The sequence below is a fragment of the Marinobacter sp. E2 genome (assembly GCF_055755345.1).
The window spans coordinates 3,777,327-3,834,997 of record NZ_CM146911.1 but is presented as its reverse complement, the minus strand read 5'-3'; the positions used below and the strand labels follow the sequence as shown (position 1 = coordinate 3,834,997).

The 57,671-nt window shown below is 60.8% G+C and carries 47 protein-coding genes, 1 pseudogene and 1 riboswitch (1 of these 49 only partly in view); of the genes and pseudogenes, 36 read left to right on the top strand and 12 right to left on the bottom strand.

Features of this window, described 5'->3' with window-relative positions:
* Positions 1 to 63: 63 nt before the first annotated feature.
* Entirely contained in the window at positions 64 to 1,434 is a 1,371-nt protein-coding gene (gene mnmE / locus AC0J1C_RS17440) for a tRNA uridine-5-carboxymethylaminomethyl(34) synthesis GTPase MnmE (protein ID WP_473045022.1), read from the top strand.
* Between the two features lie 23 nt (positions 1,435 to 1,457).
* Here the strand turns inward: mnmE and thpD are convergent, their stop codons facing one another.
* Positions 1,458 to 2,393, bottom strand: a complete 936-nt coding sequence (gene thpD / locus AC0J1C_RS17435; protein ID WP_473045021.1) for an ectoine hydroxylase — start codon at positions 2,391 to 2,393, stop codon at positions 1,458 to 1,460.
* Between the two features lie 182 nt (positions 2,394 to 2,575).
* A pseudogene (locus AC0J1C_RS17430) lies at positions 2,576 to 4,396 on the bottom strand (acyl-CoA dehydrogenase C-terminal domain-containing protein).
* A 272-nt stretch (positions 4,397 to 4,668) separates the two neighbouring features.
* Here AC0J1C_RS17430 and AC0J1C_RS17425 point away from each other — a divergent pair.
* The 3 genes from AC0J1C_RS17425 to AC0J1C_RS17415 are packed head-to-tail and all read left to right on the top strand — an operon-like array spanning position 4,669 to position 9,521.
* Entirely contained in the window at positions 4,669 to 5,229 is a 561-nt protein-coding gene (locus tag AC0J1C_RS17425; RefSeq protein ID WP_091989187.1) for a DUF3833 domain-containing protein, read from the top strand.
* A gap of 47 nt (positions 5,230 to 5,276) precedes the next feature.
* Entirely contained in the window at positions 5,277 to 6,371 is a 1,095-nt protein-coding gene (locus AC0J1C_RS17420) for an efflux RND transporter periplasmic adaptor subunit (protein ID WP_473045020.1), read from the top strand.
* 3 nt (positions 6,372 to 6,374) lie between these two features.
* Positions 6,375 to 9,521, top strand: coding sequence for an efflux RND transporter permease subunit (locus tag AC0J1C_RS17415; RefSeq protein WP_473045019.1), 3,147 nt, complete (start codon positions 6,375 to 6,377; stop codon positions 9,519 to 9,521).
* Between the two features lie 17 nt (positions 9,522 to 9,538).
* Here the strand turns inward: AC0J1C_RS17415 and AC0J1C_RS17410 are convergent, their stop codons facing one another.
* Positions 9,539 to 10,804 carry an EAL domain-containing protein gene (locus AC0J1C_RS17410; RefSeq protein ID WP_473045018.1) on the bottom strand — a complete coding sequence of 422 codons (1,266 nt, stop codon included), beginning with the start codon at positions 10,802 to 10,804 and terminating at the stop codon, positions 9,539 to 9,541.
* A 628-nt stretch (positions 10,805 to 11,432) separates the two neighbouring features.
* Here AC0J1C_RS17410 and mnmG point away from each other — a divergent pair.
* The 15 genes from mnmG (at position 11,433) to glmS (ending at position 26,533) form a co-directional block, all read left to right on the top strand.
* Positions 11,433 to 13,319, top strand: coding sequence for a tRNA uridine-5-carboxymethylaminomethyl(34) synthesis enzyme MnmG (gene mnmG, locus AC0J1C_RS17405; protein WP_375193134.1), 1,887 nt, complete (start codon positions 11,433 to 11,435; stop codon positions 13,317 to 13,319).
* A gap of 9 nt (positions 13,320 to 13,328) precedes the next feature.
* Positions 13,329 to 13,973, top strand: coding sequence for a 16S rRNA (guanine(527)-N(7))-methyltransferase RsmG (rsmG, locus tag AC0J1C_RS17400; RefSeq protein ID WP_375193133.1), 645 nt, complete (start codon positions 13,329 to 13,331; stop codon positions 13,971 to 13,973).
* A gap of 21 nt (positions 13,974 to 13,994) precedes the next feature.
* Positions 13,995 to 14,789 (top strand): ParA family protein, encoded by a 795-nt coding sequence (locus AC0J1C_RS17395; protein WP_091989170.1) that lies wholly within the window; start codon positions 13,995 to 13,997, stop codon positions 14,787 to 14,789.
* A gap of 60 nt (positions 14,790 to 14,849) precedes the next feature.
* On the top strand, positions 14,850 to 15,725 hold the full coding sequence (locus tag AC0J1C_RS17390; protein ID WP_375193132.1) for a ParB/RepB/Spo0J family partition protein: 876 nt from the start codon (positions 14,850 to 14,852) through the stop codon (positions 15,723 to 15,725).
* A gap of 284 nt (positions 15,726 to 16,009) precedes the next feature.
* Positions 16,010 to 16,411, top strand: coding sequence for an ATP synthase subunit I (locus AC0J1C_RS17385; protein WP_473045017.1), 402 nt, complete (start codon positions 16,010 to 16,012; stop codon positions 16,409 to 16,411).
* Positions 16,412 to 16,430: 19 nt separating this feature from the next.
* Complete coding sequence (gene atpB / locus AC0J1C_RS17380; RefSeq protein ID WP_473045016.1) at positions 16,431 to 17,303, top strand: F0F1 ATP synthase subunit A; 873 nt, start codon at positions 16,431 to 16,433, stop codon at positions 17,301 to 17,303.
* Positions 17,304 to 17,377: 74 nt separating this feature from the next.
* Positions 17,378 to 17,635 carry a F0F1 ATP synthase subunit C gene (gene atpE, locus AC0J1C_RS17375; RefSeq protein WP_012138088.1) on the top strand — a complete coding sequence of 86 codons (258 nt, stop codon included), beginning with the start codon at positions 17,378 to 17,380 and terminating at the stop codon, positions 17,633 to 17,635.
* A gap of 68 nt (positions 17,636 to 17,703) precedes the next feature.
* Positions 17,704 to 18,174: a F0F1 ATP synthase subunit B gene (locus AC0J1C_RS17370; protein ID WP_473045015.1), complete on the top strand. Its 471-nt coding sequence runs from the start codon at positions 17,704 to 17,706 to the stop codon at positions 18,172 to 18,174.
* A gap of 15 nt (positions 18,175 to 18,189) precedes the next feature.
* Positions 18,190 to 18,726, top strand: a complete 537-nt coding sequence (locus AC0J1C_RS17365; RefSeq protein WP_473045014.1) for a F0F1 ATP synthase subunit delta — start codon at positions 18,190 to 18,192, stop codon at positions 18,724 to 18,726.
* Positions 18,727 to 18,754: 28 nt separating this feature from the next.
* A complete protein-coding gene (gene atpA, locus AC0J1C_RS17360; RefSeq protein ID WP_473045013.1) occupies positions 18,755 to 20,299 on the top strand; it encodes a F0F1 ATP synthase subunit alpha in 1,545 nt (514 codons plus the stop codon).
* A gap of 75 nt (positions 20,300 to 20,374) precedes the next feature.
* Positions 20,375 to 21,238, top strand: a complete 864-nt coding sequence (gene atpG, locus AC0J1C_RS17355) for a F0F1 ATP synthase subunit gamma (RefSeq protein ID WP_091989150.1) — start codon at positions 20,375 to 20,377, stop codon at positions 21,236 to 21,238.
* A 54-nt stretch (positions 21,239 to 21,292) separates the two neighbouring features.
* Positions 21,293 to 22,687 (top strand): F0F1 ATP synthase subunit beta, encoded by a 1,395-nt coding sequence (gene atpD / locus AC0J1C_RS17350; protein WP_473045012.1) that lies wholly within the window; start codon positions 21,293 to 21,295, stop codon positions 22,685 to 22,687.
* Positions 22,688 to 22,734: 47 nt separating this feature from the next.
* Complete coding sequence (locus tag AC0J1C_RS17345) at positions 22,735 to 23,157, top strand: F0F1 ATP synthase subunit epsilon (RefSeq protein ID WP_008172596.1); 423 nt, start codon at positions 22,735 to 22,737, stop codon at positions 23,155 to 23,157.
* A 149-nt stretch (positions 23,158 to 23,306) separates the two neighbouring features.
* Positions 23,307 to 24,671: a bifunctional UDP-N-acetylglucosamine diphosphorylase/glucosamine-1-phosphate N-acetyltransferase GlmU gene (gene glmU, locus AC0J1C_RS17340; RefSeq protein ID WP_473045011.1), complete on the top strand. Its 1,365-nt coding sequence runs from the start codon at positions 23,307 to 23,309 to the stop codon at positions 24,669 to 24,671.
* Between the two features lie 29 nt (positions 24,672 to 24,700).
* A complete protein-coding gene (gene glmS, locus AC0J1C_RS17335; protein WP_473045009.1) occupies positions 24,701 to 26,533 on the top strand; it encodes a glutamine--fructose-6-phosphate transaminase (isomerizing) in 1,833 nt (610 codons plus the stop codon).
* Positions 26,534 to 26,558: 25 nt separating this feature from the next.
* Here the strand turns inward: glmS and AC0J1C_RS17330 are convergent, their stop codons facing one another.
* The 4 genes from AC0J1C_RS17330 to AC0J1C_RS17315 form a co-directional block, all read right to left on the bottom strand.
* Positions 26,559 to 27,749 carry an MFS transporter gene (locus tag AC0J1C_RS17330; protein WP_473045007.1) on the bottom strand — a complete coding sequence of 397 codons (1,191 nt, stop codon included), beginning with the start codon at positions 27,747 to 27,749 and terminating at the stop codon, positions 26,559 to 26,561.
* Between the two features lie 55 nt (positions 27,750 to 27,804).
* Positions 27,805 to 29,946, bottom strand: coding sequence for a TonB-dependent siderophore receptor (locus AC0J1C_RS17325; protein WP_473045005.1), 2,142 nt, complete (start codon positions 29,944 to 29,946; stop codon positions 27,805 to 27,807).
* Positions 29,947 to 30,018: 72 nt separating this feature from the next.
* The gene (locus tag AC0J1C_RS17320; protein ID WP_473045004.1) at positions 30,019 to 30,936 is read right to left on the bottom strand and encodes a GyrI-like domain-containing protein; all 918 of its coding nucleotides are present in this window, start codon (positions 30,934 to 30,936) and stop codon (positions 30,019 to 30,021) included.
* Positions 30,937 to 30,962: 26 nt separating this feature from the next.
* Complete coding sequence (locus tag AC0J1C_RS17315) at positions 30,963 to 33,038, bottom strand: TonB-dependent siderophore receptor (RefSeq protein ID WP_473045003.1); 2,076 nt, start codon at positions 33,036 to 33,038, stop codon at positions 30,963 to 30,965.
* A gap of 398 nt (positions 33,039 to 33,436) precedes the next feature.
* On the opposite strand from AC0J1C_RS17315, the gene nhaB reads away from it, so the two are divergent.
* Positions 33,437 to 34,942, top strand: a complete 1,506-nt coding sequence (nhaB, locus tag AC0J1C_RS17310) for a sodium/proton antiporter NhaB (protein ID WP_375183366.1) — start codon at positions 33,437 to 33,439, stop codon at positions 34,940 to 34,942.
* A 91-nt stretch (positions 34,943 to 35,033) separates the two neighbouring features.
* Positions 35,034 to 35,885 carry a substrate-binding periplasmic protein gene (locus tag AC0J1C_RS17305; protein WP_473045002.1) on the top strand — a complete coding sequence of 284 codons (852 nt, stop codon included), beginning with the start codon at positions 35,034 to 35,036 and terminating at the stop codon, positions 35,883 to 35,885.
* A gap of 6 nt (positions 35,886 to 35,891) precedes the next feature.
* Here AC0J1C_RS17305 and AC0J1C_RS17300 read toward each other — a convergent pair whose 3' ends face one another.
* Entirely contained in the window at positions 35,892 to 36,626 is a 735-nt protein-coding gene (locus AC0J1C_RS17300) for a DUF3047 domain-containing protein (RefSeq protein WP_473045001.1), read from the bottom strand.
* 81 nt (positions 36,627 to 36,707) lie between these two features.
* Positions 36,708 to 36,931: riboswitch (cobalamin riboswitch) on the top strand.
* 110 nt (positions 36,932 to 37,041) lie between these two features.
* Here AC0J1C_RS17300 and AC0J1C_RS17295 point away from each other — a divergent pair.
* The 4 genes from AC0J1C_RS17295 (at position 37,042) to AC0J1C_RS17280 (ending at position 42,935) form a co-directional block, all read left to right on the top strand.
* Positions 37,042 to 39,819 carry a ribonucleoside-diphosphate reductase subunit alpha gene (locus tag AC0J1C_RS17295; RefSeq protein ID WP_473045000.1) on the top strand — a complete coding sequence of 926 codons (2,778 nt, stop codon included), beginning with the start codon at positions 37,042 to 37,044 and terminating at the stop codon, positions 39,817 to 39,819.
* Between the two features lie 293 nt (positions 39,820 to 40,112).
* On the top strand, positions 40,113 to 41,171 hold the full coding sequence (locus AC0J1C_RS17290) for a ribonucleotide-diphosphate reductase subunit beta (RefSeq protein WP_473044999.1): 1,059 nt from the start codon (positions 40,113 to 40,115) through the stop codon (positions 41,169 to 41,171).
* A 227-nt stretch (positions 41,172 to 41,398) separates the two neighbouring features.
* Positions 41,399 to 42,103 (top strand): substrate-binding periplasmic protein, encoded by a 705-nt coding sequence (locus AC0J1C_RS17285; protein WP_473044998.1) that lies wholly within the window; start codon positions 41,399 to 41,401, stop codon positions 42,101 to 42,103.
* 55 nt (positions 42,104 to 42,158) lie between these two features.
* The gene (locus tag AC0J1C_RS17280; RefSeq protein ID WP_473044996.1) at positions 42,159 to 42,935 is read left to right on the top strand and encodes a CLCA_X family protein; all 777 of its coding nucleotides are present in this window, start codon (positions 42,159 to 42,161) and stop codon (positions 42,933 to 42,935) included.
* Between the two features lie 36 nt (positions 42,936 to 42,971).
* Here the strand turns inward: AC0J1C_RS17280 and AC0J1C_RS17275 are convergent, their stop codons facing one another.
* Positions 42,972 to 43,655 (bottom strand): DUF4396 domain-containing protein, encoded by a 684-nt coding sequence (locus AC0J1C_RS17275; protein ID WP_473044995.1) that lies wholly within the window; start codon positions 43,653 to 43,655, stop codon positions 42,972 to 42,974.
* A 176-nt stretch (positions 43,656 to 43,831) separates the two neighbouring features.
* Between AC0J1C_RS17275 and AC0J1C_RS17270 the strand changes: the two genes are divergently transcribed.
* The 3 genes from AC0J1C_RS17270 to AC0J1C_RS17260 all read left to right on the top strand — a co-directional run bounded on the left by AC0J1C_RS17270 (position 43,832) and on the right by AC0J1C_RS17260 (position 45,689).
* Complete coding sequence (locus tag AC0J1C_RS17270) at positions 43,832 to 44,044, top strand: acetyltransferase (protein ID WP_473044994.1); 213 nt, start codon at positions 43,832 to 43,834, stop codon at positions 44,042 to 44,044.
* 65 nt (positions 44,045 to 44,109) lie between these two features.
* On the top strand, positions 44,110 to 44,655 hold the full coding sequence (locus tag AC0J1C_RS17265) for a hypothetical protein (protein ID WP_473044993.1): 546 nt from the start codon (positions 44,110 to 44,112) through the stop codon (positions 44,653 to 44,655).
* 65 nt (positions 44,656 to 44,720) lie between these two features.
* The gene (locus AC0J1C_RS17260; protein ID WP_473044992.1) at positions 44,721 to 45,689 is read left to right on the top strand and encodes a hypothetical protein; all 969 of its coding nucleotides are present in this window, start codon (positions 44,721 to 44,723) and stop codon (positions 45,687 to 45,689) included.
* A 10-nt stretch (positions 45,690 to 45,699) separates the two neighbouring features.
* Here AC0J1C_RS17260 and AC0J1C_RS17255 read toward each other — a convergent pair whose 3' ends face one another.
* Positions 45,700 to 47,031 carry a S8 family serine peptidase gene (locus tag AC0J1C_RS17255; protein WP_473044991.1) on the bottom strand — a complete coding sequence of 444 codons (1,332 nt, stop codon included), beginning with the start codon at positions 47,029 to 47,031 and terminating at the stop codon, positions 45,700 to 45,702.
* A 128-nt stretch (positions 47,032 to 47,159) separates the two neighbouring features.
* Between AC0J1C_RS17255 and AC0J1C_RS17250 the strand changes: the two genes are divergently transcribed.
* The 7 genes from AC0J1C_RS17250 to ahpC all read left to right on the top strand — a co-directional run bounded on the left by AC0J1C_RS17250 (position 47,160) and on the right by ahpC (position 54,722).
* A complete protein-coding gene (locus AC0J1C_RS17250) occupies positions 47,160 to 47,651 on the top strand; it encodes an RNA polymerase sigma factor (RefSeq protein ID WP_473044990.1) in 492 nt (163 codons plus the stop codon).
* The gene (locus AC0J1C_RS17245) at positions 47,648 to 48,376 is read left to right on the top strand and encodes a hypothetical protein (protein WP_473044989.1); all 729 of its coding nucleotides are present in this window, start codon (positions 47,648 to 47,650) and stop codon (positions 48,374 to 48,376) included. Before AC0J1C_RS17250 ends, AC0J1C_RS17245 begins: the two co-directional genes overlap by 4 nt.
* A 188-nt stretch (positions 48,377 to 48,564) precedes the next feature.
* Complete coding sequence (gene betI, locus AC0J1C_RS17240) at positions 48,565 to 49,170, top strand: transcriptional regulator BetI (RefSeq protein WP_473044988.1); 606 nt, start codon at positions 48,565 to 48,567, stop codon at positions 49,168 to 49,170.
* Positions 49,171 to 49,231: 61 nt separating this feature from the next.
* Positions 49,232 to 50,701, top strand: a complete 1,470-nt coding sequence (betB, locus tag AC0J1C_RS17235) for a betaine-aldehyde dehydrogenase (protein WP_473044987.1) — start codon at positions 49,232 to 49,234, stop codon at positions 50,699 to 50,701.
* 160 nt (positions 50,702 to 50,861) lie between these two features.
* Positions 50,862 to 52,547 (top strand): choline dehydrogenase, encoded by a 1,686-nt coding sequence (betA, locus tag AC0J1C_RS17230; RefSeq protein WP_473044986.1) that lies wholly within the window; start codon positions 50,862 to 50,864, stop codon positions 52,545 to 52,547.
* 213 nt (positions 52,548 to 52,760) lie between these two features.
* Positions 52,761 to 53,978 carry a BCCT family transporter gene (locus AC0J1C_RS17225; RefSeq protein WP_473044985.1) on the top strand — a complete coding sequence of 406 codons (1,218 nt, stop codon included), beginning with the start codon at positions 52,761 to 52,763 and terminating at the stop codon, positions 53,976 to 53,978.
* A 180-nt stretch (positions 53,979 to 54,158) separates the two neighbouring features.
* Positions 54,159 to 54,722: an alkyl hydroperoxide reductase subunit C gene (ahpC, locus tag AC0J1C_RS17220; protein WP_091989094.1), complete on the top strand. Its 564-nt coding sequence runs from the start codon at positions 54,159 to 54,161 to the stop codon at positions 54,720 to 54,722.
* Positions 54,723 to 54,797: 75 nt separating this feature from the next.
* Here the strand turns inward: ahpC and AC0J1C_RS17215 are convergent, their stop codons facing one another.
* Together AC0J1C_RS17215 and AC0J1C_RS17210 are read right to left on the bottom strand one after the other, a co-directional pair.
* Entirely contained in the window at positions 54,798 to 55,277 is a 480-nt protein-coding gene (locus tag AC0J1C_RS17215) for a redoxin family protein (RefSeq protein ID WP_473044984.1), read from the bottom strand.
* A gap of 4 nt (positions 55,278 to 55,281) precedes the next feature.
* Positions 55,282 to 56,013, bottom strand: a complete 732-nt coding sequence (locus AC0J1C_RS17210) for a DUF3581 family protein (RefSeq protein ID WP_473044983.1) — start codon at positions 56,011 to 56,013, stop codon at positions 55,282 to 55,284.
* Between the two features lie 257 nt (positions 56,014 to 56,270).
* Between AC0J1C_RS17210 and ahpF the strand changes: the two genes are divergently transcribed.
* A protein-coding gene (ahpF, locus tag AC0J1C_RS17205; protein WP_473044982.1) for an alkyl hydroperoxide reductase subunit F crosses the window boundary here: on the top strand, positions 56,271 to 57,671 show its 5' portion. 186 nt of this gene lie beyond the right edge of the window; only the first 1,401 of its 1,587 coding nucleotides appear in the window; its start codon is at positions 56,271 to 56,273; the stop codon falls past the right edge of the window.

Below are 57,671 nucleotides of genomic sequence, written 5' to 3'. Positions count from 1 at the left end.
GTTCGCCGACCTGACAAAGGCTCCGCTACGGAGCCTTTGTGCTTTTCAGACGGTGGAAAAACCATGAGCCAGACTTCAGACACCATTGTTGCCATTGCCACCGCGCCGGGCCAGGCCGGTGTTGGCATTGTGCGCGTCTCCGGCCCCAAGGCCGGTGCCATTGCCAGCCGCATGCTCGGTTTCACACCCAAACCCCGCTACGCCCATTACGGCCCGTTCCTGGACCAGCAGGGTGAACTGATCGACGAGGGCATCGGGCTGTTTTTCCCAAACCCACACTCGTTCACCGGCGAGGATGTGTTCGAGCTGCAGGGCCATGGCGGCACCGTCATTCTCGATCTGCTACTGCGGGAAGTCTGTGCCCAGGGGGCGCGGCTGGCCAGGCCGGGGGAGTTCTCGGAGCGGGCCTTCCTGAACGACAAGCTGGATCTGGCCCAGGCCGAAGCCATTGCCGACCTGATTGAAAGCAGCTCTGAACAGGCCGCGCGCTGCGCCGTGCGTTCCATGCAGGGGGTGTTCTCCCGTCAGATCGACGAGCTGGTGGAGGCGGTTACCCATTTGCGGATCTACGTGGAGGCCGCTATCGATTTTCCGGAGGAGGAAATCGATTTCCTGGCGGACGGCAAGGTGGCCAGCGATCTTCAGGACCTTCTGATACGGCTCGACCGGATCCTGGGCGAAGCCCAGCAGGGCACCATTCTTCGAGACGGCATGAAGGTGGTGATTGCCGGTCGCCCCAATGCCGGAAAGTCCAGCCTGCTCAACGCCCTGGCCGGGCGTGAAGCGGCCATCGTCACTGCCATCGAGGGCACCACCCGGGACGTGCTGCGGGAGCATATCCACATTGATGGTATGCCCCTGCACATCATTGATACCGCCGGTTTGCGTGACAGCCCGGACGAGGTGGAACAGATCGGTATTGCCCGGGCCTGGGAGGAAATCCGCCAGGCCGACCGCATTCTCCTGATGGTGGACGCCACCACTACGGACCGCACCGAGCCCCACGAAATCTGGCCGGATTTCATCGACCGGCTACCGGCCAATGCCCCGGTTACCGTGATCCGTAACAAGGTGGATCTGTCCGGTGAAGCGGTGGGCATAACCGCCGAGCCCGGTCAGAGCGCGCCGGTGATCCGACTGGCCGCCAAATCCGCCGAAGGCCTGGAGATTCTCCGGGACCATCTGAAGCAGTGCATGGGGTTTGCCAGCACCACCGAGGGTGGCTTTCTGGCCCGGCGGCGGCACCTGGATGCCCTGGAGCGCGCCCGGTCGTCTCTGCTCCAGGGCCAGGATCAGCTTGAGGGTTTTGGTGCCGGCGAGCTTCTCGCCGAGGACCTGCGGGCAGCCCAGGACGCCCTGGGTGAGATCACTGGCCACCTGACGCCGGACGAACTCCTGGGCAAGATCTTCAGCAGTTTCTGCATCGGCAAGTAGGGCTTGCCGGCAACGTGCCGGTTTCAGCCGGTTTTGCGTGTATCCCTGGAGTCGTTCGGTTCCAGCGCGCGGGTGTTGGTCCGGTTGCCCAGGAAATCCGGGCGAGGCTTGTTGCCACAGTAGGGCGCTTCCAGTTGATTCTCCACACTGTTGTAGACGAAGAACAGGTTACTCCGGGGCCAGGGTGACATGTTCGCATTCGAGGCGTGCAGCGTGTTGCACTCAAAGATGATCAGCGAACCGGCGGGCCCGGTTGGCGCCTTGATGCCGTTGCTGTCCACCAGCGCTGCCAGATCCTGTTCGTTGGGAACACCCAGTTCCTGTTTTTTCAGGGATGATTGATAGTTGTCCTCCGGCGTGCGGCCAACGCAGGGGACAAAGGTCTTGTGGGAGCCGGGGATCAGCATCAGCGGGCCGTTGAACGGGGTGTTATCGGTCAGGGCGATGGAAAAGCTGACAGCGCGCATGCGGGGCATACCGTCCTCGGCGTGCCAGGTTTCGAAATCCGAGTGCCAGTCAAAGCCCTTGCCATGGAACCCGGGTTTGAAGTTGATGCGCGACTGGTGGATGTAGGCGTCGCTGCCCAGCAGCTGGCGCACCATGGCCAGAATTCTCGGATCCCGCGTCAGCTGGTCAAACCGGTCAGACAGCTCGTGAATGCCGAAGACAGAACGGATTTCCTGCTTTCCCGGCTCGGTGATGGTGCCTTCCGAACGCAGGATGCTGTCATCTTCCTCGTAGGCGCGCAGATCCTCGCGAAACCGGCGAACAGTGGACGGGTCGAGAAATCGGTTGAAGACGAGGAAACCGTCGCGCTCGTATTGGGCCAGTTCGGTTTCACTCAAAGGTCCGTCGGTACGGTCCTTGCCGGTGCTGTGGACAACGGGATCCAGGCGTTCAAAGCTTGGGGTGGGGCGCTCGAGGCGGGTCGGGTAAAAGTCGTCAGTACGAGTATCCATATTCGAACCTCCTTCTTTTATTGTCGAAAGCCTGTCTATTTGTTCAGTTTCCTTATTTAACTCATATAGTTACTGTCTTTTACAGAGAAGCCTGCGAAAAAGTAAGGGCGCGTCCCGGGTTTTCAAGGGCAAAAAAATCCCGGGCCGCGCCCGGGATCGGAAAGCACCGGAAAACGGGGCGTTTAACCGGTGAAGGCCAGATCGTCGGCATCCAGCTGCATCAGGTTCTTGCTGGGGCTGAGCATGCTGGAGGCATGGCTTTGGGCACGAGGCAGTAACCGCTCGAAGTAGAACTCGGTGGTAGCCAGCTTGGCCTGGTAGAAGCTCTCCGAATCACCGCCGCCGTGGTCCAGTTTGTCGACCGCCACCGCGGCCTGGCGCAGCCAGATGTAGGCCATGGTCACGTAGCCGCTGTACATCAGGAAGTCGTAGGCAGCGGAACTGACCACATCACGATCCTTGCGGGCCGCCAGCATCAGGCGCACGGTCAGCAGGTTCCACTGGCCGGTGAGCTTGAGCAGCTCCAGGGCCCAGGGCCGCAGCCGCTTGTCGGTCAGGTGCTTGCGGGCAAAGTTGGCAATCTTGAAGGTGAATTCCCGAACCGCCCCGCCCTGGGTCATCAACAGCACCTTGCGCCCCAGCAGATCCAGAGCCTGAATGCCGGTGGTGCCCTCGTACAGGGTGGCAATCCGGGTGTCCCGGACGATCTGCTCCATGCCGTGTTCGCGGATATAGCCGTGGCCGCCGAACACCTGAACGCCCAGGTTGGCTGCCTCGTAACCCAGCTCAGTCAGAAATCCCTTCAGGATCGGTGTGAGGAAGCCCAGCTTGTCGTCGTACTTTTCTGCCTTTTGCTCGTCGCCTTCAGTAAAGCCTTCCACCATGTGGTCGGCCAGCCGGGCGGCGTAATACAGCATGGCCCGACCGCCCTCGGCGATGGCCTTCTGGGTCAGCAGCATGCGGCGCACGTCAGCGTGGTGGATCAGGCTGTCGGCCACCTGGTCCGGTTCCTTCTTGCCGGAGAGCGCCCGCATGGAGCGGCGGTCCTTGGCATAAGCGAGTGCCCACTGATAGGACAGCTCGGCGGGCCCCACGCCCTGGATGGCGGTGCCGATGCGGGCCGTGTTCATGAAGGTGAACATGCAGTTCAGGCCTTCGTTTTCCGGGCCGATCAGGTGGCCGGTGGCGCCGTCGAAGTTCATGACACAGGTAGCCGACGCCTTGATGCCCATTTTCTTTTCCAGGCTGCCACAGACCACGGCGTTGCGTTCGCCGACGCCTCCATTCTAGCCCGGGAGGTATTTCGGCACGATGAACAGGCTGATGCCGCGCGTGCCCTTGGGGGCGTCGGGCAGACGCGCCAGTACAATGTGCACGATGTTCTCGGTCAGATCGTGGTCGCCCGAGGAAATGAAAATCTTGGTGCCGGTGAGCTTGTAGCTGCCGTCGGCCTGGGGTTCGGCTTTGGTTTTCACCTGGCCCAGGTCGGTACCGCACTGGGGTTCGGTCAGACACATGGTGCCCGCCCAGCGGCCTTCGGTCAGCGGCGGCAGGTAGGTCTGTTTCTGTTCGTCGGAGCCGTGCAGAAAAATGGTGTTCATGGCACCCAGGGACAGTCCCGGGTACATGGAGAATGGCCAGTTGGCGGTGCCCATCATTTCCTGCTTGAACAACCCCATGGATGCCGGCAGACCCTGACCACCGAATTCCTCCGGTGCCGAGAGGCCCTGCCAGCCACCGATGGCGTATTGCTCATAGGCTTCCCGGTAACCTTCCGGGGTGCTGACTTCGCCGTTTTCAAGCTTGCAGCCCTCTTCGTCGCCGGTCAGGTACAGTGGGCTCAGAACTTCCTCACAGAATTTCCCGCACTCGGCCAGAATGGCGTCCACAATATCCGGCGTGGCGTTCTCGCCGCTGGCCAGGGTGGCGTAATGGCCCGGATAATCGAACACCTCATTGAGCAGAAATTTCATGTCGCGCAGGGGCGCCTTGTAAACCGGCATGGCGGATTCCTCTCTTACACGTTGATCTGATGCCTGAATGGCGTGCTGGCCGCATCTTGATGGCCTCGCTTGTCTTCTGTTTTACGCCAATCCCCGGCCACTGCCATTGACGAAAACCGCCGGCACGGATGTCAGAATGGACAATTGGCCGAAATGACGGTTTTGCCGTCGGGCGGCTACGGCCACGGAATGATCGGCGAACCTTCCGCGGGCGTATCACTGAACGCCTGCCTGCAACCCATCCGGAAACCCGAGCAAGGAGTGTAAAAGTCATGCAAAGCCTGATCTCCCTGGTATCGAAAAACGCGGCCACCCCTATACTGTGGGTAGCGTTGTCGGCACTGCTGCTGGGCGGCTGTGCCAGCCCTTCCCTTGAGGATTACGCAGATCGCACGCCCACACTGGTTCCCGAGCAGTTCTTTGACGGCGAACTTTCCGCCCGCGGTGTGGTCAAGAATTTCTCCGGCGAAGTGATCCGCACCTTCGACGCCGACATCACGGCGTCCTGGAATGACGAGGGTGTGGGTACGCTGGACGAGGTATTTCGCTTCAACGACGGCGAAGTCCAGACCCGGGTCTGGACCCTGACCCCGAGCGACGAGGGCTATCGTGCCAACGCCGGTGACGTTGTGGAGCCGGGTACCATGCGCTGGCGCGGCAATGCGATCCACATGAACTACGTGCTCCGGGTGGCCTATGGTGATGGCACCCTGGATGTGCGAATGGACGACTGGATGTACCTGATTACGCCGGACACCCTGATCAACGAGACCACCATGAGCAAGTGGGGGATTGATGTGGGCGAGGTGGTGCTGGTGATCCAGAAAAAATGACAGCGAACAATTCGACAGACTGAGACGGCGAACAATCGGGAAAAGCTATGTGGAAACAGTGTGTGATTGCGTTGGTGCTGGTGGCCGTTGCCGTGGGTGGTGCCCTGATGTACCGCAATCTCGACGGCGATGGTCAGGCCATGAGCGCCCGGGAGCGACCTGCCAGCGCGGTCAACACGGTGCTTCCCACCCGTGAGACGGTGCGGGATGTGGTCAAGGCGGTGGGCAGTCTGCAGGCCCTGAATGCGGTAGAGCTGACCACCGAGGTCAGTGGTCGGGTGGTCCGTCTGAACCTCGAGGCTGGCAAGCGGGTTAACGAGGGTGAGGTGCTACTGCAACTGGATGATCGCCAGGCCCGTGCCGACCTGCAGGTGATCGAAGCCCAGCTCTCCGATGCCCGCCGGCAACTGGAGCGGGCACAAAGGCTGCGCTCCAACAACAGCATTTCCCAGTCCCAGGTGGATGAACTCAGAACTGCTGTGGATGTGGCCGAGGCCCAGCGGCAGGCGGCCCGGGTGCGGCTGGAGAACCATCGCATCCAGGCGCCGTTTTCCGGTGTGGTGGGGCTCAGTGATATCAGCGTCGGCGCCTACGTAACCGCCGGTACCACGGTAACCACGCTGGATACCACCGACCGCATGGAGCTGGGTTTTGCCATTCCAGAGCGTTTTCTGGGGGCGGTTTCCCTGGGCCAGGCGGTAACCGGCACCTCACCGGCCTACCCCGAACAGGCCTTCTCGGGCGAACTGGTGGAGCTGGGTTCCCGGGTCAGTGAACTGAGCCGGTCGCTGCCGGTTCGCGCCCTGATCGACAATCCCGACGGACTGCTCAGGCCCGGTCAGTTCATGTCGGCCACCCTGACCCTGCGCAAGCGCGAAGCCCTGGTGATACCGGAGCAGGCGGTGATGGTGCGCGGTGATGAACAATACGTGTTTGTAGCGGACGACGGCACCGCCCGTCGAACTTCTGTAACTCTCGGCTCGCGCATGCCGGGTCTGGTGGAGGTGGCGAGCGGACTGGGGCCGGAGGATCCGGTGATTGTCACCGGTCAGGACCGTCTCAGCAGTGGCGATCGAATCCGGATTCTGGACGATGCCAACGCCATTCCTGATAACCGGTTTGTCACTGCGCGGGAGCTGTGATCCGTGATTCTCTCCGATGTCTCTATCAAGCGACCGGTGTTCGCCACCGTCCTCAGCCTGCTGATTGTGGTGTTCGGACTGGCAGCGCTGCTGGGCCTGCCGGTGCGGGAATACCCGGACATCGATCCGCCGGTGGTCTCCATCTCCACGGATTACACCGGCGCGGCGGCGGAAGTGGTGGATACCCAGATTACCCAGGTGATTGAAGGGGCCATCAGTGGTATCGAGGGTATCCGGTCGATCGAATCCTCCACCGAACAGGGCGAATCCCGCACCAGTATCGAATTCAACACCTCGCGGGATGTGGATATTGCCGCCAACGACGTGCGCGATGCGGTATCGCGGGTGGCGAACCAGTTGCCGGAGGAAGCCGATCCGCCGGTGGTCCAGAAGGCGGATTCGGATGCCCGGCCGATGATGTGGATCACGCTGCGCAGTGACGTCTGGGACAGCGCGGAGTTGAGTGACTTCGCCGACCGGGTGCTGGCGGACCGGCTTTCCGTGCTGGACGGCGTGGCCAGTGTGCGGATTGGCGGTGAGCGTCGCTACGCCATCCGGGTCTGGCTCGACCGGGAGCGCCTGGCCGCCCGGGACATCACCGTGGCCGAGGTGGAACGAGCCCTGCGTGCCAACAACATTGAGCTTCCGGCCGGCTCGGTGGATTCTTCCACCCGCAATTTCACGGTTCGGGCCGAGGGCCGACTGTCCAACGTGGAAGAGTTCCGCCAGCTGGTGATTCGCAGGAACGGCAACGACCTCCTGCGCCTGGGCGAAGTGGCGAATGTCCAGATGGGGGTGGAGTCGGACGTCAGCCGCCTGCGGGCCAACGGGCAGACCGCCATCGGCATGGGTATCATCCGCCAGTCCAAGGCCAACACCGTCGCGGTTTCGGACGCCGTTCGGGCGGAGCTGGATAACATTCGTGAAACCCTGCCCCCGGAAGTCACCATTGCCGAGAGCTACGACGAGTCGATCTTTATCCGGGCCTCCATCAAGGAGGTGGTGACCACCCTGGCCATTGCCGTATCACTGGTAATCCTGGTGATCTTTCTGTTCCTGCGCTCCTGGCGGGCGACCCTGATTCCTGCGGTGACCATTCCGGTGGCGGTGATCGGCGCCTTTATCGGCCTGGGTTTCCTGGGCTTTTCCATCAACGTACTCACCCTGCTGGCGGTCATCCTGGCCATCGGGCTGGTGGTGGACGACGCCATCGTGATGTTGGAAAACATCCAGCGCCGCATCGACGAAGGCGAACCGCCACTGCTGGCCTCCTACCGCGGCGCCAAGCAGGTGGCGTTTGCGGTTATCGCCACCACCCTCACCCTGGTGGCGGTGTTTGTGCCCATTTCGTTCATGGGTGGCAACATCGGTCGCCTGTTCGCGGAGTTCGGTTTTACCCTGGCGGCGGCCGTGGTGGTGTCCAGCCTGGTGGCCCTGACCCTGGCCCCTATGCTGTGTTCCAAGTGGCTGAAACACAGTCCGGAATCGGCGGAAGGTCACCGGTTGTGGGTTGCCAGCGAGAAAGTGCTGAACGGACTCACCAACGGTTACCGTCGGCTGTTGCAGTTTTCCCTGAACCAGCCCGGTCTGCTGCTGGGCCTTGGCCTGGTGGGCCTGGTAATCGCGGCCGTGGTCTACCCGAAGCTGCCCCAGGAGCTGGCACCCACCGAAGACCGGGCGGTGATCATCATGCCCACCAGCGCCCCGCGTGGCTCCACCGTGGAATACACCGATCACTACGTGCGCCAGGTAGAGGAAACGCTGCTGCCCTATCTCGATCAGGGCATTGCCAACCGGTTGCTGTCCATCGTCGGCTTTCGCGATGAGGAGGACAACGCGTTCCTGATCATGGGCCTGGTGCCCTGGGAAGAGCGGGACATCAAGCAGCAGGAAGTCACCAGCCAGATTCGTCAGAAACTGTCCGATGTCTCCGGTATCCGCACCGTGGCCGTGAATCCGCCGGGTCTCGGCCAGCGAGGCTTCAGTCAGGCCGTGGAGTTTGTGATTGCCGGCCCGGACTACGAATCGGTGCAGGCCTGGAGCGAGGAAATCGTGGAGCGGGCCCGGGAAAACCCCAATTTGCAGAACCTCGACACCGATTTCGAACTGACCCGGCCGGAGCTGCGGGTGAACATTGATCGCGAGCGGGCCGCGGATCTGGACATCACCATCGAGGATGTCGGCCTGACACTCCAGACCATGCTGGCCTCCCGCCAGGTCACCACCTACATCGACCGGGGCCGGGAATACGATGTGATCGTGCAGGCCGAGGATGCCAACCGGGCAACTCCGGAGGATCTGGAGCAGATTTTCCTGCGGCCCCGGGAAGGCGGCCGCCTGATTCCGCTCAAGGCGCTGGTATCGGTTCGTGAAATCGGCGCCAATCCGGATCTCAGGCGCATCGACCGACTGCCTGCGGTGGTGATCAGCGCCTCCCTGGCCGATGGCTACGACCTGGGCTCAGCACTGACTTACCTGAACAACCTGGCGGTGGATAACCTGCCCCCGGAGGCCCGGGTCAGCTACAAGGGCCTGAGCCGGGAATTCCAGGAATCCTCGGCCGCCATCTACGTGACCTTCGCCCTGGCGTTTGTCATCGTGTTCCTGGTGCTCGCCGCCCAGTTCGAGAGCTGGATCCACCCGTTGATCATCATGCTCTCGGTACCCCTGGCGGTGACCGGTGCCCTGCTGGCACTGTGGTGGGCCGGTATCAGCCTGAACATATATAGCCAGATCGGGATCATCATGCTGTTGGGCCTGATGGCCAAGAACGGGATTCTGATCGTGGAATTCGCCAACCAGCTCCGGGACCGGGGCTATGAGGTGCGGGATGCCATCCTCGAAGGCGCCTGCCTGCGGTTCCGACCGGTGTTGATGACTACCATTTCCACCATTTTTGGCGCGGTACCGCTGGTCATCGCGACCGGTGCCGGTGCCGAGAGTCGCGCCGCTATTGGCATGGTGATCCTGGGCGGCCTGATTTTCGCGACCACCCTGACCCTGTTCATCATTCCGGTGCTCTACAACCTGCTGGCCCGTTTTGCCAAGTCCACCAACGCGGTGGAGAAGGAACTGGAGCGTCAGGCGGCGGGTACCGCCGGTGGCACCGGGGTCGCCGCCGCGCCTCAACGCCGCGCCGATGACTTCTGAGCCCGCCCAGGGCGGGTTCAGAGTGTTGCCGGGAACGTGATTTTGCCGCCAAACACCTCATCGGGGTGGATATCCACACAGAACACCCGCTGCCCCGGCAGCATGGTGGACAGCGTGATGGTACGTTTGGCGTCCGGAAGGGCCACGTAGGGCCGGCAACTGCTGATGCTCTGCGGCCGCTCGAGGGCATTGCGGAAATATTCCCGATGCGACCAGCAGGCGCCTGCGGAGTGGTAGAGGGGGTTGAACCGGCCACGCTGAAGGTCCGGGTTTGCCCGGGCCAGATTGCCTTGCTGAATGCCCCGACTGTCGAGCAGGAAACAACGTTTCACGCCGTCCACCTCCAGCAGCCGGCGACAGGCGGTATCGAACGGCAGCTCGCGGCTGAGGGAATGGCAGGCTTCGAGGATCTCGAAACGCAACAGTCTCAGGTAGCCTTCCCGATCGCGGACATCCTGTAACGACCACTCGCTGGAATCCGCGACAACAGTGCGCAGCCGATGCTCGGTCAGCTCCTGGGAATGGTCTTCAAGCACCGAAGGTCGGGCCAGCAGAAAGCCCTGCAGCAGATCCGCCTCGGTTTCCAAGGCGATACGCGCCTGGGTGTGGTTCTCGATTCCTTCCAACAGGACCAGGCTACCGCTCTCCCGGATCATCTTCACCAGACTCTCCAGCAGCATGCGCGCACGGCTGTGAATCTCGGCGTTTACCAGCAGGCTGCGATCGAGCTTCACGATCAGTGGGTTGATGCGCCAGAGCCGCTCGAAATTCGAGTCCCCCATGCCGAAATCATCAATGGCAATCTGGAAACCGCAGGTTTTGGCCTTGTCGATAAATTCCAGCAGTGCAGCCGGGTCGTCGGAAGCGCTCTCCACGAGTTCCAGCACCACTTTCTCCGGATGAATGCCGCTCTGCTGGCACTGGCTGGCCAGCCGTTCCAGCGAAGCCTCCGGATGAATACAGGTGGCCGGATTGATGTTCAGGAACAACCAGACCGGCTGGCCGCTGGCGGCAAAGTTATCCAGGTGCAGCTGTAGCAGGTGGCGGTCCAGAGCGGGCGTCTGGCCGTGGGCTTCGGCCTGTTCGAACAGGGCCAGCGGCGAAACCGCCTCGCCGTTTTGATGCACGCGGACCAGTGCCTCGTAACCCACCAGCTTCTGGTGCGCGGGGCTCAGAATAGGCTGGTACACGGAACTGAAGTCGTGGCTGTGGATAATGTCCGGAACGGGCGAATTGCCGTCTGGCCTGGAGCTGCGACGGGAGAGTCGGACTACGCTGCTCATGGTCAGGAACCTTTCTACTGCTTGTGCGGTTAAAGCCTTCCTGGCCGTACGTGATGCTGGTGTGCAGATGGAACACTCTGCGAATTTCGTACCAACCAGGGCACAGGGCTAGTGGCAGCAAGGGGCAGAGGGCGCGTGGAACGACTTGCCCGGCCAGACCCCGATTACTTTTGCACCGATTGAGGGCAGAAGTACGGGGCAAACGGTGAATCTGTGCACCGGATCGGCGCCAACCCCCGAATCCGGCCTACGGCAGCCGCAATCTGTGGATAATTACTGGGAAAACCTCCGGAAAGACGCTGGATGAAATTTCAGGATTATATATAAAACAATTAGTTATGGTCTTTAAAGGGGGTCTGTGGGCTACCGCTGACGTGTGGATAACTTTCTTGAAAAGTTTTCTGAGAAGAGTCAGCCAAGCCTCTGAAAAAGCATAAATTTCGGTTTTCACTTATCCAGTACAGGCGGTTAAACCGGGCCATGGGACGATCGGGCGCTGTGGCCGGCTTTCAAGTTCTCCTTCCTCTGGTTAAAATTTGTGCATTCCCACTGCAATTTGCCGGGTGAGGCGTTATACTCGCCGCCCTGTTTTTGCCCCTTATTTTCAGCCCGATGTTCGAGGTGAACCGTGGATTTTCCGACCCGTTTTGATGTCATTGTCATTGGTGGTGGCCATGCCGGCACCGAAGCCGCCCTGGCGGCTGCGCGCATGGGTTCCCAGACCCTGCTGCTGACCCACAACATTGAGACACTGGGCCAGATGTCCTGCAACCCGGCCATCGGCGGCATTGGCAAGAGTCACCTGGTGAAGGAAATCGATGCCCTGGGCGGCGCCATGGCCGAGGCCACCGACAGGGCCGGAATCCAGTTCCGGGTGTTGAACAGTCGCAAGGGCCCGGCGGTGCGCGCCACCCGTGCCCAGGCTGACCGGGTGCTGTACAAGGCGGCAATCCGGCATACCCTGGAGAACCAGCCCAACCTGACCCTGTTCCAGCAGGCGGCAGACGATCTGATTGTGGAAAACGATCAGGTGACCGGCGTGGTGACCCAGACTGGTATCCGCTTCAATGCGAAAACGGTGGTGCTGACCACCGGCACCTTCCTGGGCGGCGTTATCCACATCGGCATGCAGCACCATTCCGGCGGTCGTGCCGGTGATGCCCCGGCGAACGCCCTGGCCAAACGCCTTCGGGAGTTGCCCTTCAATGTCGGCCGGCTGAAAACCGGTACGCCACCGCGTATTGATGCCCGCTCGGTGGATTTCTCGGTGATGCAGCAACAGTGGGGCGACGACCCCACCCCGGTGATGTCGTTCATCGGCAGCCGGGACCAGCACCCGGAACAGATCTGCTGTTACGTGACCCGCACCACCGAGCAGACCCACGACATCATCCGCAGTGGCTTTGACCGCTCACCCATGTTTGCGGGCAACATCGAAGGGGTTGGTCCCCGCTATTGCCCGTCCATCGAGGACAAGGTCAACCGCTTTGCCGACAAGGACTCGCACCAGATTTTCGTGGAGCCCGAGGGCCTGACCACCAACGAACTTTATCCGAACGGTATTTCCACCAGTCTGCCGTTTGATATCCAGCTGGCAGCGGTGCGCTCGATTCCGGGTTTTGAGAACGCCCATATTACCCGGCCGGGCTACGCCATCGAGTACGACTTCCTGAATCCCCAGGACCTGCGCCACACCCTGGAAACCAAGTTCATACAGGGGCTGTATTTTGCCGGTCAGATCAACGGCACCACCGGCTACGAAGAAGCCGGCGCCCAGGGCCTGTTGGCGGGCATCAATGCAGCCCTGCGGGCGCAGGAGAAAGACGAGTGGTACCCGCGCCGGGACGAGGCCTACCTGGGCGTGCTGGTGGACGATCTGATCACCATGGGCACCTCCGAGCCCTACCGCATGTTCACCAGCCGCGCCGAGTACCGGCTGATCCTGCGGGAGGACAACGCCGACCTGCGCCTGACCGAGACCGGCCGGAAGCTGGGCCTGGTCAACGATGACCGCTGGCAGAAGTTCAACGCCAAGCGTGAGGCGATCGCTACCGAACGCAGCCGCCTGGAATCCACTCGCATCCATCCGAACACCGACGCGGGTGAGCGGGCCAATGGTTTCCTGAAACAGCCGATGACCCGTGACCAGTCACTGGCCGAGCTGCTGCGCCGTCCGGAAATCGCTTATGGCCACATCGCCGAGATCGGCGCCGAGCAGGCCGGCGACCCGGTGGTGGCGGATCAGGTGGAGATCGAGATCAAGTACGAGGGCTATATCTCGCGCCAGACGGATGAGATCGAGCGTCTGCGCCGGAACGAGAACACTGCCCTGCCGGTGGACCTGGACTACGACGTGATCGGCGGGCTGTCGAACGAGATCAAGCAGAAACTCAAGACCGTACGCCCGGAAACCGTGGCCCAGGCTTCCCGCATCCAGGGTGTGACCCCGGCGGCGGTGAGCCAGATCCTTGTGCACCTGAAAAAGCGCGACCTGTTGCGCAAGCAGTCGGCCTGAGCGCCGGCCATGAACAACGCGCAATGGCAGGACCAGCTCAGCACGGGGCTCGCAATAATGGGGCTGGACCTGGGTGACGACCAGCAGAAGCGGCTACTGGCGTTCCTGGGTCTGCTCAACAAGTGGAACCGTGCCTACAACCTGACCGCGGTGCGTGATGAAAGCCAGATGGTGTCCCGGCAGCTGCTCGACAGCCTGAGCATCCTGCCCTGGGTAACCACCGATCACCTGCTGGATGTGGGTGCCGGAGGCGGCCTGCCCGGGATTCCCCTGGCCATTACGCTGCCGGGCCGCCAGTTCACCCTGCTTGACAGCAACGGCAAGAAAACCCGCTTTCTCAACCAGTGCGTTCTCGAGCTGGGCCTGGATAATGTCCAGGTGATCCACGGCCGGGCCGAGGATTGCACACCCTCCCGCCCGTTCAGCCAGATCAGCAGCCGCGCCTTTACCGCCCTGGAAAATCTGGTGCACTGGTGCGACGGTCTGCTGGCAAATGGCGGCGAGTTCCTTGCCATGAAAGGCCAGTTTCCGGATGATGAAGTGGCTGCCCTTCCGGCCGGCTGGCAGGTAAAATCCAGCCACTCCCTGGAGGTCCCCGGCGCCGACGGCGAACGCCATCTGCTGGTGGTTGCCCGGGCAGCCGATTCCCGCTAATACCGAACAAGGAGGCACGACATGGCGCGCGTGATTGCAGTGACCAATCAGAAAGGCGGTGTGGGTAAAACCACCACCTGCGTCAATCTTGCTGCCTCCCTGGCCGCTACCAAACGCCGGGTACTGCTGGTGGACATGGACCCCCAGGGCAACGCCACCATGGGCAGCGGTGTCGACAAAAACAGCCTGGAGCTGTCTGGCTACGACATGCTGACCAAGCGCGCCAGTGCCGCCGAAACGATCATTCTGGCGGAGGCCTCGGGTTTCGATATCCTGCCGGCCAACGGTGACCTGACTGCCGCGGAAGTGGAACTGATGAACGAGATCGGGCGCGAGCACCGCCTGCGCCTGGCCCTGAACACGGTTCGTGACAACTACGACTACATCCTGATCGATTGCCCGCCGTCCCTGAACCTTCTGACCGTCAATGCGCTGTCTGCGGCCGATGCCGTGCTTATTCCCATGCAGTGCGAGTACTACGCCCTGGAAGGGCTGGCGGCGTTGATGAACACGGTGGAGCAGATCCAGGAAACAGTAAACCCGAACCTGCAGGTGGAAGGCATCCTGCGCACCATGTACGACCCCCGCAACAGCCTGACCCTGGATGTCTCTGGCCAGCTCAGCGAGTATTTTGGTGACAAGGTGTACCGGGCGGTGATCCCCCGTAATGTGCGATTGGCCGAAGCGCCAAGCTACGGCGTTCCGGCCCTGGTGTACGACCGCGCCTCCAAGGGCGCCATTGCTTACCTGGCCCTGGCCGGTGAGATGGTGCGCCGCCACGGTTCAAAAAAGACATCCGCGCCGGTGGCGGTGTAACATACCGCCCTGTCACTCACTTAAGTACAACGATTTTCAACGGGAAGAATGACTGACACCATGGCGGCGAAAAAACGAGGATTGGGTGAACGCGGACTGGGCGCTCTGCTGGCGGGCTCCAAGGTCAATCTGGACCAGGAGCTGAAGGATCACGACGGCGAGCTCCGCGAAGTCCCCATCGATCTCATCCAGCGTGGCCGCTACCAGCCCCGTCGTGATATGGACCCGGCGGCGCTGCAGGAGCTGGCCGATTCGATTCGCCAGCAGGGTGTGATGCAACCGGTGGTGGTGCGTCCCATCAGTGAGGGCCGCTACGAGCTGATCGCCGGTGAGCGCCGCTGGCGGGCGACCCAGATGGCCGAGCTTGACCGGATTCCCGCCATCATCCGCGATGTGCCCGATGAAGCCGCCATCGCCATGGCGCTGATTGAAAACATCCAGCGGGAAAACCTGAACCCCATCGAGGAAGCCTTTGCCCTGCAGCGGCTGCAGGATGAATTTGGCCTCACCCAGGCCCAGGTGGCCGAAGCGGTGGGCAAGTCCCGCACCACCATCACCAACCTGCTGCGGTTGATCGGGCTGTCCGAGGACGTCCGGATCATGCTTGAGCACGGTGACCTGGAAATGGGCCACGGTCGCGCCATGCTCACCCTGCCGCCGGAGCTTCAGATGCAGGTGGCCAAACAGGTGGTGGCCAAATCGCTGTCGGTGCGTCAGACCGAGGCGCTTGTGCGCCGGGTGCAGCAGGAGACGCCCGACCGCAAGTCCGGTAGCAAGGCCGCCCTGGATCCCAATATCCGCGCACTCCAGGACGATTTGGCCGAGCGGCTCGGCGCCCGGGTTTCCATTGATCACGGCCAGCGGGGCAAGGGCAAGCTGGTGATCGAATACAGTTCCCTGGACGAACTGGACGGCATCCTGGGCCACATCAAGTAACCGTCTACCTGCATTGGTCGACGTTCGATCCGCCGTCCGGCCCCCTACGAAAGTTCGTAATTGTCGGCGCACACAACATGTAGTGTTGAAAAATTGAACGCGTGTCTATTTGTGTCGAAAACGGCCGAACGCCCTTCATAACGCCCGCTTCGGGCCCGTCGCCGGTGCCCGGTTTTGTTGATTCGTGCACATTGAACACATATAATCTGCGGCGCTCGTATCGGTGTATTTGCTTACTTTTTAAACTGCATCGTATATAAAGGCACCGTACTCCCGGAACGAACATGACGAAGGCTAGCTCAGGCGGTATCGGTCGGCCGCCCATCGCACGGTGGTTTGCAATTGAGAGTGTGATGCTGGTCCTCGCAAGCCTGGCGTTTCTCCTGTTTGGAGGCCAGGTGTCCGGTTATTCAGCGCTGTTGGGCGGACTTATTTTTCTGATCCCCCATGGTTACTTTGCGCTCAAGGCATTCCGCTACTCCGGCGCGCGGTCTGCCAAAAAGATCATGAGTTCTTTTTACCAGGGTGAGGCCGGCAAGCTCATCCTGTGCGCCATCGGTTTCACGGTGGTGTTCAAATGGATTCAGCCGATCGATGTGTCGGCACTTTTTCTAACATTTGCGATCATGCTGGTCACCAACTGGTTGACACCGCTCCTGGCGGGCAGCAATACGCAGCAAAGCTAACTGGACCTGGGAAACCGTTATGGCAGGAAGTGCATCCGAATATATCCAGCATCACCTCCAGAACCTCACCTACGGTAAACTGCCGGCGGGCTACGAGCGTGCCGACGGAACCGTGCTTCAAGATGCAACCTGGACACTGGCCCAAACCGGCCGCGAAGCGTCCGACATGGGCTTCTGGGCCCTGCACATCGATTCTCTGGGCTGGGCGGTTGCGCTCGGTGTCCTGTTCCTGTTCCTGTTCCGCATGGCCGCCAAGAAAGCCACGTCCGGGCAGCCCGGTGGCTTGCAGAATTTTGTGGAAGTCATGGTCGAGTTTGTCGACAACAGCGTGAAAGAGACCTTCCACGGTCGTAACAAGGTGATTGCGCCGCTGTCACTGACCATTTTCTGCTGGGTATTCCTGATGAACCTGATGGACCTGGTGCCGGTGGACTTCCTGCCCCAGCTGTTCCATCTGATGGGCCTCGAATACATGAAGGTTGTACCGACCACCGACGTGAACGTCACCCTGGGTATGTCCCTGTCGGTCTTCTTCCTGATCATCTACTACAGCCTGAAGGTCAAGGGCGTGGGTGGCTTCCTGGGTGAACTCACCCTGCACCCCTTCTCTTCCGACAACCTGTTCCTGAAGATCCTGCTGGTTCCGGTGAACCTGCTGCTCGAGGGCGTGAGCCTGATCGCCAAGCCGATCTCACTGGCGTTGCGTCTGTTTGGTAACCTGTACGCCGGCGAGTTGATCTTCATCCTGATTGCACTGCTGCCGCTGTGGGCACAGTGGACGCTGTCTGTCCCCTGGGCGATTTTCCACATTCTGGTTATCACCCTGCAGGCATTCATCTTTATGATGTTGACGATCGTGTACCTGAGCATGGCTCACGAAGACAGTCACTGATCGGACACCATTAAGCCGTAGTTCTAAACCCTAAACCCTTAAACTGAAAAACCTAACTGAAACTGGGAGTTATCATGGAAACTGTAGTTGGAATGACCGCGATTGCCGTTGCACTGCTGATTGGCCTGGGTGCCCTGGGTACTGCGATTGGCTTTGGTATCCTCGGTGGCAAGTTCCTGGAAGGCGCTGCGCGTCAGCCGGAAATGACCCCGATGCTGCAGGTTAAAATGTTCATCGTTGCAGGTCTGCTGGACGCCGTAACCATGATCGGTGTTGGTATCGCTCTGTTCTTCACTTTCGCCAACCCGTTTGTCGGCCAGATCGCCGGTTAATCGAGTCGCCAGCCGGGGGCTTTTCCCCGGTCAGATGATTCTTAACAAAACAGGCGAGAGGTGAAGACGTGAACATTAATTTGACGATGATTGGTCAAGCCATCGCGTTCTTTATCTTTGTCGTCTTCTGCATGAAGTACGTGTGGCCGCCGATCATGGCCGCACTGCAGGAGCGTCAAAAGAAGATCGCTGACGGACTGGCTGCCTCAGACCGCGCGGCGCGCGATCTGGAACTGGCTCAGGAAAAGTCAGCTCAGGAACTGCGTGAAGCCAAGCAGCAAGCTGCGAGCCTGATCGAACAGGCGAACAAGCGTGCGGCCCAGATTGTGGAAGCATCGAAAGATGACGCCCGCAAGGAAGGCCAGAAGCTGATTGAGCAGGCCAAGGCCGAAATTGAACAGGAGCGCAATCAGGCTCGTGACGCTTTGCGTGCAGAAATTGCCACCATTGCCGTTGCCGGTGCTGAGAAGATCCTGGAAACCTCTGTCGATGCCTCCAAGCACAACGAGATGTTGGAAAAACTGGCGGCAGAACTCTAAACGGCGAGGTTCACCATGGCAGAACTGAGAACGCTGGCCCGTCCCTACGCAAAGGCAGCCTTCACTGCCGCTCAGGAGCACAAACAGCTGGCTGAGTGGTCACAGGTGCTGACGATTGCCGGGCAGGTCACCGCGAACAAAGACATTCGACAGCTTCTCGCGAATCCGGGTCTGGAAGAGCAGAAGAAGGCTGATCTGATTCTGGAGGTCGTCGAGGACGGCGTTACAGAGCAGGTTCGCAACTTTTTCGCTGTACTGGCTGAAAACCGCCGGCTGACTCTTCTTCCTGAGATTGCAGCGCTCTTCAACACGTACCGGGCTGATCTGGAGCGCACTGTTGATATTGAAGTCACCGCGGCTTTCGAGCTGACGGACGAACAGCAACAGAAGCTCGCCCAGGCACTTTCGAAGAAACTCGAGCGGCAAGTGTCACTCGCAGCGTCACTGGACAAGTCTCTGATTGGCGGCGTGATTATTCGCACTGGCGATCTGGTCATTGACGCATCTGTACGCGGAAAGCTGACCAAGCTGGCCGACGCTCTGGGCTCCTGATTTCAGCACAAGGTTTGAGGATATTGGCATGCAGCAACTGAATCCATCCGAGATCAGTGACATCATCAAGAAGAGAATCGAGAAGCTCGACATCTCTTCCGAAGCAAAAAACGAAGGTACGATCCTGTCGGTTTCCGACGGTATCGTGCTGATCCACGGTCTTGCCGACGTTATGTACGGTGAGATGATTGAATTTGCCAACGGTACTTACGGCATGGCTCTGAACCTGGAGCGTGATTCCGTGGGCGCGGTTGTGCTGGGTGACTACGAAGATCTGGCAGAAGGCCAGAAGGTTCGTTGCACCGGCCGGATCCTGGAAGTACCGGTAGGTCCGGAACTGATGGGTCGTGTTGTCGACGCGCTGGGTAACCCCATCGACGGCAAGGGCGACCTGGGCACCGACCTGACCTCTCCGGTTGAAAAGGTTGCTCCGGGCGTTATCGCACGTCAGTCCGTTGACGAGCCGGTTCAGACCGGTCTGAAAGCCATCGACACCATGGTGCCAATCGGTCGCGGCCAGCGGGAGCTGATCATCGGTGACCGTCAGATCGGTAAGACGGCGGTTGCGATCGATGCGATCATCAACCAGAAAGATACCGGCATCAAGTGTATCTACGTGGCGGTTGGTCAGAAGCAGTCTTCCATCGCAGCGGTTGTGCGCAAGCTTGAAGAGCACGGCGCCATGGATCACACCATCGTGGTTGCCGCCGGTGCCGCCGATCCTGCAGCGATGCAGTTCCTGGCTCCGTATGCCGGTACCTCCATGGGTGAATACTTCCGCGACCGCGGCGAAGACGCCCTGATCATCTACGATGACCTGTCCAAGCAGGCTGTGGCTTACCGCCAGATCTCCCTGCTGCTGCGTCGTCCGCCGGGCCGTGAAGCCTACCCGGGTGACGTTTTCTACCTGCACTCGCGTCTGCTGGAGCGTGCCTCCCGTGTTAACGCCGAGTACGTAGAGCAGCTGACCAACGGCGAAGTGAAAGGCAAGACCGGTTCCCTGACCGCGCTGCCGATCATCGAAACCCAGGCTGGCGACGTCTCCGCGTTCGTACCGACCAACGTAATTTCCATCACCGATGGCCAGATCTTCCTGGAAACCAACCTGTTCAACTCCGGTATCCGTCCGGCGATGAACGCCGGTATCTCCGTATCCCGGGTTGGTGGTTCCGCCCAGACCAAGATCATGAAGAAGCTCGGCGGTAACATCCGTCTGGCTCTGGCCCAGTATCGTGAACTGGCCGCTTTCGCCCAGTTTGCTTCCGATCTCGACGAAGCAACCCGTAAGCAGCTTGAGCACGGTCAGCGTGTAACCGAACTCATGAAGCAGAACCAGTACAGCCCGCTGTCTGTGGCTGAAATGGGTACGGTTCTGTTCGCAGCCAACGAAGGCTTCCTGGACGACGTTGATGTCGACAAGGTAGTGAAGTTTGAAGCGCAGATGCTCGACTGGATGCGCTCCGAACAGAAAGACCTCCTCGACAAGATCAACGAGAAAGGCGATTACAACGACGAAATCGCTGCCGGCCTCAAAGCTGCACTTGAGAAATTCAAGACCACTCAGAGCTGGTAAGAAAACGGGCCTGCGGCAGATGTCGCGGGCCGCTTTTCGTAGCAACGAGTGTCTAACTTGAGAAGGCAGTGAGTTATGGCCGTCGGCAAAGAAATACGTAACCAGATTTCGAGCATCAAGAGCACGCAGAAGATCACCAGCGCCATGGAAATGGTGGCGGCGAGCAAAATGCGTAAGGCTCAGGAGCGCATGCAGGCAACCCGCCCGTATGCCGACAAGATGCGTCAGGTGATCGGGCACATTGCCAAGGCGAATGCTCAGTACAAGCACCCGTTCATGGTCGAGCGCGAGGTCAAGCGCGTGGGCTATATCGTGGTGTCAACTGATCGTGGCCTCTGCGGTGGTCTGAACATCAACCTGTTCAAAGCGCTTGTCCGTGAAATGAAAGCGTGGAAAGAAAAAGGCGTGGAATCCGATCTGTGCGCCATCGGGCAGAAAGGTGCGTCCTTTTTCCGGAGTTACGGCGGCAATGTCGTTGCGGCATTGACCCACCTGGGCGATAGCCCGAGCTCCGAAAAACTCATCGGCAACGTCAAGGTCATGCTGGATTCGTTCTCCGAGGGCAAGATCGACCGCCTGTACGTGGTGAGCAACGAATTCGTCAACACCATGACCCAGAGCCCGAAGGTGGAGCAGCTTCTGCCCCTGCCCGAGGGTGAGGACGAGGAAGAGATCAAGAACCAGTGGGATTATCTCTACGAGCCCGATGCCAGGCAGATCCTCGATGGCCTTCTGCCACGTTTTATTGAATCCCAGGTATACCAGGGTGTGGTAGAAAATCTGGCATGTGAACAGGCAGCCCGGATGATCGCCATGAAGAGCGCGACTGACAACGCCGGTAGCATTATCGACGAGCTTCAGCTGGCTTATAACAAGGCCCGTCAGGCAGCCATTACCCAAGAGATATCGGAGATTGTGAGCGGCGCGGCTTCGGTCTGATCCGGCTCCAATCCAACTGGTTTTATTGACTATCAAGATAACGAGGAACCGAGCATGAGTAGCGGACAAATCGTTCAGATCATTGGCGCGGTTATCGACGTGGAATTCCCACGTGACTCCGTACCCAAAGTATATGACGCACTGCTGCTTGAAGGTGGCGAAACAACTCTGGAAGTCCAGCAGCAGCTGGGTGACGGCATTGTTCGTACCATCGCCATGGGCAGCACCGAAGGCCTCAAGCGTGGCCTGAAAGCAGAAAACACCGGCCAGCCGATTTCAGTCCCGGTTGGTACCCAGACCCTGGGCCGGATCATGGACGTTCTGGGTCGTCCCATCGACGAAGCCGGCGACATCGGCGAAGAAGAGCGCTGGGCGATTCACCGGAAGGCTCCGGGCTATGCCGACCAGGCAGCGTCTGCCGACCTGCTGGAAACCGGCATCAAGGTTATCGACCTGATCTGCCCGTTCGCCAAGGGTGGTAAGGTTGGCCTGTTCGGCGGCGCCGGCGTGGGCAAGACCGTAAACATGATGGAGCTGATCAACAACATCGCGAAAGAGCACTCCGGTCTCTCCGTATTCGCAGGTGTTGGTGAGCGGACCCGGGAAGGTAACGACTTCTACTATGAGATGAAGGAGTCCAACGTTCTCGACAAGGTTGCCATGGTTTACGGCCAGATGAACGAGCCCCCCGGAAACCGTCTGCGTGTGGCCCTGACCGGTCTCACCATGGCCGAGAAGTTCCGTGACGAAGGCCGTGACGTACTGTTGTTCGTGGACAACATCTATCGTTACACCCTGGCCGGTACCGAGGTATCCGCACTGCTGGGCCGTATGCCCTCCGCGGTAGGTTACCAGCCGACACTGGCCGAGGAGATGGGTCAGCTGCAGGAGCGGATCACCTCCACCAAGAACGGTTCCATCACGTCCATCCAGGCGGTTTACGTACCGGCGGATGACCTGACCGACCCGTCGCCTGCAACCACCTTCTCGCACCTGGATGCGACCGTGGTACTGAGCCGTGACATCGCTTCCAAGGGTATCTACCCGGCGATCGATCCGCTGGATTCCACCTCCCGTCAGCTGGATCCGCTGATCATCGGCCAGGAGCACTACGAAGTAGCCCGTGGCGTGCAGACCAACCTGCAGCGCTACAAGGAACTGAAAGACATCATCGCCATCCTGGGTATGGACGAACTGTCAGAAGAAGACAAGCTGACCGTTGCCCGTGCCCGTAAGATCGAGCGTTTTCTGTCCCAGCCGTTCCACGTTGCTGAAGTATTCACCGGCTCTCCCGGTAAGTACGTTTCCCTCAAGGAAACCATCAGCAGCTTTAAGGGCATCCTGAATGGCGACTATGACGAACTGCCCGAGCAGGCGTTCTACATGGTTGGTACCATTGAGGAAGCGGTCGAGAAAGCGAAGGAAATGAAGGCCAAGGCCAAGAAGTAATTTGCGCTTGAGCCCTTGTTTCCGGATCGATCAAAGAGGCAACTGACATGGGTATGACCGTGCATTGTGATGTGGTAAGTGCCGAAACAAAGATCTATTCCGGATTGGTTGAAATGCTGATCGCGGCGGGTTCGGAAGGTGACCTGGGTATTGCCCCGGGTCACACTCCCCTGCTGACCCAGCTGAAGCCGGGCCCCATTCGGATTATCAAGCAGGGCGGTGAGGAAGAAATTCTTTACGTGTCCGGCGGGTATCTGGAGGTTCAGCCCAATCTGGTGACTTTGTTGGCCGACACCGCGGTTCGTGCAAAGGATGTGGACGAAGCCGCAGCGCTCGAGGCACAGAAAGAAGCCGAGAAAGCACTTGCCAACAAGACCGGTGAATTCGAGTACTCCCGTGCCGCTGCAGAGCTGGCCGAGGCTGTGGCCCAGCTTCGTACCATCCAGCAGCTGCGTAACAAGATGCGTTAAGCATCGTCGTTTCGGGTTTGCCGAACACCATAGCCGCATCCTGAGCGGCTGGAAGACCACGCGTTTGCCTGGGCTTTCCGGCTTCAAAGGATGCGGTTTTTTTATTTTTCGAAAGCTGACAGTAAACACTCCGGGAGCCTGACGTTGCCATGAGCCCGCTACACGTTGTCATTCTGGCCGCCGGCCAGGGGTCCAGAATGAAGTCCGCCCTGCCCAAGGTACTGCATCCGATTGCCGGTCGGTCGATGCTCCATCATGTCATTGCCACGGCCGAACAACTGGGTGCCGAGAGGATTCATACGGTGATTGGCCATGGGGCAGACAAGGTAAGGGAAGCTACCCGGGCCGACTCGGTGAACTGGGTAACCCAGAGCGAGCAACTGGGTACCGGCCATGCGGTCGCCCAGGCGCTGCCGGATTTGCCGGACGAGGCGCGGGTGCTGGTGCTCTACGGTGATGTCCCGCTAACGGGTCATGAAACCCTCGAAGGGCTGGTGGCTACCCTGGATGATTCCACCCTCGGCCTGCTCACCGTTACCCTGGACAACCCCCAGGGCTATGGCCGCATCGTGCGTGACGCCGAAGGCGCGGTTCAGTCAATCGTCGAGCAGAAAGACGCCACCCCCGAGCAGCAGCAGATCCGTGAGGTGAATACGGGTATTCTCGCGGTCTCGGCGAAGCATCTGAAAGCCTGGCTGCCAACTCTCTCGAACAGCAACGCCCAGGGCGAATACTACCTCACCGACATCATCGCCATGGCGGTGGCGCAGGGCCTGAGGGTGGCGGTATCCCAGCCGGAAAATCCGTACGAGGTTCAGGGCGTGAACAACCGGTTGCAGCTGGCCGAGCTCGAGCGTTGGTACCAGCGTCGTCAGGCCGACCGGCTGATGACCGAAGGCGCGACCCTGGCCGATCCGGCCCGCGTGGATGTGCGCGGCGACCTCACCATCGGCAATGACCTCTGGATCGATGTGAACGTGGTGTTCGAGGGCAAGGTCGCCCTGGGCAGTAACGTCTCCATTGGTCCTAACTGCGTCATCAAGGACGCTACCATCGCCGATGGGGCAGAGATCAAGGCCAACAGTGTGATTGAAGGAGCCAGCGTTGGTGCCAATGCCCAGATCGGGCCGTTTGCCCGCCTGCGTCCGGGCACCGAGCTTGCTGCCAACACCAAAGTGGGCAACTTTGTCGAAACCAAGAAAGCCGTGGTGGGCGAGGGCAGCAAGATCAATCACCTCAGTTACGTGGGTGATGCCTCACTGGGCCGTAATGTGAATGTGGGTGCAGGAACCATCACCTGTAATTATGATGGGGTGAACAAGTACCAGACGGTACTCGGCGACGGCGTCTTTGTAGGCTCCAACACCGCGCTGGTGGCGCCGGTGACCATTGCCGCAGAAGCCACCATCGGTGCCGGCTCCACGATTACCCGGGATGTGGCGGACAGCGAACTGGCCGTGGCCCGGGCCCGGCAGCGGAACATCACCGGCTGGGAAAAGCCGAAGAAACACTGATCACGACGAAAACAGACAGGTAGAGCAGCATGTGTGGAATTGTAGGAGCGGTTTCGGAACGGGACGTCCAGGGCATCCTTCTTGAGGGTTTGCGCCGACTGGAATACCGGGGCTATGACTCTGCCGGCATGGCGGTGATTACCAGCGACCACAGTGTCCAGCGTGCCCGCGAAGTGGGCAAGGTCGCGTCGCTCTCAGACGCCATGGATGCCAGGCCCCTTCCGGGCCACCTGGGTATCGCCCACACCCGCTGGGCTACCCACGGCGAGCCCTCCCAGATCAACGCCCACCCGCACATGTCTGGTGATCGGCTGGCGATTGTCCACAACGGCATTATCGAGAACTACCAGGAACTGCGCGACGAGTTGCGGGCGGATGGCTTCACGTTCACGTCCCAGACCGACACCGAGGTGGTGGCGCACCTGATCGAAAAGAATTATCGCAGCCTTGGTAATCTGCACCAGGCCGTGCGGGCGTCCATCGCCCGGCTTCGCGGGGCCTATGCCCTGGCCGTGGTGCACGGCGACGAGCCCGACCATCTGGTGGTGTGCCGCGAGGGTAGCCCCCTGGTCATCGGCGTGGGTATCGGCGAAAACTTCATCGCCTCCGATCAGCTGGCGCTGCTGCCGGTGACCGACCGCTTCATGTTCCTGGAAGAAGGCGACATCGCCGATATCCGGCGTGATGGTGTGTCGATCCTGGACCGGGATGGCAAAACGGTGGAGCGCGAGGTCACCCGATTCGAGCACGGTGCCGACTCCGCCGACAAGGGCGAGTACCGCCATTACATGCTCAAGGAAATCTACGAGCAGCCCAAGGTGGTCAAGGCCACCATGGAAGGCCGGGTGACCAGGACCAGGGTGCTCGAGCAGGCACTGGGCACCGAGGCGGCAAACCTCCTCGAAAACGTGCGCCACGTGCAGATTATCGCCTGCGGCACCAGCTACCATGCCGGCATGGTGGCCCGTTACTGGATTGAGGAGCTGGCCGGCGTGCCCTGTTCCGTGGAGGTGGCCTCGGAGTTCCGTTACCGCAAGCACGTGATCCAGCAGGACACCCTGTTCCTGTGCATCTCCCAGTCCGGCGAAACCGCCGACACCTTGGCGGCTCTGCGCCAGGCCAAGAAAGCCGGCTTCCGGGCCGCACTGGCCATCTGCAACGTGCCGGGCAGTTCCCTGGTTCGGGAATCTGATCTGGTGATCATGACCCAGGCCGGTCCCGAGATTGGTGTGGCATCCACCAAGGCTTTCACCACCCAGCTCACCGCCCTGCTGATCTTTACCCTGGCCCTGGCCCGCCATAACGGCCTGTCAGAGGAAAAGGAACAAGAGATCGTGGAAGCCATCCATCTGCTGCCGGGCCAGGTCAGCGATGTGCTGGCTCTGGACGGCGAGATCGCCGAGATGTCCAAGGCGTTCATGGACAAGAACCACAGTCTGTTCCTGGGCCGGGGCTCCCAGTTCCCGGTGGCCCTGGAAGGGGCGCTCAAGCTCAAGGAAATTTCCTACATACACGCCGAGGCTTACCCGGCCGGCGAACTCAAGCATGGCCCGCTGGCCCTGGTGGACAGCGAGATGCCAGTGGTCACCGTGGCGCCCAACAACGACCTGGTGGAGAAACTCAAATCCAACCTGGAAGAAGTGCGTGCCCGGGGCGGCCAGCTTTTCGTGTTCGCTGACAAAAAGGCCGACGTGAAGCCGGAGGAGGGCATCCACGTGATGCAGATTCCCTCGGTGCATCCGGTCACGGCGCCCATTGTCTTCACCGTGCCGCTGCAGTTGCTGTCCTACCACGTTGCGGTGCTCAAGGGCACGGACGTGGATCAGCCCCGCAATCTGGCGAAAAGTGTAACGGTCGAATAGGGTTCCGGGCCTCGGGAGCGGTCCTTCAATCCCGCTCCCGCCGGACCCAGAGCAACACCATCACCACAACACCGACGGCGGCACCGGCCTGGAAGGTCAGGGCCGCCCCGCCCCAGGCCCAGAGCAGCCCGGCCAGGGCGTTGGCCAGGAACAGGGTAACCCCGGTCACCAGGTTGAATACGCCAAAGGCGGTCCCGCGCAGGGCGTCTGATGCGGTGTCGGCCACCAGTTTGGCAAACAACCCCTGGGTGATTCCCATGTGCAGGCCCCAGGCGAGGGCGGCCGCGAGGGTCCAGGCCCAGTGGTTGGCCGTGGCCAGCAGGGCATCAGCGAGTATCAGCGGCACCAGCCCAATGATCAGCAGGGAATGGGCAGGTAGCCGGTCTGAGAGCTTGCCAAAGGGATACGCCGAGAGGGAAAACGCCAGATTAAGCGCGACCACCACCAGTGGCAGCCAGGCTGGTGCCAGGTTCAATGCCTCTGCCCGCAGCAGAATGAAGGCCTCGCTGAACCGGGCCAGGGTGAACAGGGCACCGATGGCGACGATGCTCCAGAACGCCCGGTTCAGTCGTTTGAGGTTGCCGCGCTGGATCGGATTGGTCCGTTGCCCCGGCACCGTCCTGGCCGGTTCACGAACTCCGAATACGAGCAGCGCCACGGTCAGCACCGCCGGGATCACCGCTGCCCAGAAGACCGCCTGGTAGTCGTTTTGCCAGAGCAGCATCAGAGCGATGGCCAGCAGCGGCCCGGCCACCGCGCCGGCCACGTCCAGGGATTGGCGCAGGCCGTAGGCTGCCCCGCGCAGGTCGGGCGGGGCCAGGTCCGCTATCAGTGCGTCACGTGGGGCACCACGGATTCCCTTGCCCACCCGGTCAACGATCCTCGCCGTGACAATCCAGCCAAGCCCCGACGCCAGTGCAAACACCGGTTTGGAGAGCGCGCTCAGGCCATAGCCCAGAATCGCAAGCCCCTTGCGCTTGCCCAGGTAATCACTGAGAGCGCCGGAGAATACCTTGATCATGGGCGCCGTGGCGTTGGCGGCGCCCTCAATCAACCCGACAGCCAGTGCGCTGGCCCCCAGTACTGAAACCAGATAGATGGGCAGCAGGCTGTGGATGATTTCCGAGGACACATCCATCAGCAGGCTGACGAACCCCAGAACCCAGATACTCCGGGGCAGCCGGGAGGCCTGCGAAGGATTGGCAGGAGGTACCATCGGTCAGTCCGCCTCCGGGATTTTGATGCCGTTCATGTCAGGGCCTACCTGGGGCTCAGAACGTGTAGGAAACGGATGCTTCGACCGTTCGTTCCTCGCCAAACCAGCAATTGGAGCTGTCGAAACAGCTGTAGTAGCGCTCGTCGGTCAGGTTATTCACAGACAGGCCCAGCTCTGTGCCGCGGAGGCTGCTGGCCACCCGTCCAAGGTTGTAGCGCAGGGCAATATCCACCAGGGTGGCGTCGGGTACCTTGCCCTCGTTGGTGGCGGCGTTGTATTCCGCCTCGCCAATGTAGCGGGCGCCAATACCGGCCACCAGACCATCCAGCGGGCCCTGGTAGAAGCCGTAGTCCGCCCAGACCGACATCAATTGTTCGGGCACCCAGACCGGTGTCTGTCCTTCCAGTCCGGTGTTGTCCCTGGTCACCTCGACATCCTGGACAGTGTAGCTCAGTGTCATCAACAGACTGTCGAGCGGCTGGGCCCGGGCTTCAAGCTCGACCCCACGGGACCGGACTTCACCGGCCTGTATCTTGTCGTAGGGGCCACCGTTGGGATCGCGGGTGGGAACGTTTTCCTTGGTAATCTGGTAAAGCGCCAGGTTAATGGAGGTGCGTCGATCCGATGACTGGTACTTCGCGCCCAGCTCCCATTGCTCGCCGGTAGAAGGGTCGAACTCATTGCCGTTACGATCACTGCCGGTCTGAGGCTCGAAGCTCTCGGCGTAATTCAGATAGGGTGAGATTCCACTTGCCGCCTGGTACATCAGGCCCGCCCGTGTGGAGAGGTTGTCCTGCTCCAGCTTGCGGTCAATCGAGGCTCCGTATTGCTGACCCTGCTCTTCACCGGTGAAGTCGTCCCAGCGAACACCGCCGATCACCACAAACCGCCCGAGTTCGATCTGATCCTGCAGATAGAGGCCCAGCTGCTTTTTGCGGATGGTGAAATCGGAGGAGTAGGCGGTATCGGTAATGTCGATTGTGCTGCGTGAGATCTGGTAGTAGTCGGGGTCGTAGAGATCGATGGCCGGGGCGCCGCTGCCGAACGAGGTGTCTTCATAGATCACATCGGAGTCCAGGCTCAGGTAGTCCACGCCCAACAGCAGGTTGTGCCGGGCCATGCCGGTCTGGAACCGCCCGGAAAACTGGTTGTCGATCGTGAAGCCGGTGGTGGCTTCGTCGGTGAGGTAGGCTTGCCGGGACAGTGTCCGGCCGTCCGCTGCCAGTCCGGTGCCATAGGTGTTGGTCTGGAAGGCCTCCGCATCGGTATAGCGAAAGTTCTGCAGGAAGTTCCAGCTGTCGTTGATGTTGTGGTTGACCTTGTAGCCTGCCAGCAGCACCTCTTTATCAAATTCGTTCCAGTTGGCGTCGCCGGAGAAGGCATCTTTCGGCAGCTCGCCGTTGGGGTTGGGCAGGAACAGGCCGGAGGCGGGCAGGGTGGTGTAGATGCCCATGGCCGGGTCTTTCTGGTAATAGAGGTTGAAGTTGATGAGTGTGTCCTCGCTCACCTGCCAATCCAGGGAGGGCGCGATCATGTGGCGCTCTTCCTCGGAAGTCTCGGCCTGGCCATCGCGGGTTCGGGTGAGACCTACCAGGCTGTACGACAGGTTGGAATCGCCCAGTTGGCCACGGCTTTCAATGGACGCTTCGGCCAGATTGCGCGAGCCGCTGGCCAGCTCGATCTTGTTGAAACTCCCGGTGGCCGGTTGCTTGCCGATCAGGTTGACCATGCCCCCGGGTGGCATGGCCCCGTAGAGGGTGGAGGTGGGGCCACGGAATACCTCAACCTGCTCCACCGCCTTCAGATCAATCTGGGGCTGCAGGTTCCAGTCGTTGTAGAGCAGTTGCAGGCCATCGTAATAATTCTGGTAATTGATAAAGCCACGGATGCTGAACAGGTCCAGTCGCCCGACGGCGCCGCCGCGCAATTCCGTGTTCACCCCGGGCACGTATCGAAGGGCTGTGGCCACCGAGTCCGCATCGCGCATTTCCAGGACCTGTTGATCCAGTACCGAGATGCTCTGGGGTGTTTCGCCGGGCTCCAGCGCAGTCTTGGTGGCGGTGTTCCTGTAGGTTTCCCCGTACACCGTCATGGTGTCCAGGACCATGGGTTCACCGGGTTGGGCGAAAACCAGCGGGCTGCTGGCGAGGCCTACGGCAACAGCAAGTAAAGACGGTTTGAGCAGGTGTGAAGGCATGTCGAGTCCTGTCTGGCGTGGGAATAATTAATTGCGAATCATTCCCATTATATTTATCTGGCGAAACAGGACTTAACCGATTGGTGCATGGCGGGCAATGAATGGCTCATTCAGGGTGACCGGGATCCAGTATTCCATGGTCACTTCCGGTGCCTCCGCGTCAAAGCCGGGCGGGTAAATCTCCAGATCGTAGCCGTAAACGGCATTGCAGCCAGCGTGGGGCAGCCACGCCTCGAAGAACCACTTGAGGATCTCCGACAGCGACCGGATCGGACCCTGGAAAGAGATAACCACATAGTTCTGGGCCGGTACCTCGAGGACCTCCAGTTCCGTGTTGGTGCCGCCGCTGTCTGTCCCGAAGCCGGCCAGATAGCGGAATTCGGAATCCGGCCCCCGGGACAGATCGAGAACGCCGAACCTGGGCCGGTCATCGGGCAGCATCTCGCGCTCTGACAGTTCAGCCCAGAGGGCGGGGACCTTGATACCAAAATCGGGACTGGGCGAGAACAGTCCTCGGACTCTGTCGGAACGACCGGCCACCGAAAACGCGGGTTTCGAATCCAGCCGGATGGCGGGCACCCGTGCCCTGAGTGCGGCATCCGGCAGCATGGCCGGGTCGAGGCAGAGGGGAGTGGCGAGCAGGCAGGGGAGTCCTCGCCGGCGGTACCGGGCAGGTGGACACCCGAAATGCTGTTTGAAGCTGCGGGTAAAGCTGATGTCCGAGCTGAAACCGCAGGCCAGGCCAACATCGATGATGCGCTGGTCGGTGAACAGAAGCAGTTCCGCCGCCAGGCTCAGCCGCAGTTCCCGGACATACTGTCCGACGGACTGTCCGGTTTCGTCCGAGAACACGCGGTTGAACTGCCAGCGGGACCAGCCGCCAATCCGGGCGAGGCTGGCCACGGCCAGCGGCTTGTCCAGGTTCAGGTGGATGTGCCTCAGAACCTGATCGATCCGACCCAGGTGGGCCTGTCGGCTTGCCGTCGTCACGTCAGGTTCCGGAAGCGGTTCGCCAATTACCAGCGATAGCGCAGGCTGGCCACCACACTGCGCTCTGCGCCGTAGTAGCACCAGTAATCGCAGCTCGCCACGTACTCGCGATCGGCCAGGTTGCTCACGTTCAACTGGGCCTGCCACTGGGGCGCGAAAGCGTACTGGGCCATCATGTCGAACACGGTGTAGGAAGGCACTTCCGTACTGCCGTCTTTGGTTTCGCCGACGAAGCGAGCGCCGGCGCCTACCTTGAGGCCCGGCGCCAGGTCGGTGAAGCTGTAGTCCAGCCACGCCGACGCCTGGTGGCGGGGAATGAGCGGGGCCTGGCGTTCGCTGCGGGCGGTGGCCTGGTCGCGAACCTTGGCGCTGTTGTAGGTGTAGGCGGCGGTCAGCTCGAGCTGCTCGGTGAGGTAGCTGACACTCTCCAGCTCGAAGCCTTCAGTGGTGCGCTCGCGATCCTGGATCTGGAAGCCACCCTGGCTGGTGCCCAGGGAATTCTCCTCTTCAATCCGGTAGACTGCGGCGGTTACGTAACCGTCCAGGTTGCGGGGCGCAATCTTCACACCCAGCTCGATCTGCTCGCCGGTACGCGGCTCGTAGAGATTGCCGTTGCCGTCGGTGCCGGCAATGGGCTGGAAGGATTCAGTGTAGGACACATAGGGGGAGACGCCGTTTTCGGCCAGGTACATCACGCCACCCGACAGCGACAGCTGATCATCGTCCGCCTCCTGGCGGGTGTTGGCGTCGCGGTTGATGTTGTCCACCTTCGCCTGGTCGTAGCGTGCGCCGGCCAGGAACACCCAGCGGTCGTCCAGGCGCAGCTGATGCTGGAGGTAGTAGCCGGTCTGTTGCTTGTCGGTTTCGGTAACGACCAGGTCGGCGGGCGTGATTGGTGTGAAATTACCGTACTGCGGATCGAACAGATCAATGGGGCTTCCGAACATTGAAAAGCCGCCGACACCGTTCTGTTTACCCTTGTTGTTCAGATCCTGGTAATCGACCCCCGCCAGGAAGGTGTGCTCGGTGCGATCCGTGTACCAGTTGCCCACCACGCGGTTATCGACCGTCCAGCTGTCGATCTTGCCGTCCCGGTAGGTCAGGTAGCGCTGGCCTTCCCGCGGACCGGTCTGGAAAAAGATGTAGCTGCTGCGCAACAGCAGATCCAGCTCGCTGTACCGGAAATCCTGCTCGAACCGCCAGACATCGTTGATCTGGTGGCTCAGGGCATAGCCCAGGGAAGACTGGGTGCGCTCATTGGTGTCGTAGCCGGGCTCACTGTAGTTGGTGGACGGATCCACCTTGCCAAACGGCGTGCCCTGAACGGTGCCGTAGGCCAGTTTGAACGGATTGGTGGGAACGGCGTCGTCCTTCTGGAAGCTGGCCAGGAGCGTCAGGCTGGTCTGGTCCGTGATATCCCACGCCAGGCTGGGTGCCAGGTAGTAGCGCTCGTTCTCGGTGAAGTCCAGGTCGCCTTCGCCATCGCGATACAGGCCCACAAGCCGGTAGCGGACGTTATCACTTCCGGCGACCGGTCCGGAGGTGTCGACGCCAAGCTGGCGGTGCTTGTCTGTACCCGCCTGCACCAGCACCTCGCCCTGAGCCTCCCTGGTCGGGCGTTTGCTGATGGCGTTGATCACGCCGCCAGGAGGCGCCTCACCGTACAGGATGGAGGCCGGACCCTTGAGCAGTTCGACCCGTTCCAGGCCATAGGTCTCCGGCAGCCACTGGTAAAAGCCCTCGCGGTAGATGCGCAGGCCGTCCTGATAGGTGGCCTGGTCAAAGCCACGGATCTTCAGCCAGTCGGTGTCGTTATCGTCACCGTAGTGGCCCGACAGCACGCCGGCCCGGTACTGGAAGGTCTCATCCAGGGACTGCACGTTGCGCTCCCTGAGTTCTTCCTCCTCGACCACCGACGCGGGCCTCGGGGTTTCCACCAGCGGCGCCTCCACCTTGAGCGCCGTGGCAGAGACCACCAGGGCATCCAGACTTTCTGGCGAGTCATCCTGCGCCAGGGCGGGCATCGACGTGGCAACAATACCCAGGCTCAGGGTAAGTCGGATGGCGTGTGCCAGGGGAGTGGGTAAGAAAGCGGCAGACATAGGGAGAGCACCTTTGCATCACGGATGTTGGTCGGGCGGTGAAGAACTCACCGAAATTCGCCGAATCTTATTCTTAAAGAAATCGTAATGCAAACCAATATCATTACCATGAATCCGGTGAGTTGCACGGACACCCGGCCCTGCCGGTTAAATATTCATGAAAACACCGAATGTGGCGGGAAATCGGTTAGAATGCGGTCGCCCCTGGGGTGTTAATTAAGTAATATTACGAAAATAATGCTGTTGGCCAGACCTGTTCTCTTTTCTTTTTGCTATTAAGACCAAAAGCGGTCGGAACGTTGTACCTTTGAACCATACCCTGGTACGCAAATATCAAGGAAGATGCGGGGCCTCTGGCACACAATACCAACAAACCGCTTTCTCAGAAGATGTTCGCCATGCCCACAACCGTTCTCTCCGGCTTCACCCACAATTTCCTCGGTAAAGCGCCCGTCTGGTACAAGCAGGTCATCCTGCTGTTTCTGGCAGCCAATCCTATCGTGATGTGGACCCTGGGCCCCGGAACCGCCGGCTGGCTCCTGATTGCCGAGTTCATTTTCACCCTGGCCATGGCACTCAAGTGCTACCCGTTGCTGCCGGGTGGCCTGCTGGCGGTGGAGGCGTTGCTGATCGGGCTGACAACGCCGGATGCGGTCTACCTGGAGGTACTCACCAACTTTCCGGTCATACTGCTGCTGATGTTCATGGTTGCCGGCATCTACTTCATGAAAGAACTGTTGCTGGTGACGTTTACCCAGATCCTGGTGGGCGTGCGCTCCAAGTCGGCGCTGTCGCTGTTGTTCTGCAGTGCTGCGGCCCTGCTGTCGGCCTTCCTGGATGCCCTGACGGTAACCGCCGTGATCATCAGTGTGGCGGTGGGTTTCTACTCGGTGTACCACAAAGTTGCCTCGGGCAAGGGCTATCAGCACAAGGACCACAACGCTGGCAGCGATGACGAAGTGATCGAGCTGCACCGGGAAGACCTGGAAAACTTCCGGGCTTTTCTGCGCAGTCTGCTGATGCACGGCGCCATCGGCACTGCCCTGGGTGGCGTTGCCACCATGGTGGGCGAACCCCAGAACCTGCTGATTGCCAAGGTCGTAGGCTGGGACTTTGCCGGGTTCTTCCTGCATATGGCGCCGGTGAGCCTGCCGGTGCTGGCGGCGGGGCTGGTTACCTGCTGGGCCCTGGAGAAGCTGCGTTGGTTTGGTTACGGCGGTCGGCTGCCCAAGCCGGTGCGCCGGGTGCTGGAGGAGTTTGCTGAAAACGAGCGCGCCAAACGCACCAAAGCTGACCAGGCCGCACTCTGGGTGCAGGCGGTTGCCGCCGCCATCCTGGTGGTGGGCCTGGCCCTGCACCTGGCGGAGGTAGGGCTGATCGGCCTGTTGGTGATCATCCTGATTACCTCCTTTACCGGCGTTACCGACGAGCACCAGATTGGTAAGGCCTTCCAGGAATCGCTGCCGTTCACCTCCCTGTTGGTCGTGTTCTTCGCGGTGGTGGCGGTGATCCACGAACAGCACCTGTTCAAGCCGATCATCGATTACGTGCTGTCGCTGCCCGAAGCCCAGCAACCGGGCATGTTCTTCATCGCCAACGGCGTGCTCTCAATGATCAGCGATAACGTGTTCGTAGCGACTGTGTACATCAGTGAGGTCAAGCAGGCACTGGAAGCCGGCGCCATCAGCTACGAGCATTTCCAGGAGCTGGCGGTGGCGATCAACACCGGTACCAACCTGCCCAGTGTGGCCACGCCCAACGGCCAGGCGGCGTTCCTGTTCCTGCTGACCTCGGCAATCGCGCCGCTGGTTCGGCTGTCTTACGGCAAGATGGTTATCATGGCATTTCCCTACACCCTGGTGATGGGCGGCGTGGGCCTGTACATGGTGGTTAACCACATTTGACATCCCGGCCGGATTTTTTGCGGCCTGGGTCAGTGCAGATCTGCGGGTGTCTGTTAATCTTCCCTTAAATAAAAGCGGATAAACGGACTCCATGTACAGCTGTTGTTTCGACGTTCCCGAGTTCAGGAGGCTGGCGAAGGGGCGGGTGTTCATCGCCCGGCTCGCCGGCCTGTGCCTTTTGATGTTCGCGGCGTGGGGCGCTTTTGCCCAATCAAATTCCGAACCGGTGGCGACGGCCCCGATCCTGCGGGTGGCGTACCTTGAGTTTCCCCCGATTACCTATCAGAACAGCAACGGCCAGCCCGCCGGCAGCTTTATCGAGCTGACCAGCAAAGTAGCGGTTGAGGCCGGCTATCAGCCCGAGTTCATCTACCTGCCGGTGAGCCGCGTGTACCTGTATCTAATCAACGGCCTGATTGACGTGTGGCCCGGGGTCACCGACGTACCAAGATTGCAGGGCAATGTTCTGGAGAGCTGGATAAGTCCGGCGCCCGTCCATCTGAGCGCCTGGTACCTGGAAGGTTCGCCACCGCTGAGCCATCTGGATGAATTGCGCGGCAAACGGGTCATTGTTATTGGCGGCTATACCTATGCGGGACTGCTGGACTGGCTGGACGCCCATCCGGACATTCGCATCACCGAAGCCCCAAACCATCGCTCGGCCGTGGATATGCTCAAGCGCAGGCGGGGGGATTACCTTCTGGATTATCGTCAGCCTGTACGACAGGTACTAGTTCCGGGATCCGATGACATGCTCCGGGAATCGGAAGTGCGCACCCGGGATCTCGCCTGGATTTTCTCGCTGGCCCATCCCCGGGCGGCACTGATGCGGGATGAGTTCGATGACGCCTATCTGCGTCTGGTGGAAAGGGGCGAAGTGCCCCCGGTTCGGGACCTGACCGGCGCCTACGTCATTCCCGGCTACCCGGAGCAACTCCAGTGACTGTGATCAGGGTGCCAGCCGGACATCGCCATACCAGGCGGTGGCCCGTTCGCCCGTGTTGTCTGAATCCGACATGATGGCCACCCCCACAATGGGCGGCGGCGCCTCGCCAAACGCCTGCCGATAGTCGGCGACAATGTCTCGTTCCACCGTTACCCAGTCACCGACCCGTTCCCTGCCGGAATTGACCGCCACCATCATGGTCTTGTCGGTGTAGGCGTTGGCGATGAAGGTGCCCTCCGGCAGGGTGTTGGCCCAGATGTAGTTCAGGGCATTGCCGGGCAGGGACTCGCCGAACAGCACTTCCACGGTCTTGCGCTTTGCCCGCTCGAAAAAGCCGGCCTTTTCCGGCTGAAACTCGAACGCCACGTAAATCCGGGCCGGGTAGTCGTCCCCGGACTTGCTGCGGGCGTTGCCTTTCTCGAAAACGTTGGAAACCTTCCAGCGCCACTTAAGAATCAGCGAATCACCCGGCTCGACGCTGACCCGGGCAATCAGACCGGATGCGCTGCCATCGGTGGTGGCCTTGACCACCTGCTGGCCGTCGTCGGTGACCAGCTCATAGCGGGTGTGCTGCTCGATATTCGGGAAATTCAGGGGTTCCCAGTCGTCGGTCAGCGACTGCATTTCCGAAAAGGGAGTCAGTGCGGCGTCCTCGGCATGGGCGAGGTTGATGCTGCTGCAGCTGAAGAGGCCGGCGAGCAACAGTGCCGTCCATCGCGGGTATCGGTTCCGGGCCATGGCGTTCACTCGAGTCTGAAGGTTACCGGTGCAGACAGGGGTTTTACAGAAAAGTGCCTTGTTGTTGAAGGGTGACCTGTATATAGTGTTCTCATCCTTGGTCAAGTACCAGATATTGTGATTACTTCGTAATCAACGCATTCTGGTATCGGGAATCCGGTGAGACTCCGGAACTGACGCGCAGCGGTATTGGGGAACAAGCACGGCATTACGACACTGGTTGAAACCGGGAAGTCGCCGAGCGAGGCCGAATCCAACGATTCACGCCCCTGAGTCCGAAGACCTGCCAGGGAGATAACTGCACCTTCGCGTTTCAAGGTGAGCAGACCGGTGTCGCCCAGCCATGCCCATGGCGAGGTGTGCCCCTGCGTACGCGAAGGTGAAAGGAATTCAACGCGTATTCAGGAGAACAACCATGTCCGCCTCCGTTCTGGCCGAAGCCCAGCCCGAATCCCAGTCCAAATCGAACACCTCCACCCAGGCCCTGCAGGTGATTAAACGCAACGGCACCCTGGTGGGCTTTGATGCCTCCAAGATCACCGTGGCCGTCACCAAGGCCTTCCTGGCCGTGGAAGGCGACCAGGCCGCCGGTTCCGCCCGCATCAATCACGCCGTCAAACTGGTCACCGACCAGGTGGTGCAGGCCATCAGCCGGCGCCTGAAGGCCGGCGGCAAGGTCCACATCGAAGACATCCAGGACCAGGTGGAACTGGCCCTGATGCGGGCCGAGGAACAGAAAGTCGCTCGCGCCTACGTGCTGTACCGGGAAGAACACGCGCGCCAGCGGGCCATCGATGAGCCGGTGGAAGCCCACCCGCACCTGACCGTGAAAAAGGCCGACGGCACCATCGCGCCCCTGGACCTGGGTCTGATGAAGCTGCAGGTGGAGCAGGCCGCCGCCGGGCTGGAAGGCATCGACGGTGAGTCCCTGGTGGACGACGCCCTGCGCAACCTCTACGACGGCATTGAAGAAACCGAAGTGCTCTCGGCCCTGATCATGACCGCCCGGGGCCGCATCGAGCGGGAGCCGGACTACAGCGCCGTGACCGCCCGCTTGCTGCTGGAACAGCTGCGCCTGGAAACCGGTGAAGCCCTGGAACTGCCGCGTAACCAGTCCCTGGCGGAGGTGTATCCCCAGGCGCTGACGGCCTTTATCCACGCCGGCATTCGCCACGAACTGCTGGACGAAGCGCTGGTCGGCTTTGATCTCGAGCGCCTCGGTGAGGCCCTCAAGCCCGAGCGCGACCTGCAGTTCGGCTTTCTCGGCCTGCAGACCCTGTACGACCGCTACTTCCTGCACTGGAACAAGGCCCGCCTGGAACTGCCCCAGGTGTTCTTCATGCGTGTGGCCATGGGCCTGGCCCTGCGCGAGGACGACCCGAACGAGCGGGCCATCGAGTTCTACAACCTGCTGTCCTCGTTCGACTACATGGCCAGCACGCCCACCCTGTTCAACAGCGGCACCCGCCACTCCCAGCTCTCCTCCTGCTACCTGACCACCGTTCAGGACGACCTGGAAGGCATCTACGGCGCCATCAAGGACAACGCCCTGCTGAGCAAATGGGCCGGCGGCCTGGGCAACGACTGGACGCCAGTCCGTGCCCTGGGCTCCCACATCAAGGGCACCAATGGCCAGAGCCAGGGCGTGGTGCCCTTCCTGAAAGTGGTCAACGACACCGCCGTGGCGGTGAACCAGGGCGGCAAGCGCAAGGGCGCCGTGTGCGCCTACCTGGAAAGCTGGCACCTGGACATCGAGGAATTCCTGGAGCTGCGCAAGAACACCGGCGACGAGCGCCGCCGAACCCACGACATGAACACCGCCAACTGGGTGCCGGACCTGCTGATCGAGCGCATGCGCGAAGACCGGGAGTGGACCCTGTTCTCCCCGAGTGACGTCCCGGACCTGCACGACCTCTACGGCAATGCCTTCCGCGAGCGCTACGAGCACTACGAAGCGCTGGCCGAACAGGGCCAGATCAAGCTGTTCCGGAAAATCTCCGCCAAACAGCTCTGGCGCAAGATGCTCACCGTGCTGTTTGAAACCGGCCACCCCTGGATCACCTTCAAGGACCCCTGCAACCTGCGCTCGCCGCAGCAGCACCGGGGCGTGGTGCACAGCTCCAACCTGTGCACGGAAATCACCCTGAATACCAGCGCCGATGAAATCGCCGTGTGTAACCTGGGTTCGGTAAACCTGGCCGCCCATATCAAGGACGGCGAGCTGGACGTCCAGCGCCTGGAACGCACCGTGAACACCGCCGTGCGCATGCTCGATAACGTCATCGACATCAACTACTACGCCGTGCCCCAGGCGAAGAACTCCAACCATAAACACCGCCCAGTCGGCCTCGGCCTGATGGGCTTCCAGGACGCCCTCTATCAGCTGGGCCTGCCATACTCCAGCCCGGAAGCGGTGGAGTTCGCCGACGTGGCCATGGAACAGCTCAGCTACTTCGCCCTGCGCGCTTCCGCCACCCTGGCCGGCGAGCGCGGCGCCTACGAAAGCTACGAAGGCTCCCTCTGGCAGCAGGGCATCCTGCCGATTGATTCCATCAACCTGCTGAAAGAAGCCCGCCGCGACGGCGACCTCTCGGTCAACACCAACGCCCGCCTGGACTGGACCCCGGTGCGCGAGCTCATCGCCAGGAACGGCATGCGCAACAGCAACGTTATGGCCATTGCGCCAACGGCCACCATCTCCAACATCGTGGGCGTTTCCCAGTCCATCGAGCCGGCCTACCAGAACCTGTTCGTCAAATCGAACCTCTCCGGCGAGTTCACCGTGGTCAACCCCTCCCTGGTCCGCGACCTCAAGGCCGAAGGCCTGTGGGATAACGTGATGGTCAACGACCTCAAATACTTCGACGGCAGCGTGCAGCAAATCGACCGCATCCCGGCTGAACTCAGGGCCCGCTACGCCACCGCCTTCGAGATCGACGCCCGTTGGCTGGTGGAAGCCGCCGCCCGACGCCAGAAATGGCTCGACCAGGCCCAGAGTCTCAACCTCTACATGGCCGAACCCAGCGGCAAAAAGCTGGACGCCCTGTACCAGCTGGCCTGGGAGCGCGGCCTGAAAACCACCTACTACCTGCGCTCCCTGGGCGCCACCGGCGCGGAAAAAACCACCCTGGTGGCGGCACCGCAGCCGCAGGTATGCAGCATCGACAACCCGGACTGCGAGGCCTGTCAGTAAGCCGCGGTACATGTAGGTCGGATTAGCGCAGCGTAATCCGACAAGCAAGCCCGATTACAGGAACAAAGTCGGATTACGCTGCGCTAATCCGACCTACGCACTATAAACGGCGATTACTCCCAAGCCTGAAGAACCGGGCTGGTCTGGCCTCCCAAAAATGTCTGCAGCCATGGATGGCTGCAGCCAAGCCCCCCAGGGATGGGTTCACGGGCGGTTTTTGGGAGGCCAGACCAGACCGGTTCCTCCACCAGTGCAAGCAGGCTGGGAAGACAAAGAACCCGGAGGTAAAAAACATGCTCGATTGGGACGACGAACCAAAAACCCAAACCAAGGCCGCCAGCCCCCAGGGCCCGGCCCCGGTGAACGTCGACGACAAGCGCGTCATCAACGGCGAGACCGACATCAACCAGCTGGCACCGTTCAAGTACCCCTGGGCCTGGGAGTACTTCATGAACGCCAACAAGAACCACTGGACCCCCCTGGACGTGAACATGGCCCAGGACGTCTCCGACTACCACCACCGCCTGACCCCGGCGGAAAAACACGTCTACGAGAACGTCCTTGCCTACCTCACCACCTCCGACATCCTCGCCATGCGCAACATCGGTCTGGCGGTGATGGAGAAAATGAGCGCCCCGGAACTGCAGATCTACCAGGCCCGCCAGGTGTACGAGGAAGCCATGCACACCTGGGCCTACCAGCACTGCATCGAAACTCTCAACCTGGACCAGAGCGAAATCTACAACCGCTACCGCGTGGTGCCGGCGATCAACGGCAAGATCCAGATTGCCAACCGCCGCCTGGACGCCGCCATGCGCCCGGACATGAACCTGCGCAACCGCGACGACCTGCAGGAGTTCATCATGAGCTACCTGTTCTTCGCGGCGGTGTTCGAGGGCACCTGGTTCTACAACGGCTTCAGTCCCATCTTTGCCCTGCAGCGCCGGGGCCTGATGCGCGGCACCGGTGAACAGCTGCAGTACATCCTGCGGGACGAAGCCATGCACTTCTCCTTTGGCCTGAAAGTGGTCAACCAGATCGTCGAGGAAGAAAACATCACCTTCGACCCCAAGGCGGTGCGTGACATGTGGGACGAATCCGAAGCCGCCGAAACCGCCTACGCCAACTACATCCTGCGCGACCCCATCCTGGGCTACTCCGCCGAGTATCACAGCGAGCAGTTCCGCTTTGTGGCCAACCGGCGGGCACGTACAGTCGGGCTTGAGGAGCCGTTCCCGGGCGCGAAGAACGTCTCACCCTGGCTCGACGAGCAGGCTACCCTGCGCAAAGAGAAGAACTTCTTTGAAACCCGAGTGATCGAGTACCAGACCGGCGCGCAGCTGGAGTGGTAGGTTGAGCGGAGCCGCCGGTGTCATCGCCACGAACCTGCATAAACTTTTTCGCGGGACGGGGCGTATGGTTTAATTGTCAGCCGCCAGGGAGTCGGATGACTCCCTGACTTGCACGAACCTAGCGCTCCTCAAAGGGATCCAGGGTGAATAGACAGCGTCTGAAAGAATTGGCCGCGTCCTTGCGGCTCGTTTACCTGGTGGCAGTCCTTGTTTTCCCGGGTGTCGCGATGGCATCCGGTAAACTCACGTTTGCCTTCGCGGAACAATCACCGCCCTACAGTTTCCTGATTGATAACAAGGCTGCCGGTCTGTTTCCCGATCTTGTGCAGCTGGTGTTCAGTGATATCCCCGGTTATAGCGTGGCGAGCGCCGTGATGCCCTGGTCGAGAGCCCAGCACAGCGTCAGATTTGGTCCTGCCGACGGGTTTCTCACCTATCCGTCAGACGCCCGACAGGACTACGCCATCTTCTCGGCGAGACCGCTTTTCACACAGGACTTTGGCCATCTGGTCTACTCGGCGGAGAACCCCAACAGAGACCAGATTGAATCCGCTACGAGCTTCGCTGACCTGGCCAACTTGAAGGTGATCGTTGAAAAGGGCTCAACATGGGAAACGGAAAACATACCTGACTATCTGGAGCGCGTGCCGGGGCGAGACGTGGACACCATGATGCATCTGCTGATGCTGAGAAAAGCCGGGGATTTTATGGTGCAGCCCGCTGAAGACGCCCGCTTCACGGCGCGGAAACTCGGTTACTTGAAGAACCTGAAGGTCCGCAAGGTTGATTTTATTCCCCACTCAATGATCCCTTTCCATCTCGGCGTTTCCCGGCGTTTTCCGTCCGCCGCAGAGCTCATTCATCAGGTTGACGACGTTATGCAGCGTGCCGAATTCCGCTCCAAACTGAATCTTCTTCTCGAAAGCTACTGATGAGGCGCTATTTGTCGCCATATTGTTCCCCCGCGCACAAGCGCGTTATTGCGCCGTGAACCGAGACCTGGATCCCCGCAGACTGGACCACGTGGCCGGCGCCCCGGTCACCTTCCTGGACGTACGTCGTCGTTTCCAGTTTCGCAGTGTGGAGATTGGCCGGTGGGTCACCGAGCCCGAAAAACAGCGCAGCGCTGCCCAGTTCTACAGCGCCCTGAGCGATCTGATGGCCAACCTCGGTGGCACCGAGAGCCTGATCTCCCTGCGCGGCACCCTGGCGTTGCAGTACGGTATTGGCGGGCGGCCCGGGGTGTCGGCCCATTACACACCGGCGACCCGCAGCTTCGCGCTGGCCAAGAACGCGGGCCCGGGCAGCATTGCCCACGAATGGTTCCACGCTTTCGACCACTACATTGCCGACAAACTTTTCCCGGGCACCCGACCCGGCGACTTCGGTTCCCGACTGTGGCTGACCCGCGAGGACGCGATTGCCCATCCGCTGAACGATCGCCTGCAGGCCTGCTACAAGGCGGTCCTGCTGGACCTCAGTGGCAATCAGCCGAGCAACCTGTTTCGTCAGTCCGTGAAGGCGGACAAAGTTGCCGGCGTGCATTACTACAGCCAGCCGGAAGAGCTCTGCGCCCGAGCCTTTGAAGCCTTCGTACAGGACGCGCCGCACAAGAACGCGTTCCTGGTAAAAGGGACCAAGGCCTCCGAAGAGGCCGCACTGGGCCTGTACCCCGAGGGTGAGGAGCGAGCACGGATCAACGCGGCGTTTCAGCGGTATTTTGCGAGTCTGGGGCAGGCATTGCGACGCAGTGAGGGGGCATGACCGCCGCCCTGGCGACGGCCACATCCCGAGATGCGTTCAATGGCAATGCGCGTGCGCGGCCGCGTCTTCATCCCGCGGATCGCCCATGCCACCCTTGAGGCCGTATTTGATCAGCAGCAGGTTGGCGGGCCAGGCCGCGAACAGACCCAGTGAGAGGGATACATACAGCGAGGACCAGAACAGGGCGTCGCCCATGGTTGCTTCGCCGCCCAGGTAGAGGTCGGTGCTGATCGCCACTGACTCCATGACCACGATGCTGATGGTCTCGGCCACGAAAGCGCCCTTGAAGGCCTCCTTGAAGGGCATGCCATTCTGCATCATCGGCCCGATGTTGAGGGCAAAGCCAAAGATGTAGGCCAGACTGAAGGTGATAATCGCGGCCCAGAAGTTGCCCATGGCAAACAGGCCAACGGAAATGATCACACCCAGAATCTCACCGATACCACAGCCCGAGTAACAGTGCGCAACGGAACGAAAACCCTTGCGGGCAAGACTGTCGGTGGGAATCTGCTTGCGCCCCGAAAAGCGGTAGATGGCGAGACCGATGGGCCCGGAATAGAGCACGGTCAGGCCCCACACCCATTGCATCATGGAGGCAATGTGGCTGTTGCGGGTTCGAAGATCGTGGATGACCCAGGCAACGCTGGCAGCCACCAGGGCCAGCCAGATGCCAAGACCGCTCCAGGTGTCGATCAGATTCTGGATGTACTCGAGGCTCACGATAGGGACCCTCCCGTCTCTGGAAAATGAGCTTATAACCATAGTCGTTAAGGAGGAGTTTCGGTTTTTCAACCCCGCGCCCGTAGCCGACCCGACGTGAGACTGCCTCCGACCTGTCTGTAAGTCCGAGCCTCTGCTACGTTTAAAGGAGTATTTTCCCGCTTTCGGAGGTTCCTATGTTTGTCGCTGAGAAAGCAACCGGACACCTGATCGAGGTGCTGGATACCAGTGCCCTCTTTGATCCACATCTGGATAGCATCAAGGGCAGTCTGCACTATGGAGAAGAAGCCCAGGACCCGGAATCTTTCCAGAAATCCGAACTGGTTTTCCCTTCCGGTGAACCCCTGCCGAAGTGCTGGACCGATCCGAATTACCGCCGTAAGGAATAAATTCCGCGCTGAATCGTCCTCCTCGTGAAAGCAACCCGAAAAGGGCAAAACAGGAGGACGTAACCATGAAAAAGCACGTACTGACTCTCGCAATCTGTTCCATCCTTTCCACCGGCGCCCTGGCGGCCGAAGGTTCCGGCGCGGCCAATGCCAATGTTCAAGCGGAAACCAGCATGAAGGCTGAGGCCAACACCCAGAGCGGCGTGTCCGCCCAGGGCAGCGGCTCCGCTTCCGCCGAGGGCAATCTAAACGGCCAGGCGGCTCGTGACGAAGCCTCCGATCGGGGTCAGGCGGCTCGCGATGAAGCATCCGAGCAAGGCCAGGCCGCCAGCAACGAGGCGCGCCAGAAGGGCAACACCGCTGTCCGCGCCGGTGTCGAGGCGGGTCAGAAGGTTCGTGGCACCGCCAATGCTACTGCGGATGCGGCAACCGACACCGTTGCCGAGCAGCGTGAAGCCGCCGGCGAACGCATGAACAAGGCCCGAAATGCCGAAATCCAGGCTGAAACCAATCAGCAGATCGGCACGTCAGTCTCCGATAGCGTCAAAAGCGAAGTCCGTAACACCGTGAAAGGTACGGTGCAGGGTTCCGCTGGCGGCGGCCTGTTGTAAAGGCGTGATCCGAGCGCAGCCGGGCCGTTTCAGGCCCGGCTTTTTTCTGACAGAGAGGAGCCGATATGCGTTTGATACAGCGAATCTCCACCGTGTCCCTGGCTGTAAGACTGATGTCTCCGGTACTGGTGGCCGAGGCCGCGGACAAGGCTGAACTGAATGGGCATCTGGAAGGGGGCTACGAGCACGACAGCAACCTGACCGTGAACGAACTGAATGCCGCTTCCGGTGAGAGTGACGAGGCCTGGGTGTTTGATGCTGGTCTGGAAGGTATCCTCAGGCCTGCAGAACGACTGAACGTCACACTGGGCTATTCGGTGTCCGGGCGTCGGTATCAGACGTTTGACCGGTTTGATCAGGACATCCACCTGGCTTCCGCCGACATCAGTTACGACTTCGATCCGGTCACTGTCGGGGCGAGCTACCATTTCTCCCATGCAACACTGGGTTCCGACCCTTTCCTGGATTATCGGCGGGCGAGTGTCTATCTGGGGCGTCTGGTGGGTGACGATGTCTACCTGCTGGCGAGCCTGCAGGACAAGGCCAAGGACTTCGAGGACAGCAACGCCCGGGACTCGGACATCAAGGGCGCCAGCCTGGACGCGTTCTTCTTTTTCAACGAGGCCCAAAGCCACTTGCTGCTCGGGTTGGACGGCGACCGCGAGGACGCCGAAGCGGATGCCTACGACAACCGGCTGATCCGCTTCCGTGCCAGCCTGGTGCACAAGTTCACGCTGGCTGGCGAGGACAACCGGTTCCGCCTGGGCTGGCGCTTCGAAGACCGGGAATACGAGGCGGTGACCATCACCAGCAGCGATCCGTTGCTGACGGATCCGCTCACGGGTGACCTTACCGAGCGCAGTTCCAGCCAGCGTGTGGATCAGGCGCGGATCCTGGAAGCGGGCTGGCGTATCGGCCTGACCGAGGTGGTCAGTGTCGAGCCCAGCATTTCCTATGGTAACTATTCCTCCAACGTGGACTCGGCCGACTACGACAAAACCTTGGCCGGCGTCACCCTCCGGGCCGGGTTCTGACCCGTAAGGCTCAGTACTCCAGCAGGCCGTGACCGAAACTCTGGTCACGGCCAGGTTCGCCGAGGTCCCGGGCTATCCCGATAAGTGCCTTGATCGCCTGTTCGGCAGAAGCATCACGAAGCCGGCAGGCCAGGGCCGCCGTGACCACCGGTGCCGCCAGGGAGGTGCCGCTGTCAGATGCCAGGCCACCCTCCGGAGCGGCGACCGGAACCAATACCCCCCGCGCTGCAAACATCACCTGCTCGCCACGATTGGCCCACCGATAGAGCTCATTCGAGTCGTCCACCGCGGTGACACCGATGACCCCGGGATAGGCTGCCGGATACAGTGGCGGTGCTGCCGGTCCCTGGTTGCCCACGGCCGCCACCAGCACAATGCCACGATCCAGCAGGTTGCGGATAACCGTCGCCAGCACCCGGTTATCCGGCCCGGTCAGGCTGATGTTCAGAACCGAAATATCCCGCTCTGACAGCCAGTTCAGGCCCTCCAGAAGGTGGCCCAGGCTGGCACCGGACAGATCCCGGTTCCGGTCGAAGAACACGGACGCATTGAACAGCGTGGCACCGGGCAGGCGGGCCGGCGCCTCGCCGCTGAACTCGCCCACCATCAGGCCCGCGACGGCGGTACCGTGGGCGCGGGGCGCTGCTAGCTGGCCCCTGGTTCCGTCGACGTCCAGAAAACGGGATTGCACCACGCGCGCCTGCCGGAATGCCGGATGGTCGGTGGCAATCGCGGTATCCACCATCCCGACCCGGACCGGGGCGGAACACAGGCTTTGCCACTGAGGTGACTGACCCTGCGGCTCCGACGCCCCGTCGGCCTGCGGGCTATAGATGTGGTTTCGGTCCAGCCGGTCTGCAAGTCCCGGCAGGATTGCCCGCAATGCTTCCCGGGAGTCCAGCTCCGGTGATACCCGGAAGCGGACGAGGTTCAAACCTACTCCGCTCAGTTCCTGACGCTCGAGCAGCGTAATGCCGGCCCGGTCGAGCCGGTCAATTTCCTGCTCGGTGCCGGTAAACAGCCACTGACGCTCCACCGCGCGCCAGCCATCCTCGACGGCCACATCGGTGAACGCCACTTCGCCCTGTTCCGTCAGAACGGGAAGCTCTGGCGGCAGGCTTTCAAGCGGGTTCCGCACGGTATCAGGCGCGGCTTTCACCCGGTCCTCGACCTGTCGGGACAGCCTGCGTTCCACGAGGCGTTCTGCGCTCTGCTCCACCTGTCGGGTGACGGGCCCGGCCGCCCCGTCCAGCACACTGCCGGTACCCAGTGCCAGCACCGGGGTGGCGAGCGAGGCCAGGGCGAGCGCGGGGAGCCAATGGATCTTTCGGAAGTGCGTCATCGTGTCTGTCCAGATTCGGAAGTGTTTCATTCGATACAACGACCGGGTCGGGAAAAAATTCCGTTCTTTCATGGAATAAAACGGTTTCTGGCTCGTTTTACTGGTAACACCTATCAGCGAAGAGCGCTATGCAACAGGAAATCACCGAACTTTTGCCCAGGCTCAGACGCTTTGCCTACTCGCTAACCGGCTCCATGCCCGATGCCGACGATTTGCTCCAGAATACCGTGGAACGGTTGCTGGCCCGGGACATGCCGGAGGATGCAGACCTCACCAAGTGGGCGTTCCGGGTCTGCCGGAATGTCTGGATAGACGAGTGCCGGGCCCGAAAGGTTCGCCGGGAGGCAACAGAACAGCCGGAGCTCTCCGATGGCCAGGTCGTCGATGGCGAGCACCAGACGGCCCGCGAGATCGAGTGGAGTCGGGTAGATGCGGCCATGGCAACGCTGCCAGAGGATCAGCGCCAGATCATTTCCCTGGTGGCCATCCAGGGTTTCTCCTACCAGGCCGTTGCGGAAATCCTCTCGGTGCGCAAGGGCACGGTAATGAGCCGGCTGGCCCGGGCGAGGGCGGCACTGAGCGAGGCGTTGGCGCCTGTAACCATGAGGACCGGATCATGAACATAACCGACGAGACCCTGTCTGCCTTCCTGGACCGTGAGCTGCCCGAGGCGGAAATGCAGGCGGTGCGTGACCAGCTGGCGGCCGACCCGGCGCTGGCCGATCGCCTGGCGGAGCTGGCATCGGTCGACGCCCAACTGCAGGCCCGTTATGGCGAGATCGATGACCGGCCGATGCCGGAGGCGGTTAACCGGTTGCTGGCGAATGAGCCGCCCGCACGCGCAGGCGGCGAGCCGGACAACGTCATTGCCTTCCCCTGGTGGCGCCGGGTGCGTGAGCACACCGGCAAAGCCGTCGCCGCGGGTGTGATTGCCGGGTTTGCACTCGCCCAGTGGCTGGCCGTTCCGGGCTCTGGCGAAGAGGCCCGCTGGGCGGAGGTGGCACAGGCCCTGGAGACTCGTCCCAGCGGCGAGCCCCATGCCATTGACGACACCACCGTGACGCCGAGACTGACCTTCCGGAACCAGGCGGGTGACTGGTGCCGGCAGTACCTCGTGCAGTGGCCTGACCATGCCTCGGAACAGATTGCCTGCCGTACCGGTGCCGGCAACTGGGAGCAGGTGGCGAAAGTCGATGTCCAGGCCGGCCCTGTTTTGGACAGCTATCAGACCGCCAGCGGTGGCAGCGTGCTCGACAGCACGCTTGATCGATTGATGGCCGGTCCTCCGCTGGGGCGACAGGAAGAACAGGCACTGATGGAGCGCTGGTCTGACGCCGTGTACTGATGCGTTGATGCTGGTGTCGTGGCCGCTTCGCCCTGGAGGTGGCTCTTGTCTGTTTACTTTCTGTCCAAAGTTGAAACCCAAACGCCTTTTCTATAGGCTTTATTTTAATTGAACGTTCAATTAATAAAAAAGGCTGACATCAGTACCTGTTTTCGACACGGAAATCATTGGGAATACATGAAACCGCCATGCCAAAAGTAGGAATGAAAGACACTCGCCGACAGCAGCTGATCGAGGCCACCATGGCCTCCATCGCCGAGCTGGGCATGCAGAACACCACCATCGTGAGCATCAGCAAGCGGGCGGGGCTGTCCTCCGGCATCATCAGCCATTACTTCGGAGGCAAGCAGGGGCTGATCGAGGCGGCGTTGAGGTACCTGCTGGACCAGCTGGGCAAGGAGCTTCGGGAGCGCATGGCGAAAACCGACGGTTCGCCCGAGCAGCGGCTGAACTGCATCATCGAGTCGAATTTTTCCGAGTTCCAGCGCTCGGCGCTGGCGGCGAAGACCTGGCTCAGTTTCTGGGCCCGCTCCATGCATGAGCCCGGGCTGAAGCGACTGCAGCAGATCAACAACGCCCGGCTGTATAGCAATCTGCGCTATTCCTTCGCCCAGGTGCTCGCGCCCGAAGCCGCCACCGAGGCCGCCCGCCAGACCGCCGCCATGATTGATGGCTTCTGGCTGCGCAGCGCCCTGAGTCTGGACCCGGCGGAAAGCTTCGAAGCCGGCGAGCGGCTGTGCAAACAGTTTGTCCACGAGACCATCACCGGCACACAGGCTCGGGTCACCGCCTGAGCACGCACGAATTCAGCGGCCCACAAGGCCCGAAGACATCGAATCGAGGTAAGCACTGACCATGTCTGCATCCGTTCCCGTTATTCAGAACTTTGTCCACGGCCGGTTCCTGGCCAACAGCACCGGTGAAACCTTCCCGGTGGTGAATCCGGCCACCGGCCAGGTGATCTACGAGGTGGAAATGGCAGATGAGGCCGTGCAGCAGGCGGCCATTGAAAGCGCCCGGGCCGGTTTTGTCGAATGGTCCGGGATGGCCGCCATCGAGCGCAGCCGGATTCTGCTTAACGCCGTGGCTCTGTTGAGGCAGCGCAACGACGAGCTGGCCGCCGTGGAAGTGCGCGACACCGGCAAGCCCTGGCAGGAAGCGGAGGCGGTGGACGTGGTCACCGGTGCCGACGCCATCGAGTTCTTCGCTGGCCTGGCGCCGTCCATCGAAGGCAATCAGCAAGACCTGGGCGGCGATTTCTACTACACGCGCCGGGAGCCGCTGGGCATCTGCGCGGGCATCGGCGCCTGGAACTACCCCATCCAGATCGCCTGCTGGAAATCCGCGCCGGCGCTGGCCTGTGGCAACGCCATGATCTTCAAGCCGTCCGAGGAAACCCCCATGGGCGCGATCAAGCTGGCGGAAATCTTCATCGAAGCGGGTGTGCCGGCAGGCGTGTTCAACGTGGTTCAGGGTGCGGCCGAGGTGGGCCAGTGGCTGACCCATCACCCGGAGATTGCCAAGGTGTCGTTCACCGGTGAGGTGGCCACCGGCAAGAAGGTGATGGCGGCGGCGGCGTCGTCGCTGAAAGACGTGACCATGGAACTGGGGGGCAAGTCCCCGTTGATCATCTTTGACGACGCCGACCTGGAGAATGCCATTTCCGCCGCCATGGTGGGCAACTTCTACACCCAGGGTGAGATCTGCACCAACGGCACCCGGGTGTTTGTGCATGAGGACCTCTACCCGCGCTTTATCGAGCGACTGCTGGAGCGCACCCGCAACAACATTCAGGCGGGGGACCCGATGAACCCGGCCACCAACTTCGGTGCGCTGATCTCCAGAAAGCACCAGCAGCTGGTGCTGGATTACATCGCCAAAGGCCTGGCTGAGGGCGCCACCCTGAGCCATGGCGGCCGGGCCTTCGAGCCGGACGACTCGAAAGGTGGCTACTTTGTGGAGCCGACCATCTTCACCGACTGCACCGACGACATGACCATCGTGAAGGAAGAAATCTTCGGGCCGGTGATGTCCGTGCTCACCTTCCGTGATGAAGACGAGGTGATCGCCCGGGTCAACAACACCGACACCGGCCTGGCCGCCGGCGTCTTCACCAACGACATCCGCCGGGCGCACCGGGTGATTCACCAGATTCAGGCCGGTATCTGCTGGATCAACAGCTACGGCGCCTCGCCGGCGGAAATGCCGGTGGGCGGCTACAAACTCTCCGGCATTGGCCGGGAAAACGGGCGCGAGACCATTGCTCATTACACCCAGATCAAGTCGGTGTACGTGGGCATGCAGGACATCGATGCCCCGTTTTGAGCAGCCACCACAAAGGCCCTGCTGCACTGAACTGCAGCGTTGCGCGGTACTCGAAAGCTCACCTACCCACAGGTAAGCCTCGCTTTCTGCGTTCCGGGCGCCTTGCATTTCAGCACATCAGAACCTTTCTGGCGGCTGCTGAGTGAAAAGAGGATTGCGTATGACAGAAAACCGATACGACTACATCATTGTGGGCGCGGGCTCGGCCGGCTGTGTGCTGGCCAACCGCCTCACGGAGGATAGCGACAAGCGGGTGCTGCTGCTGGAAACCGGCGGCAGCGACAAGAGCATCTTCATCCAGATGCCCACTGCCCTGTCCATTCCCATGAACACCAAGAAGTACGCCTGGCAGTTCGAGACCGAGCCGGAGCCCTACCTGGACAACCGCCGCATGCACTGCCCCAGGGGCAAGGTGCTGGGCGGCTCGTCCTCCATCAACGGCATGGTGTATGTGCGCGGTCACGCCCGTGATTTTGACGAGTGGGAAAGCGAAGGTGCTTCCGGCTGGGGTTACCAGAACGTGTTGCCGTATTTCAAAAAGGCCGAGCAATGGGCCTTTGGCGGCGACGATTACCGGGGCGATAGCGGCCCGCTGGGCGTCAACAACGGCAACAACATGCGCAACCCGCTGTACAAGGCTTTTATTCGGGCGGGTGTGGATGCCGGATATCTGGAAACCGACGATTACAACGGCGCCCGGCAGGAAGGCTTCGGTGCCATGCATATGACGGTGAAAAATGGCCGGCGCTGGTCCACCGCCAACGCCTATCTGCGCCCGGCCATGGACCGCCCGAACCTGACCGTGGTCACCCATGCTCTGGTGCACAAGGTCTTACTGGAGGGTAAAACCGCCACCGGCGTGCGGTACGAGCAGGGTGGCAAGGTGCACGAGGCAGAGGCCGCAGGCGAGGTTATCCTGTCGGCCGGTTCGATCGGGTCACCCCATCTGCTGCAACTGTCCGGGATTGGCCGGCGCGACGTGCTGGAGCCCGCCGGTATCGAGGTAAAGCACGAGCTGCCGGGCGTCGGTGAGAACCTGCAGGACCACCTGGAGTTCTACTTCCAGTTCCGCTGCAAGCAACCGGTGTCGCTCAACGGCAAGCTGGACTGGTGGAACAAGCTCAAGATCGGCGTGCGGTGGATCCTGCGCAAGGACGGCCTGGGTGCCACCAACCACTTCGAGTCCTGCGGCTTTATCCGCTCCAGGGCGGGCGTCGAGTGGCCCGACCTGCAATACCATTTCCTGCCGGCGGCCATGCGCTACGACGGCAAGGAAGCCTTCGATGGCGACGGCTTCCAGCTGCACATTGGCCACAACAAGCCGAAAAGCCGTGGCTTCGTGCATGTACAGTCCGCTGATCCCAAGCAGGCACCGCGCATCCGCTTCAACTACCTGGAACAAGAAGCCGATCGCGAAGGCTTCCGGGATTGCGTGCGCCTGACCCGGGAAATCATCAACCAGCCGGCCATGGATGAGTACCGGGGCGCGGAAATCCAGCCCGGCGCCGACGTCCAGAGCGACGAGGAAATCGATGCCTTCGTGCGCCAGGCGGTGGAGAGCGCCTATCACCCCTCCTGCTCCTGCAAGATGGGCACCGACGAGCGGGCGGTGGTGGGCCCGGATACCCGGGTACATGGCATCCAGAATCTGCGGGTGGTGGATTCGTCCATCTTCCCCACTATACCCAACGGCAACCTGAACGCGCCCACCATCATGGTGGCCGAGCGGGCGGCCGATCTGATCCGGGGCAGGGAGCCCCTGCAACCGTCTGGCAAACCTGTGGTGATGGACGACCAGTGGCAGGCACGCCAGCGACCGGGACAGGCAAAACGCGCGCTCGCCTAGCGCGTTGTCATCCCGCCCGGGCGTGCAAGGCGCCCGGGGTTTTGCAAGCCCTCAGGATTTCCCTATCAGCGCGACGGCATCCCGCCGTTTTCGGGCGCCAGATAGGCAAGTCCTGGGTTTGTGTCCGATTCGAAAGAAGCAGCGCTTACAAAGTAGAGGAGGAACACCCATGCTGTTCACTATAATGATGACAAACAACCGGAGGTGCAGCGCATGACACTCTGGTTATCCACAGGACTCATTTTTACCTTCGCCGCCATTGCCCTGATTCTGTACAAATGGTGGGACATGCAGTGCATCGGCGTAACGCCGGTGCGTACGCTGACGTTTATTGCCATCCTGTTTACCTCCGGCCTGGATGTGGGGCTGATCATGTTCCCGCTCACCGAGTTCGGTGGCTACGGCGACCTTTCAGCCAGTCCGGAATACGGTTTTGCCAACCCCCTGGCCATTGAATTCGGCTTCTGGGCGTTCCTGATCTGGGGATTCTATTTCCTGACCTGCTTCTACTTCGCCATCATCGAACCGCGGGTCAAATTCTTCGAGATTCCACTGGTCAAGCTGGTGAACAACGTGGTGATCATTGGCACCTGTGCCTTCACCGCCTACCTGTTGTTGGTGAACCTGCCCTGGTACCTGCCGCAGCTGGGCGACGGGGAATCAGTGGTGCCGGCGTTCTATGTGATTGTGTTCCTGTCCATCGCGCTGGCGGTGTACTCGAGCTCGAAGATCAAGTATGTGCGTATTTTATCCATTGGCTCCAGCATTCTGTTCATTGCCCTGATTGTGGGCATGTGGTTCCGGGCGTTTGTCATGGGCAAGGGCTCTCCCGCCGATTTCTTCGGCACCGCCGGTATGCTGGGGGAATACTTCGCCAACATTCATCACTTCGTGCTGCCGATCAATGACTACCACGCCTTCTACCTGTTCTGGTGGTTTGCCTGGAGCATCATGATTGGCCAGTTCACCGCCCGGTTTGTCAGCGGCATAAAGACCTGGCAGCTGCTGATTGCCATGCTGGTGGTGCCGTCCATTGCCATCGGGGTGTGGTTCAGCGTGCTCTACTATTACCACGCCGAGGGCCTGAAGATTGCCGCCTTTACCAACATCGCGATGATCTCGGTGGGCGTGTTGATGGTGGTCAATTCGCTGGATTCCCTGATCCGCCTGTACACCGATAACCTGAACCTGACCGCGCAGCGGCTTGGCCGGGTCAACTACGTGATCTTCAACCTGGTGGCCATGATCGGGCTGACCATGCTGTTCCAGCTGGACTTTCTGCGCATTCAGTGGGTGGGCGCCCTGGTCATCGCTCTCTACTTTGCCTGCTTTGTGTATATCCTCGCTCGCAAACGGGAGGCCGTGGCTGCCATCAAAGCGTCACCGAAGGAAAATATTCTGGATTTCCGAAAGATTGAACTTGCCGGTTAAGGCCCCATGAATAAGGCGCGGGCAGGAATTTCCCGACCCCGGATTGGAAGAAGGGGTTGCCATAGGCTTTCCCTATCTGTGGTTTGGGAATTATCAATTTTATCCGCGCCATCATTATCCGTACTTTATGCGCCGTAAATTCATCGACTTAGAAATCCACTAAAAAGGAGATATCTTTAGATGGGCATCATCAACAGCGAGATCAAGCCGTTTAACGCCACTGCTTTCAAGAACGGCGAGTTCGTTGAAATCAGCGAAGCCGACGTAAAAGGTAAGTGGGCTGTCTTTTTCTTCTATCCGGCCGACTTCACCTTCGTCTGCCCCACCGAGCTGGGCGACGTGGCTGACAAGTACGAGGAGCTGCAGAAGCTGGGCGTGGAAGTGTTCTCTGTGTCCACCGACACCCACTTCACCCACAAGGCGTGGCACGATACTTCCGAGACCATCGGCAAGATCCAGTACTACATGGTGGGCGACCAGACCGGCACCATCACCAACAACTTCGGTGTGATGCGTGAAGGCCAGGGCCTGGCAGACCGCGCCACATTCGTGATCGATCCGGACGGCATCATCCAGGCCGTTGAGATCACCGCCGAAGGCATCGGCCGTGACGCCGACGACCTGCTGCGCAAGATCAAGGCTGCCCAGTACGTGCGCAAGCACCCGGGCGAAGTATGCCCGGCCAAGTGGAAGGAAGGCGAAGAGACCCTGGCTCCCTCCCTGGATCTGGTTGGCAAGATCTAAGCCTCTCTACGGAGACGCTTATCCACAAAAAACCCCGGAATTTCCGGGGTTTTTTGCGTCTGTGGGAACCCGCGCTTACTGGAGGGCTTCAAGGATGGTCTCGGCGCTGGTCTGGTCCAGGCCCTGGGGATCCACGTTCAGCAGCTCCACCTTGCCGTCGTTCACGATCATCGCGTAGCGCTGGCTGCGGATGCCCATGCCGTTGGCCGTGCGGTCCTGGGTCAGGTCCAGGGCTTTGGCAAATTCGCCCAGGCCGTCGGCCAGCATCACGATCTCCTCGGCGTTGTGGGCCTTGCCCCAGGCGTCCATCACGAAGGCATCGTTGACGGACGTGCAGACAATGGCATCCACACCCTTGGCACGCAGCTTGTCGGCATTCACCACGAATCCCGGCAGATGGGCCGCAGAGCAGGTGGGAGTGAAGGCGCCGGGGACGGCAAACAGCACGGCTTTCTTGCCGGCAAAGAGGTCTCGGGTGCGGACCTTTTCCGGGCCTTTGGCGCCCATCACCTGAAGTTCGATATCGGGCAGGGCATCGCCTGGCTGAATCGGCATTGCGTTAGTCTCCGTTGTTGTCGTTGTTGAAATAGTCCGCGCCGCGGGCCTTGAGACGATAGAACTCCTCGATCACCCCGGCCATCGCGTCCGGACAGTAAGGGCGCAGACCGCTGAGCACCAGTCGCTTGGTTACCTCGCCCATGGGCCGGTTATCGGCCATCAGGCGGTACTCCAGCAGCACATTGCCGCGTTTGCCGGCGGCGTCCAGGCTGGCGTTGTGCAGCTCCAGTCCCGGCGAGGGCAGCTCAAGGCTGTCGAGGGCCAGGCTCATGCTCTCGTACATCACCATGGGGCGATCGGGATTGAACATGACCCCGTTCGACTCCATTAAAGGTTTCAAGGTGTGCGGGAAGTTCTTGCCGGAAGCCGACACATAGGCCCGGGTGATGTCCTCAATCAGGCCTTCTTCCCGGGTGGTGGCGCCGCTGCGGTCTACTTCGATATATACCTTGTCGGCGTCATCCCGGATTTCCAGGCCGCCCTCGGTTTCCACAAAGTGCAGAGGCACGTTTTCGCCGAGCAGGCTGCGGAAGCGGAACGTCATTTGCTCCGACAGTCCGTAGCGGGCCAGCACCAGGGCGAACAGCAGGTCGCCCGGCACGCAGAAGCGGCGGGCGTCGGGATCGTGGATGGGGTTGAAATCCCCGGCGATCTCCTTGGCGAACTGGCTGGCCTGGCGCGCTGAAATAACGATGCGTCCGTCCTGGACGGAGTGGAAACGGTCTAGAAACATGCGTTGCCTATTCTGAGTGCCGAAGAATGATGTTACGTCAGTCTGACACCATGATACTGCGGCATCCGGCGGGGGCATATGCGCTATTGGTCAAGCGCCTGATACGTGGGATCAAGTTATATAGAGATGCCCTATTAATCTATTTGTGGCAATTAATTTGAGCCTTTTTTTGGCAGGCCGTATCGTTGCGCCAACTTTTAAATAACCCCTATTCAATTCAAATACTTGCCATTAACACATAAAGGAGAAGCGCGAACATGTTGGATGCCAACATCAAGGAGCAACTGAAGGCGTATATGGAGAAGTTACAGCAGCCCATTGAGCTGGTGGCAGCCTACGACGACAGCAAGAAGTCACAGGAACTGCGTGCGCTGCTGGAAGAGCTGGAGCCGATGTCCCCGAAAATCAGCCTGCGCACGGAAGAGGCCGAAGACGTGCGTCGTCCCTCCTTTGCCATCAACCGTGTTGGTACCGAGATTGGTGTGCGCTTCGCCGGCATCCCCATGGGCCACGAGTTCACCTCCTTGGTGTTGGCCCTGCTGCAGGTGGGTGGCCACCCGTCCAAGGCCTCCCAGGACGTGATTGAGCAGATTCAGTCCCTGGAGGGCAAGTTCGAGTTCGAGACCTACTTCTCCCTGTCCTGCCAGAACTGCCCGGACGTGGTTCAGGCCCTGAACCTGATGAGCGTGCTGAACCCGAACATCAAGCACACGTCCATCGACGGTGCCCTGTTCCAGGACGAAGTGGAGCAGCGGGAAGTCATGGCCGTACCCAGTGTGTACATGAACGGTGAACCCTGGGGCCAGGGCCGGATGACGCTGGAAGAAATCGTGGCCAAGCTGGACACCAGCTCCAGCGAGAAGGATGCCGAAAAGATCAACCAGAAAGACACCTTTGAGGTGCTGGTGATCGGTGGCGGCCCGGCGGGCGCCTCGGCCGCCATCTACGCGGCCCGGAAAGGCATTGCCACCGGTATCGCCGCCGAGCGTTTCGGTGGCCAGGTGGCAGACACCATGGGCATCGAGAACCTGATTTCCGTGCCCTACACCGAGGGCCCGAAACTGGTGGCGGCCATGGAGCAGCACGTCAAGGAATACGACGTGGACATTATGAACATGCAGCGCGCCGAGAAGCTGATTCCCGCTTCCCGCCCGGGCCAGCCGCACCAAGTTCGCCTGGAGAACGGCGCGACCCTCAAGGCCCGCAGCCTGGTGTTGTCCACCGGTGCCCGCTGGCGCCAGCTGGGCGTGCCTGGCGAGGCGGAATACCGGAACAAGGGCGTGGCCTACTGCCCGCACTGTGACGGCCCGCTGTTCAAGGGCAAGCGGGTGGCGGTGATTGGCGGCGGCAACTCCGGCGTGGAAGCGGCCATCGACCTGGCCGGTATTGTCGGCCACGTGACGCTGATCGAGTTCGGTGCCGAGATGCGCGCCGACGAGGTGTTGCAGAAGAAACTGCGCAGCCTGAAGAACGTGGAGATCATCACCTCCGGCCAGACCACCGAGATCACCGGTGAGAACGGCAAGGTGAGCGGCCTGAACTACACCGATCGCAACAGCGGTGAGTCTCATCACGTCGCCCTGGAAGGGGTCTTTGTCCAGATCGGGCTGGTGCCCAACACCGAATGGCTGAAGGGCGACATCGAGCTGAGCCAGCAC

Coding starts and splice junctions, on each gene's coding strand:
- AC0J1C_RS17410 (WP_473045018.1), bottom strand. CDS start 10,804: ATGAGCAGCGTAGTCCGACTCTCCCGTCGCAGCTCCAGGCCAGACGGC.
- glmS (WP_473045009.1), top strand. CDS start 24,701: ATGTGTGGAATTGTAGGAGCGGTTTCGGAACGGGACGTCCAGGGCATC.
- AC0J1C_RS17365 (WP_473045014.1), top strand. CDS start 18,190: ATGGCAGAACTGAGAACGCTGGCCCGTCCCTACGCAAAGGCAGCCTTC.
- AC0J1C_RS17265 (WP_473044993.1), top strand. CDS start 44,110: ATGAAAAAGCACGTACTGACTCTCGCAATCTGTTCCATCCTTTCCACC.
- AC0J1C_RS17345 (WP_008172596.1), top strand. CDS start 22,735: ATGGGTATGACCGTGCATTGTGATGTGGTAAGTGCCGAAACAAAGATC.
- glmU (WP_473045011.1), top strand. CDS start 23,307: ATGAGCCCGCTACACGTTGTCATTCTGGCCGCCGGCCAGGGGTCCAGA.
- AC0J1C_RS17245 (WP_473044989.1), top strand. CDS start 47,648: ATGAACATAACCGACGAGACCCTGTCTGCCTTCCTGGACCGTGAGCTG.
- AC0J1C_RS17425 (WP_091989187.1), top strand. CDS start 4,669: ATGCAAAGCCTGATCTCCCTGGTATCGAAAAACGCGGCCACCCCTATA.
- AC0J1C_RS17330 (WP_473045007.1), bottom strand. CDS start 27,749: ATGGTACCTCCTGCCAATCCTTCGCAGGCCTCCCGGCTGCCCCGGAGT.
- atpD (WP_473045012.1), top strand. CDS start 21,293: ATGAGTAGCGGACAAATCGTTCAGATCATTGGCGCGGTTATCGACGTG.
- thpD (WP_473045021.1), bottom strand. CDS start 2,393: ATGGATACTCGTACTGACGACTTTTACCCGACCCGCCTCGAGCGCCCC.
- atpG (WP_091989150.1), top strand. CDS start 20,375: ATGGCCGTCGGCAAAGAAATACGTAACCAGATTTCGAGCATCAAGAGC.
- atpE (WP_012138088.1), top strand. CDS start 17,378: ATGGAAACTGTAGTTGGAATGACCGCGATTGCCGTTGCACTGCTGATT.
- AC0J1C_RS17270 (WP_473044994.1), top strand. CDS start 43,832: ATGTTTGTCGCTGAGAAAGCAACCGGACACCTGATCGAGGTGCTGGAT.
- AC0J1C_RS17390 (WP_375193132.1), top strand. CDS start 14,850: ATGGCGGCGAAAAAACGAGGATTGGGTGAACGCGGACTGGGCGCTCTG.
- AC0J1C_RS17215 (WP_473044984.1), bottom strand. CDS start 55,277: ATGCCGATTCAGCCAGGCGATGCCCTGCCCGATATCGAACTTCAGGTG.
- AC0J1C_RS17260 (WP_473044992.1), top strand. CDS start 44,721: ATGCGTTTGATACAGCGAATCTCCACCGTGTCCCTGGCTGTAAGACTG.
- AC0J1C_RS17255 (WP_473044991.1), bottom strand. CDS start 47,031: ATGACGCACTTCCGAAAGATCCATTGGCTCCCCGCGCTCGCCCTGGCC.
- AC0J1C_RS17225 (WP_473044985.1), top strand. CDS start 52,761: ATGACACTCTGGTTATCCACAGGACTCATTTTTACCTTCGCCGCCATT.
- AC0J1C_RS17210 (WP_473044983.1), bottom strand. CDS start 56,013: ATGTTTCTAGACCGTTTCCACTCCGTCCAGGACGGACGCATCGTTATT.
- nhaB (WP_375183366.1), top strand. CDS start 33,437: ATGCCCACAACCGTTCTCTCCGGCTTCACCCACAATTTCCTCGGTAAA.
- betB (WP_473044987.1), top strand. CDS start 49,232: ATGTCTGCATCCGTTCCCGTTATTCAGAACTTTGTCCACGGCCGGTTC.
- AC0J1C_RS17285 (WP_473044998.1), top strand. CDS start 41,399: ATGGCATCCGGTAAACTCACGTTTGCCTTCGCGGAACAATCACCGCCC.
- mnmE (WP_473045022.1), top strand. CDS start 64: ATGAGCCAGACTTCAGACACCATTGTTGCCATTGCCACCGCGCCGGGC.
- atpA (WP_473045013.1), top strand. CDS start 18,755: ATGCAGCAACTGAATCCATCCGAGATCAGTGACATCATCAAGAAGAGA.
- AC0J1C_RS17395 (WP_091989170.1), top strand. CDS start 13,995: ATGGCGCGCGTGATTGCAGTGACCAATCAGAAAGGCGGTGTGGGTAAA.
- betI (WP_473044988.1), top strand. CDS start 48,565: ATGCCAAAAGTAGGAATGAAAGACACTCGCCGACAGCAGCTGATCGAG.
- AC0J1C_RS17325 (WP_473045005.1), bottom strand. CDS start 29,946: ATGCCTTCACACCTGCTCAAACCGTCTTTACTTGCTGTTGCCGTAGGC.
- ahpC (WP_091989094.1), top strand. CDS start 54,159: ATGGGCATCATCAACAGCGAGATCAAGCCGTTTAACGCCACTGCTTTC.
- rsmG (WP_375193133.1), top strand. CDS start 13,329: ATGAACAACGCGCAATGGCAGGACCAGCTCAGCACGGGGCTCGCAATA.
- AC0J1C_RS17295 (WP_473045000.1), top strand. CDS start 37,042: ATGTCCGCCTCCGTTCTGGCCGAAGCCCAGCCCGAATCCCAGTCCAAA.
- atpB (WP_473045016.1), top strand. CDS start 16,431: ATGGCAGGAAGTGCATCCGAATATATCCAGCATCACCTCCAGAACCTC.
- AC0J1C_RS17420 (WP_473045020.1), top strand. CDS start 5,277: ATGTGGAAACAGTGTGTGATTGCGTTGGTGCTGGTGGCCGTTGCCGTG.
- AC0J1C_RS17305 (WP_473045002.1), top strand. CDS start 35,034: ATGTACAGCTGTTGTTTCGACGTTCCCGAGTTCAGGAGGCTGGCGAAG.
- AC0J1C_RS17290 (WP_473044999.1), top strand. CDS start 40,113: ATGCTCGATTGGGACGACGAACCAAAAACCCAAACCAAGGCCGCCAGC.
- betA (WP_473044986.1), top strand. CDS start 50,862: ATGACAGAAAACCGATACGACTACATCATTGTGGGCGCGGGCTCGGCC.
- AC0J1C_RS17385 (WP_473045017.1), top strand. CDS start 16,010: ATGACGAAGGCTAGCTCAGGCGGTATCGGTCGGCCGCCCATCGCACGG.
- AC0J1C_RS17315 (WP_473045003.1), bottom strand. CDS start 33,038: ATGTCTGCCGCTTTCTTACCCACTCCCCTGGCACACGCCATCCGACTT.
- AC0J1C_RS17250 (WP_473044990.1), top strand. CDS start 47,160: ATGCAACAGGAAATCACCGAACTTTTGCCCAGGCTCAGACGCTTTGCC.
- AC0J1C_RS17300 (WP_473045001.1), bottom strand. CDS start 36,626: ATGGCCCGGAACCGATACCCGCGATGGACGGCACTGTTGCTCGCCGGC.